A 41,649-nucleotide genomic window follows, 5' to 3' on the forward strand; every position below is an offset into this window, starting at 1 on the left:
ACGGCGCCACCCTCGAAGATGCGGGAGGCTCCGGCGGTCAGCGACGTCAGACCGGAGGCCACGGCCGCCAGCTGATCGGCGCGGTCGCGCGGGAAGCCCTCGGACATCGCCAGAAGGAGGCCGTCGGCGGAGACCACCACCGTGTGGGACACCCCGGGGGTGTTGTCCACGAAGTTGGTGATCAACCAGTTCAGGTTCTGTGCCGCCTGGCTCATCGAACTCAACTAACGCTCCTGCTGGTAAGTGGGGTCGATGTGGTAGCTGCCGGTCGCCGGGCCGTTGTTTCCGGCCTGACGACCCTGCTGGATACCGCGTCGGAGGTTCGTCAGACGGCCGCGGACGTCGTCCGGTGCACGCGAGACCTGCGGACCGGCCTGCGCGTCGGTCTGCTGCTGCGCCGTGCCGGCCACGAGGTTCGCCCGCGGGACCCGGCGGGGCAGCCCCGAGGTGGTGATGCCGCCCGCGGCGGGCTGGCGCACGCGCTCGGCCTGCCGCATCAGCTCGTCGTTCGGCGAGGACCGCCAGCTGACGGTCGGCGTGCTGCCGGTCGCCTGGGCGGACTCGGCAGCGAGCTCCTGGCCGCGCTGGGGCAGCGGCTGCTGGGCCCGCTGGCGCTGGGCCGGGGCGGCCTGCTGCTGCGGCTGCTGGGGTGCGGCCGGGGCCTGCCCGGGAGCCTGGGGGCCCTCCTGGTGGAACCAGTTCGACTCCAGGGTGTCGAAGATCGGGCTGCGGGCGTCACCGGGGCCGGCGGCCGGCGGCAGGGCCTCCGGCTGGTGGGCCTGCGGCAGCTGCGGAGCCTCGGCGCGCGGGGCGGGAGCGTAACCGCCGGGCTGCTGGGCCTGCGGCTGGGGGGCGTAGCCGCCGACACCGGGGCCGCCGGGCCGCGGGGCCTGGTAGTCCGGGCGGGCGAACTGGCCCGTGGTGGAGGCGTCCGCCGGGCCGCGCAGCTCCGGCCGCTCGAACTGGCCCGTGGCGGACGGGCCCGGGGAGGTCCGTACGTCGGGACGCTCGAACTGGCCGGTGGTGCCGGCCCCGCCACCCGCCTGCGGGCGGGGGGCGTTGAAGTCGGGGCGCGGGAACTCGGCCGTGGCTCCGGGGCCCGAGAGCTCGTCGTGGCCGCGCGGGACCTCCTGGCCACCGTGCCGGGCAACCGGATCGGCGCCCCAGCTGGTGGTCTGCGGAGCCCCGGCAGGGGAGCCGCCCGTACCCGGGAGCTCCGGACGCGCGGCGCCGCCGCGCGGCGGCAGCTGCGGCCGCGGGCCGCGCTGGGCCGGTGCGCCGGGGGCCTGGGCCGGGGAGCCCGGTCCCGCGGGGGCGGCGGACTGCGGCGACTGCGGCCGCTCGAAGCCGTTGCCCTGCGGGAAGCCGCCGGGGCCCGGGGCGGAAGGAGCCGAAGGGGCCTGGGGAGCGGCCCCCGGACGCTGCTGCGGACCGCCGGCCGGACCACGGCCCGGCAGCGGAGCACCGCCGCCGAAGGCACCCTGGGCCTGGCCGGTCGGCGCGGCCGGAGCACCCTGCGGGCGCCCGCCCGGGCCTGCCTGCGGCCGGCCGCCCGGGCCGCCGCCCTGGAGGGCGGCACGCTGGCCGCCGCCGGCGACCTGGCCGCGCTGCGGGGCCGCGCCGACGGGCTGGCGTGCACCGCCGCCGGGACCGGAGCCCTGCGGGGCGGAACCGCCCTGACCGCCGGGACCGGCAGAACCGGGACCGCCCTGGCCGCCCTGGCCCGGCATCGGACCCGGCTTCTTGCCGCCCTGGGCGACGTCCACCGGGAGCATGACGAGGGCCGTGGTGCCACCCGAGTCGGAGGGGCGCAGCTGGATGCGGATGCCGTGTCGCAGGGACAGGCGGCCGACCACGAACAGGCCCATGCGGCGGGAGACGGAGACGTCCACGGTCGGCGGCGAGGCGAGCCGCTCGTTGATCGCGGCGAGGTCCTCGGGGGAGAGGCCGATACCGGTGTCGTGGATCTCGACGAGCACCCGGCCGTCGGGCAGCGCGTGACCGGTGACCTTGACCTTGGTCTGCGGGGAGGAGAACGAGGTGGCGTTCTCCAGCAGCTCGGCGAGCAGGTGCACGAGGTCGTTGACGACGCGGCCGGCGACGTCGGTGCCGGGCACCGACGCCAGTTCGATGCGCTCGTACTGCTCCACCTCGGACGCGGCGGCACGGAGGACGTCGACGAGCGGGACGGGGCGGGTCCACCGGCGGCCCGGCTCCTCGCCCGCGAGGACGAGGAGGTTTTCGCCGTTACGGCGCATACGGGTCGCGAGGTGGTCGAGCTTGAAGAGCGAGGACAGCTGGTCCGGGTCGGCCTCGCGCGACTCCAGCTCGGAGATGAGCGAGAGCTGGCGCTGGATGAGGCCCTGGGAACGGCGCGAGAGGTTGGTGAACATCGCGTTGACGTTGCCCCGCAGCAGGGCCTGCTCGGCGGCGAGGCGGACGGCCTCGCGGTGCACGTCGTCGAAGGCCGCGGCCACCTGGCCGATCTCGTCGCGGGTGTGCAGGCCGACTGACTCCACGGACGTGTCCACGTCCTGCGGGTCCGCCTCGGACAGCTGCTTGACGAGCTCGGGGAGGCGGTCCTGGGCGACCCGGGTCGCGGTGTCCTGGAGGCGGCGCAGCGAGCGGATCATCGAGCGGGCCATGACGAAGGCGCCGACGAGGGAGACACCGAGGACGAGGAGGATGAGCGCACCGTTGATGATGGCGTCGCGCTGCGACTCGTTCTTGAGCTCGCGGGCCTTCTGCTCCATGTCTTCGAGCAGCGTGAGCTCGATGACCTTCATGGCCTGGATCTTGGTGTCGTCCGCGTCGTACCAGTCCAGCCAGGAGCGGTACTGCTGCTCCTTGGCGAACTGGCCCTGGGTGGACAGGACGCGGCGGGTGTAGTGGTCGGCCTTGCCGATCTCCGCGTTGCTGTCGCCGAGCGACGCGAGGAGCTCCTCGGGCTTGCCCTGGTAGACGAGCTCGAAGGTCTTCTTCGCCTGGCTCTCTCCGCGCAGCGCGGAGAGGGCGTAGAGGCGGTCGTTCTCGGTCAGCGAGCCCTGCTTCTCGTTGCTGTCGGGCAGCGAGGCGGAGATGACGGCGCGCTGGATGGAGGCGTACTCCTTGGCGGAGGAGAAGGCCGCCAGGGCGCGGGTACGCTTGATCATCTCCGGGTTGGAGGTGGCCTGCGCCATGTCCTGGGAGAGCGAGAGCAGCGAGACGATCAGCGCGTTGTACTCGGTGACGGTCTGCTGGGCGCCGTTCTGGTACGCCTTCTTGCGGATTTCCTCGATGCCGGTGAGCTGGCGGCCGATCTGCAGGATGTTGTTGCGGATCGACTTGAGGGTCTCGTCCTTGTCCTCCGCGCCGTCGACCTTGTCGGTCGCGGCGGCGAAGGCCTTGGCGGCGGCGTCGGTCTGGTCGCGGACGCCCTGGACGAGGCTGTTCGCCTTGCCGTCCTTGGCCACCGACATCGGACCCGCCGACTTGTCCCGCTCCTCCTGGAGCATGGCGGCCAGGTTGGTGGCCTGCCGGGTCATGGTCGTCAGCAGCTGCATGTGCTCCAGCTGTGCGATGTCGTTGAGCGAGTCGTTGATGCGGAAGCCACCGAGCGTGGTGGCGGCGACGACCGGCAGGGTCAGCAGCGACACCAGTCGCGTGCTGATGCGCCAGTTCTGCATGTGCAGGCGGGAACCGGGCCCGGGAGGGGCCTTGGGTATCGCCGTGTCCTGGCCGGCCGGCTCCTCGCTCGGCGCCTTGCCCTTGAGGCTGCGGCGGCCCTTCGCCCTCACGGTGGCGGAGGAGTCGGCGCCTGCGCCTTCGACAGCCGGCCCGCGGTTCTGGGCGTGCTGGGGCGAGGAGCCACGGTCGGTCCCGCCGCGCGGTTCCTGCTCCGACGCAGCTTCCCCTCGGCCCTGGTGGGCCTGGGGAGAACCCTTGCCATCCCTCTTGAATCGTCCCTGCACTAGCGTCGCAACCTCTGGACCAGGCGTCCCGCCGGGCGACCGGCGGAACGGTGTCGAGTCGTGGGGCGCTTGCGGCCCCATGGTGGTCGTCGGTGACCGGCGCGTCTCCCTCTCCTTGCCGCCGCGCGCGGCGCTGTCTCGCGCCACCTGCGCGCCGGCTGTTCCCGCGGCGGTCCCGCGAATTCCAGCACAGTGGCGGATCTCCAACAAGGTGCGCGTGTCGGCCCGGAGCAGCGACCACGAAGGGTGACGCGACGAATACGAGGCGTGCGACCGCTTTCAGGGCGAATCGGACTTACTTCATTCAAACGCGCGGGGTGTCAAGGTGTCCCAGTCGAGATGATCAGGAGCGGAATGGCGCATTCAGTGGTGCAATGTCCGTTTCGGTGGCGGGAATTGACTGCCGCTTATGTCCGGATTGCCTGGTCCCTGGTGAGCAAACTCACATAGCCGTGGCCATTACTTCCCGGTTCAGTGAGGGATTCGGATGTTTAGCCTTGCCCTTTAAAGGGTTGGCAACCGCCATCCGCCCCGCGAGCCGAGGACCCCGTACTCCGATGAAGACGACGATGATGTTCCGCAACATAGCCAACCCCCGCCGCACCACCCTCGCGCACCTGAAGGACGCCGAGGAGCTGCAGGCGACCGCGGCCCCGGAGCACTCCGTCGAGCTCCCCACCCAGACGGCCAACCCGCGCCGCACCGTCCTCATGGACGCGCCCGTCGCCCCCGCCGCGCAGTAGTCCCGGACAAAAGGAGCGCGAAGCGCCGCTGCCTGCCGCGTTAGCCTGGAGTCCGCAGACTCCAGCCAGCGGAAATACAGAGGGGCAGACGCAACACGTGCGCATCGCCAGGTTTTCCATCGACGGCAATGTCGCGTTCGGCGCGGTCGAGGGCAGCACGGCCCCGGGCGCCGAGGGTGAGCTCGTCCTCGACATCATCAAGGGCATCCCGTTCGCGGACTTCGAGCTCTCGGGCACGAAGGTCCCGCTGAGCAAGGTCCGGCTGCTGCCGCCCGTGCTCCCCAACAAGGTCGTGGCCATCGGCCGCAACTACGCGGAGCACGCGGCGGAGCTCGGGAACGCCGTCTTCGACGATCAAGGCCGTCCGGACGCGCCGATCACCTTCTTCAAGCCCTCCACCTCGGTGGTCGGCCCGGGCGACCCCATCACGTACCCGTCCTTCTCCCAGGACCTCCACCACGAGGCGGAGCTCGCCGTGGTCATCGGCCGCATGTGCCGCGAGGTCCCCAGGGAGCGCGTCAAGGACGTCATCCTCGGCTACACCTGCGCGAACGACGTCACCGCGCGCGACGTGCAGCAGCGCGAGAAGCAGTGGGCCCGCGCCAAGGGCTTCGACAGCTCCTGCCCGCTCGGCCCGTGGATCGAGACCGACCTGGACCCGACCGACCTGACCATCCAGTGCACGGTCAACGGCGAACAGCGCCAGCTCGGCCGCACCAGTGACATGGTCCGCTCCATCGAGGACCTGGTCGTCCACATCACCGAGGCCATGACGCTGCTCCCGGGCGACGTCATCCTCACGGGGACCCCGGCCGGAGTCGGCCCCCTCAACGTCGGCGACGAGGTCGCCGTCACCATCGAAGGCATCGGCACTCTCACCAACAAGGTGATCAAGCGTGGTTAACGGACCCGTCCGCGTACGTTTCTGTCCCTCCCCGACCGGCAACCCCCACGTGGGCCTGGTCCGCACCGCCCTGTTCAACTGGGCGTTCGCCCGCCACCACGGCGGTACGTTCGTCTTCCGCATCGAGGACACCGACGCGGCCCGTGACTCCGAGGAGTCGTACGACCAGCTCCTCGACTCGCTGCGCTGGCTCGGCTTCACCTGGGACGAGGGCCCCGAGGTGGGCGGACCGCACTCGCCGTACCGCCAGTCGCAGCGCATGGAGATCTACGCGGACGTCGCGAAGAAGCTCAAGGACGGCGGCTACGCGTACGACTGCTACTGCACCACCGAGGAGCTCGACGCCCGCCGCGCCGCCGCCCGCGCGGCCGGCAAGCCCTCCGGTTACGACGGCCACTGCCGCGAGCTGACCACCGTGCAGCTGGAGGCCTACCAGGGCGAGCACCGTTCCTCGATCGTCCGCTTCCGGATGCCCGACGAGCCGATCACCTTCACCGACCTGGTCCGCGGCGAGCTGACCTTCACGCCGGAGAACGTGCCGGACTTCGGCATCCTGCGGGCCAACGGGGCCCCGCTCTACACGCTCGTCAACCCGGTCGACGACGCGCTGATGGAGATCACCCACGTGCTGCGCGGCGAGGACCTGCTGTCCTCCACCCCGCGCCAGATCGCGCTCTACAAGGCGCTGATCGAGCTGGGCATCGCCAAGGGCGTCCCGGAGTTCGGCCACCTGCCGTACGTCATGGGCGAGGGCAACAAGAAGCTCTCCAAGCGCGACCCGGAGTCCTCGCTCAACCTGTACCGCGAGCGCGGCTTCCTCCCCGAGGGCCTGCTGAACTACCTCTCCCTCCTCGGCTGGTCCTTCTCCAAGGACCAGGACATCTTCTCGATGGAGGAGATGGTGGCGAAGTTCGACATCCCGGACGTGAACGCGAACCCGGCGCGCTTCGACATCAAGAAGGCCGAGGCGATCAACGCCGACCACATCCGGCTGCTGGACCCGAAGGCCTTCGCCGACGCCTGCACCCCGTGGCTCCAGGCCCCCCACGCCAACTGGGAGCCGGCGGACTTCGACCCCGAGGCCTGGGCGGCCATCGCGCCGTACGCCCAGACCCGCGTGACCGTCCTGTCGGACATCACCGCCAACGTCGACTTCCTGTTCCGGAAGGAGCCGGTCGAGGACCAGGCGTCGTGGGACAAGGCGATGAAGGGTGAGCCCGCGGCGCTGCTGACGAGCGTGCGCGCCCACCTGGAGACGGCCGACTGGAGCGACCCGGAGTCCCTCAAGCAGGCCGTCCTGACCGCCGGCGAGGCCCACGGCCTCAAGCTGGGCAAGGCCCAGGCCCCGGTCCGGGTGGCCGTCACCGGCCGCACGGTCGGCCTGCCGCTCTTCGAGTCCCTCCAGATCCTGGGCCGGGAGCGGTCCCTGGCCCGCATCGACGCGGCGCTGGCGAAGCTGTCCGCGTAGGGCGACGCGCATCCCGCAGGGGGCGGCGGACCGGGAATCCGGACCGCCGCCCCCTGCGGCGTTCTCGGGGCTCGGGGCACGGGCGGCCGCCCGTGCCCCGTGTGACGAACTTCTCCGTCGCGCCCGCGCAGGGCGGGTCCGCGGCGTAGCCTCGGCGGTATGCCGATCCGTGCCGTCCTGTGGGACATCGACGACACCCTCTTCGACTACACCGGTGCGGACACCGCCGGACTGGCGCGGCATCTCGCCGCGGAGGGACTCGACGGGAAGTACGGGACCGCGGCGGAGGCGCTCGCGCTGTGGCGGCAGCTCACCGACCGCCACTGGGCGCGCTTCGCGGCCGGGGAGGTCAGCTTCCCCGGGCAGCGCCGGGACCGGGTGCGGGACTTCCTCGGTGCGCCCGGCATGGGCGACTCCGAGGCCGAGGGCTGGTTCGACCGCTACGTGGAGCACTACAAGGCCGCCTGGGCGCTGTTCCCGGACGTGATGCCCGTACTCGACGCCCTGGCCGGCCGGTACCGGCACGGGGTGGTCTCGAACTCCTCCAGCGCCAACCAGGACCCCAAGCTGCGCCGGCTCGGGCTGCGCGAGCGCTTCGAGGTGTTGGTGTGCGCCGTCGAGATCGGGGTCAGCAAGCCCGAGGCTGCGGCCTTCCTCGCGGGCTGCGAGGCGCTCGGGCTGGCTCCGGGCGACGTGGCGTACGTGGGGGACCAGCCGGAGATCGACGCGCGCGGCGCCCGCGATGCGGGACTGACGGCGGTGTGGCTCGACCGGGACGGTACGCGCGGCCCGGGGCCCGAGGGCGTGCACCGGATCGCCGGGCTCGCCCAGCTCCCGGACCTGCTGGCCGCAGATACCCGTTTTGGAGCACGGTCAGGCATCCGGTAATGTTCTTTCTGCGCCGCCGGAGCGGGCCGAAAGGCCGGACGGAGGCGCCACTCAAAAGAAAGTTCCGCAAAGGGCTTGACTTTTGGTGGGGTATAGTGTAATTGGCAACACGAGGGTTTCTGGTTCCCTTATTCTAGGTTCGAGTCCTGGTACCCCAGCGCAGTGCAGTGGTAACGCAGTGCTTGCCCCCGTTGTGTAGCGGCCTAGCACGCCGCCCTCTCAAGGCGGTAGCGCCGGTTCGAATCCGGTCGGGGGTACAGATCCTTCCCGCAAGGTCTCCATTGGGTAGCTCCCGGACGTCTTGATGCAGGATCGCTAGGGCCCCCGTTGTGTAGCGGCCTAGCACGCCGCCCTCTCAAGGCGGTAGCGCCGGTTCGAATCCGGTCGGGGGTACTGTTGGTCTGGTATAGACCACATTGGGCTATGGTGTAATTGGCAACACGAAGGTTTCTGGTTCCTTTGTTCTAGGTTCGAGTCCTGGTAGCCCAGCGCAGTAACAAGCAAGCCCCCGTTGTGTAGCGGCCTAGCACGCCGCCCTCTCAAGGCGGTAGCGCCGGTTCGAATCCGGTCGGGGGTACGCACGGAAGAGGCCCTCCGCGTTCATCGCGGAGGGCCTCTTCGCTGTGTCCGACACCACCCGCGGCAGGCGCAAGTACGGGCCCGGCGACGCGTGTTCGGACGTGTGCGGCGTCGTACGCGCCCCCGGGCCCGGGGGAGTGGGTGAAGGGTCGCAGGCTCAGGCGGCCCGGCGCAGGGCCTCGGTCAGGCGGGCCGCCGCGTCGATGACGGCCTGGGCGTGCATCCGGCCGGGGTGGCGGGTCAGGCGCTCGATCGGCCCGGAGACCGACACGGCGGCCACCACGCGGTTCGACGGCCCGCGCACCGGCGCCGAGACGGAGGCCACGCCGGGCTCCCGCTCGCCGATCGACTGCGCCCAGCCGCGGCGCCGTACGCCCGACAGGGCCGTCGCCGTGAAGCGCGCGCCCTGGAGGCCGCGGTGGAGCCGCTCGGGCTCCTCCCAGGCCATCAGGATCTGCGCGGCCGAGCCGGCCTTCATCGGGAGCGTGGAACCCACCGGGACGGTGTCCCGCAGGCCCGACAGCCGCTCGGCGGCCGCCACGCAGATGCGCATGTCGCCCTGACGCCGGTAGAGCTGCGCGCTCTCGCCGGTCACGTCACGGAGGTGGGTGAGTACCGGTCCCGCCGTGGCCAGCAGGCGGTCCTCGCCGGCCGCGGCGGCGAGCTCCGCCAGCCGCGGTCCGAGGATGAACCGGCCCTGCATGTCCCTCGCCACCATCCGGTGGTGTTCCAGTGCCACGGCCAGGCGATGTGCCGTGGGTCGTGCGAGCCCTGTCGCCGCGACCAGCCCGGCGAGGGTGGCCGGACCGGACTCCAGTGCGCTCAGTACCAGAGCTGCCTTGTCGAGAACGCCGACGCCGCTAGAGTTGTCCATGAAACGATATTCACGTCTCACACTGTGAAACGCAAGTTCAATTTTTCCAAGAACCAGCGAGTCTGTATGTGCGGGTCCACGAATCACTGGGTCCGAGCCGTCGTCCGGCACGTGGGGTACGGACGATCCGGCGCACCAGATCTCTATGAAGCGCCGGCCGACGAGGCCGGCCGGAGGGAAAGCGATGGGTAGGACACTCGCGGAGAAGGTCTGGGACGACCATGTCGTCCGGCGCGCCGAGGGCGAGCCCGACCTCCTCTTCATTGATCTGCACCTGCTGCACGAGGTGACCAGCCCCCAGGCCTTCGAGGGCCTGCGGCAGGCCGGCCGCACGGTCCGGCGGCTCGACCTCACCATCGCGACCGAGGACCACAACACCCCCACCCTCGACATCGACAAGCCGATCGCCGACCCGGTCTCCCGGGCCCAGCTGGAGACGCTGCGCAAGAACTGCTCGGAGTTCGGCGTACGCCTGCACTCGCTCGGCGACGTCGAGCAGGGCGTCGTCCACGTGGTGGGACCGCAGCTGGGCCTGACCCAGCCCGGCACCACCGTGGTCTGCGGCGACTCGCACACCTCGACGCACGGCGCCTTCGGCGCGCTGGCCTTCGGCATCGGCACCAGCCAGGTCGAGCACGTGCTGGCCACCCAGACGCTGCCGCTGGCCCGCCCCAAGACGATGGCGATCACGGTCACCGGCGAGCTGGCCGAGGGCGTCACCGCGAAGGACCTGATCCTGGCGATCATCGCCAAGATCGGCACCGGCGGCGGCCAGGGCTACATCCTGGAGTACCGGGGCGAGGCCGTCGAGAAGCTGTCGATGGAAGCCCGCATGACCATCTGCAACATGTCGATCGAGGCCGGCGCCCGCGCCGGCATGATCGCCCCCGACCAGACCACCTTCGACTACCTGGAGGGCCGCGACCACGCCCCCAAGGGCGAGGAGTGGGACGCGGCGGTCGCGTACTGGAAGACCCTGCGCACCGACGAGGACGCGGTCTTCGACGCCGAGGTCGTCATCGACGGCTCCGCACTGTCGCCGTTCGTCACCTGGGGTACCAACCCGGGCCAGGGCGCGCCGCTGTCGGCCAGCGTCCCCGACCCGGCTTCGTACGAGGACGCTTCGGAGCGCCTGGCCGCCGAAAAGGCCCTGGAGTACATGGGGTTGACCGCCGGGCAGCCGCTGCGGGACATCAAGGTGGACACCGTCTTCGTAGGTTCCTGCACCAACGGGCGCATCGAGGACCTGCGCGCCGTCGCGGGCATCATCGAGGGCCGCAAAGTCGCCGACGGCGTACGGATGCTGGTCGTCCCCGGCTCCGTCCGGGTCGCCCTGCAGGCCGTCGAGGAGGGCCTGGACAAGGTCTTCAAGGAGGCCGGGGCCGAATGGCGGCACGCGGGCTGTTCGATGTGCCTGGGCATGAACCCCGACCAACTGGCCCCCGGTGAGCGCTCCGCGTCCACCTCCAACCGCAACTTCGAGGGCCGCCAGGGCAAGGGCGGGCGCACCCACCTGGTCTCCCCGCAGGTGGCCGCCGCGACCGCGGTACTGGGCCACCTGGCCTCGCCCGCCGACCTGTCCGACGCCATCGCCCCCGCCGGAGTCTGAATCATGGAAGCCTTCACCACGCACACCGGCCGGGCCGTCCCGCTGCGCCGCAGCAACGTCGACACCGACCAGATCATCCCGGCCCACTGGCTGAAGAAGATCACCCGTGACGGGTTCGAGGACGGGCTCTTCGAGGCCTGGCGCAAGGACCCCGAGTTCGTCACGAACCGCCCGGAGCGCGCAGGCGCGACCGTGCTCATCGCCGGCCCGGACTTCGGTACCGGATCCTCGCGCGAGCACGCCGTCTGGGCCCTGCAGAACTTCGGGTTCAAGACGGTCATCTCCTCCCGGTTCGCCGACATCTTCCGCGGCAACTCGCTGAAGAACGGTCTGCTGACGGTGGTCCTGCCGCAGGAGACGGTCGACCGGCTGTGGGAGCTGACGGAGGCCGACCCGACGGCAGAGGTGACGGTCGACCTCGTGGCCCGCCAGGTCCGCGCGGCAGGCATCGAGGCGGAGTTCGAACTCGACGACAACGCCCGCTGGCGTCTGCTGGAGGGTCTGGACGACATCTCGCTCACCCTTCAGAACGAAGCGGACATCGCCGCGTACGAAAGTACCCGGCCCACCTACAAGCCGCGCACGATTCGGGCCTGATTCCGGCCTGATCAGCGCTTATTCACCTTCGGGTGATCACATCGCCCCCGCTGTGCCCTCCGCCTTCCGGCGGGGGGCACAGCTGTGTGTTGAGGCCCCGTGAGGCGACAACTCGCCCCAGATGGCACAATCTGTGCATGGAACGCGACAGTCAACTTGAGCTCTACGAACTCGTCGCGGACCGGTTGAAAGAAGCACATGCAAGGGTGCGCGCACTGCAAGTCCCGGAGGGCGTAAGGATGGCGCTGTCCCGGAAGCTGTTGGTCGCCACTGCCACGGCGAAGCATGATCTCGCCGACGCGGCAAGGCGCCTGGACAGGTTGATGAAGGACCTCGACGAGGGTCGATTCCCTGAAGGCGACTGATGCGAAGGAACTCCGTAACGGACTGCACCGTTGCGGCACTAGGGTGATTAGCCCGTTTCGTGTTTGATTTGCGGTATATATCCGCCTAACGTGCGAAATAAGCTTGAACACATTCGTTCTGGCGAAGTCTCCGAAGGGGAAGACGTGAACAAGGCGCAGCTCGTAGAAGCGATTGCCGACAAGCTGGGCGGCCGCCAGCAGGCCGCGGACGCTGTCGACGCGGTACTGGACGCCATGGTCCGCGCCGTGGTCGCGGGCGACCGGGTCTCGGTCACGGGCTTCGGCTCGTTCGAGAAGGTCGACCGCCCGGCCCGCTACGCCCGCAACCCGCAGACGGGTGAGCGCGTCCGGGTCAAGAAGACCTCGGTTCCCCGCTTCCGCGCGGGCCAGGGCTTCAAGGACCTGGTCGCCGGCACCAAGAAGCTGCCCAAGGGCGGCGAGGTGTCCGTGAAGAAGGCCCCCAAGGGCAGCCTGAGCGGCGGCGCTTCCGTGACGGTCAAGAAGGCCGCGGCCAAGAAGGCCACCACCGCCAAGAAGGCGGCGGCGAAGACCACGGCCGCCAAGAAGACCACCGCGAAGAAGACCACCGCCACCACGAAGAAGACGGCTGCCAAGACGACCACCGCGAAGACCACCGCGGCCAAGAAGAGCACCCCCACGGCGAAGAAGGCCGCGGCCACCGCCAAGAAGACCACGGCCACGGCCAAGAAGACGGCTCCGGCGGCCAAGAAGGCCACCGCGAAGACCACGGCGCCCGCCAAGAAGACGACGGCGCGCAAGACCACCGCGAAGAAGACCGCGACCCGCAAGAAGTAGGGCCGCAGGTCACACACGCCGGGCCGGTTTCCCTTCCGGGGAAACCGGCCCGCGGTGCTGTTCCGGTGGAACCGTTCTTGCAGGTCAGAGGGGCAGACTCAGAAGGTCTGGAGGGTGACCAGGGTGATCCGCAGACCGGCCCCCTCGCCCTCCGTCTCGATCCGCACCCGCTGCCCCGGGCGCAGCAGCCGCAGGCCCCCCGCCTCGAACGCCGGGGCCTCGAAGGGCACCGGGGTGCCGTCGTCCAGCAGCACGCTGCCGCTGTGGGTCTGGGAGTCGTACGTGTACGCGGTCGCCTGCATACGGGCACTGTATCGGGCCGTGTGGCGGCCCACGCCGAGGGCGAGGGCGGTCCGCAGGTCCGCCGCCGTGTCCACGTCCCGGCGCACGCTGTCCACGTCGGCCAGGGCGATTTCGGCGGCCCCCGACGCCGAATGGCGGGCCCGCGACGGGCCGCCGAACGCGGGTGCCAATTCCGTGTGTGGGGCGGCGGAAAGCAAGGTCGTCCCGATTCCCGCAGCATCCGCCAGAAATGCCCGGGGAAATACCGAAGCGGCTTCGAGCACGCGTAGCAATTCCGGGGGCCGCAGGGCGGGGAGATCCGCGTTCATCGCCGCGACCGCCGCCCCGGGGCGCCCCGTGCGTATCGCCCGCGCCCCGTGGGCCAGCGCCGCGTTGAGCCCGGCGCCCGGGGCGTCCGGCACGATCCGGGCCCCCAGCCGGGCCAGTTCCGTCCCGGCCTCGGCGTCGTCCGTGACGACCACCACATCCGCGACGGCCGGGCAGGCCAGCGCACCGGCCACCGTGTCCTGCGCGAACGCCAGCGTGAGCCCCGGCCGGGACGCGCCCACGGCCGCCGCGAGACGGCTCTTGGCCACCGCGAGCGGCTTCAGCGGGACCACCAGACTCCAGACGGCGTTCGTGACGGATCCCTTCCCCCGCTGCGTGCACTCGGCCATGCCCGGACCGCGGCCAGGTCACGGCCCGGTCATGCATCGGCCCATTGTCACCTCTGCCCGGGCAACCCGGAGGTACGGCGGTGCGGGCGGGGCGTACGGTGTTCTCGACAGAGACCGGACCCGGCACCACACGTGTCCGGCCGACGAGGTGCCCAAGCCGCGCACCGGTCCTAGAGGAAGGTGTCCGAGTGTCCCGCCGCAGAATCGGCTTCTGGTACCGCCTGGCGGCGGTCATCGCAAAACCGCCGTTGACGGTGCTCTTCAAGCGGGACTGGCGGGGAATGGAGCACATTCCGGCCGACGGCGGCTTTATCACCGTCGTCAATCACAACTCGTATCTGGACCCGCTCTCCTACGCGCACTTCCAGTACAACACCGGCCGGGTGCCCCGACTGCTCGCGAAGGCAGCCCTCTTCAAGGTGCCTTTCGTCGGCTCGATCCTGCGCGGCTCCGGGCAGATCCCGGTCTACCGCGAGACCACCAACGCTCTGGACGCATTCCGGGCCGCCGTGGCCGCGATCGAGAGCGGCGAATGCGTCGCCTTTTATCCGGAGGGCACCCTCACCCGGGATCCGGACATGTGGCCGATGGCCGGCAAGACCGGCGCGGCCCGGGTCGCACTGATGACCCGGGCACCCGTCATTCCGGTGGCCCAGTGGGGCGCGAACCTCGCGATGCCGCCCTACGCCAAGGAGAACAAGGTCCGCCTGTTCCCCCGCAAGACCCTCCAGGTGCTCGCCGGACCGCCCCTCGACCTCTCCGAGTTCTACGACCGGGAACCCACCCCGGACGTGCTCAAGGAGGTCACCGAGGTCATCATGGCCGCCATCACCGGGCTGCTGGAGGAACTGCGCGGCGAGAAGGCGCCCGAGCAGCCGTACGACCATCGCAAGGCCAGGGCGGAACAGCGGCGCAAGGCCGCGGGGGAGGACAAGAAGTGACACGTCCCGTGAAGGCGGCCGTCTTCGGAACCGGCTCCTGGGGCACGGCCTTCGGCATGGTGCTCGCCGACGCCGGCTGCGAGGTGACCCTCTGGGGCCGCCGCCAGGAGGTGGTCGACGCCATCAACACCGGCCGGTCCAACCCGGACTACTTCCCGGGGGTCGAACTGCCGGAGGCCATGCGCGCCACCACCGACCCGGCCGAGGCCGCCCGTGACGCCGACTTCGCGGTCCTCGCCATCCCCTCGCAGACGCTGCGCGGCAACCTGGCCGCATGGGCGCCGCTGCTGCCCCCCGACGCGGTGCTCGTGTCCCTGATGAAGGGCATCGAACTGGGCACCGCCAAGCGGATGAGCGAGGTCATCGAAGAGGTCGCCAAGGTCCCGGCCGAGCGCGTCGCCGTCGTCACCGGCCCCAACCTGGCCCGCGAGATCGCCGCCCGGCAGCCCGCGGCCGCCGTCGTCGCCTGCTCCGACGAGGCCGTCGCCCGGCGCCTCCAGGCCGCCTGCCACACCCCGTACTTCCGCCCGTACACCAGCACCGACGTGATCGGCTGCGAGCTCGGCGGCGCCGTCAAGAACGTCATCGGCCTCGCCGTCGGCATCGCGGACGGCATGGGCCTGGGCGACAACACCAAGGGCTCGCTGATCACCCGTGGCCTGGCCGAGGCGACCCGCCTGGGCGTGGCGATGGGAGCCGACCCGCTCACCTTCTCCGGGCTCGCCGGTCTGGGCGACCTCGTCGCCACCTGCTCCTCGCCGCTGTCCCGGAACCACACCTTCGGCACCAACCTCGGGCGCGGGATGACCCTGGAGGAGACCATCGCGGTCACCAGCCAGACCGCCGAGGGCGTCAAGTCCTGCCAGTCGGTGGCCGATCTGGCGCGCCGCCACGGAGTGGACATGCCGATCACCGACACGGTGGTCGAGATCGTCCACCACGGCAAGCCGCCGCTGGTCGCACTGAAGGAACTGATGGCGCGCAGCGCCAAACCGGAACGCCGCTGACTCCTTTCCGGACGTCTGAGCGGGTACCCTCGTGGCGATATGAGCAGCGAGAACCTCCCCCAGACCCCTGAGCAGCAGGGCCGCAAGCCCCGCGTGGCCGTCGTGTTCGGCGGCCGCAGCTCGGAACACGCCATCTCGGTCGTCACGGCGGGCGCGGTGCTGCGCTCGATCGACCGCTCCAAGTACGAGGTGCTGCCCATCGGCATCACCACCGACGGCCGGTGGGCGCTGACCGCCGACGCGCCCGAGCGGATGGCCATCGCCGACCGCCGGCTCCCGAACGTCGAGGAGCTCTCGGAGTCCGAGGAGGGCGCCGTCGTGCTCTCCGTCGACCCGGCGAGCCGCGAGGTCGTCTACACCGAGCCGGGAGCCGTTCCCAAGGCCCTGGGCGAGGTCGACGTCGTCTTCCCCGTGCTGCACGGCCCGTACGGCGAGGACGGCACCCTGCAGGGGCTCCTGGAGCTCTCCGGCATCCCGTACGTCGGCTCGGGCGTCCTCGCCTCGGCCGTCGGCCAGGACAAGGAGTACATGAAGCGGGTCTTCACCTCCTTCGGGCTGCCCGTCGGGCCGTACGTGACCGTCCGCCCCCGCGAGTGGGAGGCCGACCGGGACGCCGCCGAGGCGAAGATCCTGGACTTCGCGGGCGAGCACGGCTGGCCGCTCTTCATCAAGCCCGCCCGGGCCGGCTCCTCCATCGGCATCACCAAGGTCGACGACGCCTCCGGCCTGGACGAGGCGATCCGCGAGGCCCAGCGCCACGACCCGAAGATCATCGTGGAGGCGCTGCTGCGCGGCCGCGAGATCGAGTGCGGGGTGCTGGAGTTCGAGGACGGCCCGCGCGCCAGCGCGCCCGCCGAGATCCCCCCGGTCTCCAGCCATGACTTCTACGACTTCGAGGCGAAGTACATCGACTCCGCCTCCGGGATCGTGCCCGCCCCGCTCACCCCGGAGCAGACCGCCGAGGTGCAGCGGCTGGCGATCGAGGCCTTCGAGGCCGCGTCCTGCGAGGGCCTGGTGCGTGCCGACTTCTTCCTCACCGAGGACGGCACCTTCGTCATCAACGAGATCAACACGATGCCGGGCTTCACGCCGATCTCCATGTACCCCCGCATGTGGCAGGAGTCGGGCGTCGCCTACCCGGAGCTGGTGGACCGCCTGATCCAGGCCGCCCTGCGCCGCTCCACCGGCCTGCGCTAGCCGCCGTACGGCGCACACCCGTACACGCCGACCGCCCGCCGGGATTCCCGGCGGGCGGTCGGTGCGAGGCGGGCCGGGCCGGCCCGGCGCGAGGAGACCAGTACGAGGGGATCAGTACGAGGAGATCCCCTCCGGCACGGCCTTGGCCACGGCGGTGGACAGCCCGACCAGCATCCCCGCATCCGTGGCATGCTCCTCGTCGACCTGGACCTGCGTGTACGCCAGGCGCATGCCGGTGGTGAACCGGAAACCCCCGCCGGCGTCGTCGGGGAGCTCCTCCAGCAGCCAGGCCACGCCGTTCACATGGACGCCTTCCTGCTTCGGATCGGCCATCTCCGCGGGCTTGGGGATGCCGCACCGCAGTACGATCGCCGAGCCGCCCCACGCGGCGGTCAGGTCGGACTCCGGGTCGGTGGGGGTCCGCGCCAGGCCGGCCACCTTCTCCGGGAGTTCCCTGTGCAGCGCTGCACAGAACCCCGCGACGTCGGCGGGCGGCGCGGGCGGCGGATCCACCCGGGCCCGCGCGCCGCCCGGGACACAGCCCGCAAGGGCCAGTACGGCGACCAGGGCGGGCAGAGCGGGCACACGGACGGGCCGGCGGTGGAGGGACATCACCGGCCAAGAGTAGACGGGGGCTACAGATGGACCACCGGGCAGGTCAGGGTGCGGGTGATCCCCTCCACCTGCTGGACCTTGGCGACGACCATGCGGCCCAGCTCGTCCACGGTCTCGGCCTGGGCGCGCACGATCACGTCGTAGGGGCCCGTCACGTCCTCCGCCTGGATCACCCCCGCGATCTGGCTGATGGACTCGGCGACGAACGACGCCTTGCCCACCTCGGTCTGGATGAGGATGTACGCCTGTACCACGGAACCTCCAGGGCGGCCACGAGGATCGATTCCCCTAACCTTCAGGTGGGCCCTGGAATTGCGGGCGGGCCCGGGGAAGAAGGGACGCCACGGTACCGCGTCGCCGAGCGCCGCGGGGAGACCCGCGAGCCCGGTGCCACGCACAGCGGGGCGTACGAAGAGCAGAAGTTGACGTATCTGTTGACGGTACCCAGAGCTGTGACGGCTCGCGACCGCAAGCGGACTGGGCAAGAAGGGGCACAGCGATGAAGGGCACTGTGGGCGAGCTGGGGGAGTTCGGGCTCATTCGGGAGCTCACCTCACGGCTCACCACCACCCCGGCGGTCCGGCTCGGACCCGGCGACGACGCCGCGGTGGTGTCGGCCCCCGACCGGCGGGTCGTGGCGAGCACGGACATCCTCCTGGAGGGCAGGCACTTCCGGCGCGACTGGTCCACGGCCTACGACGTCGGCCGCAAGGCCGCCGCGCAGAACCTCGCCGACATCGCCGCCATGGGCGCGGTGCCGACCGCGCTGCTGCTCGGCCTCGTCGTCCCGGCCGAGCTCCCGGTCACCTGGCCGACCGAGCTGATGGACGGTCTGCGCGACGAATGCCAGGTCGCCGGAGCGGCCGTGGTCGGCGGGGACGTGGTCCGCGGCGACACGATCACCGTCTCCATCACCGCCCTCGGCGACCTGCGCAACCACGAGCCCGTGCTGCGCTCCGGCGCCCAGCCCGGCGACGTCGTGGCCGTCACCGGCTGGCTGGGCTGGTCCGCCGCCGGATACGCCGTGCTCTCGCGCGGCTTCCGCTCCCCGCGGGCCTTCGTCGAGGCACACCGGCGCCCCGAACCGCCCTACCACGCGGGCCCCGCCGCCGCCGGACTCGGCGCCACGGCCATGACCGACGTCAGCGACGGACTCATCGCCGACCTCGGGCACATCGCGGAGGCCAGCAAGGTGCGGATCGACCTGCGCTCGGCGGCCGTGGACATCCCGACCCAGATGCACGACATCGGACAGGCCGTCGGCGTCGACCCCTTGCAGTGGGTGCTCACCGGCGGAGAGGATCACGCCATCGTGGCGACCTTCCCGCCCGACGTGAAACTGCCGGCCCGCTGGAAGGTCATCGGGGAGGTGCTGAACCGGTCCGCGCTGCCCCAGGTGACCGTGGACGGCGCGCCCTGGACGAGCACCGGTGGCTGGGACCACTTCGGCTCCGACCCGTCCACCGAGGAGCCCTGCCGATGAGCGGCGCGCCACCGCTGTGCCTGACCGTTGCCGGATCCGACTCCGGCGGTGGCGCCGGAATCCAGGCCGACCTCAAGACCATGCTGGCGCTCGGCGTGCACGGGATGAGCGTGGTGACCGCCGTGACCGCGCAGAACTCCCTGGGCGTCCACGGAGCCTGGGAACTGCCCGCCGAGGCCGTGAGGGCCCAGTACCGGGCCGTGGCCGACGACATCGGCGTACAGGCCGTCAAGACCGGCATGCTGTCCTCCGCCGCGCTGGTGGAGACCGTCGCCGAGCTGCTGGCCGCCACCGCGGCCCCCGCCGTCGTGGACCCGGTCGGGGTCTCCAAGCACGGGGACGCGCTGCTCGCCGCCTCGGCCCTGGACGCCGTACGCAAGGAACTGCTGCCGCGGGCCACCGTCGCCACCCCCAACCTCGACGAGGTCGCACAGCTCACGGGCCTGGTCGTGGAGAGCGAGGACGACATGCGGCGGGCCGCCGACGCCGTCCTCGGGTACGGACCGGAGTGGGTGCTGGTCAAGGGCGGGCACCTGGCCGCCCACGGCGGTGAGGCCGCCGACCTGCTCACCGACGGAGACACCCTGCTGTGGCTGCGGGCCCCGCGCCACGACAACCGGCACACCCACGGCACCGGCTGCACCCTCGCCTCCGCGGTGGCGGCCGGCCTCGCCAAGGGGCAGGACGTGCCGCAGGCCGTGATGGAGGCCAAGGAGTACGTCACCGGTGCCATCGCGGCCGGCTTCGCGCTCGGCGGCGGCATCGGCCCGGTCGACCACGCCTGGCAGTGGAACCGGTGAGCTGACAGCACGGGACCACCGCATCACGGGATGCGGTGGTCGGCCCGCCCGTCGCTCCGGGCAAGGCAAAAGGCCGGTCCACGAGGTGGACCGGCCTTCTTGGCAACCGGAAAGGGCTGCGCTACGACGACGGGAGGCGTCAGCGCGAGACCTTGCCGGCCTTGATGCACGAGGTGCAGGCGTTGAGGCGCTTCGGCGTCCCACTGACCACGGCACGGACGCGCTGGATGTTCGGGTTCCAGCGACGGGACGTACGGCGGTGCGAGTGCGAGATGTTGTTGCCGAAGCCCGGCCCCTTGCCGCAAACGTCGCAGTTGGCAGCCACAGGTCACTCCAAAGACTTCAGGTGCACTTACAGTGAAATCCGGCGCACCGGATCAGAGATCTGAAGTGGTTTGCCGGGGGAATGGCCCGACTTTCATCGGGCAACCGGAGCAGCATACAACGACTGCTCCGGTCCAAGAAAACTACCATGGCCGCCGCCGGGCCCGCCCGCGGTCCCGGCGACCGGCCCGCCCTTGGTTACCCTGCGGTGAACCCTGGCCCGCACAAGGAGGAACGCCCGGTGCCGCACGAGCCGCAGCCGCAGCCCGCCGACGAGCTCGACGCCGAAGCGGTGCGCACCTGGAGCTCCCTGGCCGTGGCCGCCCTGGGCCGGGCACGCGAGGACATCGACGCCATCAACGTCTACCCCGTCGCGGACGCGGACACCGGCACCAACCTCCACCTCACCGCCGAATCCGCGCACCGCGCGCTCGCGCAGGTCTTCACCGGCGCCCCCGCGGACGGGGACGGGACCACACCCGGGGCCGCGCCCCCGCCGCCCTCCCTCGCCCAGGCGGTACGGGCGTACGCGCACGGCGCCCTCATAGGCGCCCGGGGGAACTCCGGGACGATCCTGGCCCAGCTGCTGCGCGGGGTGGCCGACGTCCTGGGCGACGAGCCCGGGGACCGCGGGCCGGCCAGGCTGCTCGCCGAGGCGCTGGCCCGGGCCGCCGAGGAGGCGTACGAGGCGGTCGCGCACCCCGTCGAGGGCACCATGCTCACCGTCGCCGCCGCGGCGGCCCGGGCCGGTGCAGCCGCCGAGGCCGCCGCCGGGAGCCCCGCCGACGTGGCCCGGGCCGCCTACGACGGAGCCCGCACGGCCCTCGCCGACACCCCCTTGCAGCTGGCCGAGCTGGGCCGGGCCGGGGTGGTCGACGCCGGGGGCAGCGGGCTGGTCGCCGTCCTGGGGGCCCTGTGGCAGGCGCTGTCCGGCGAGGCACCCGCCCCCGAGGCGATCCGCGGCCGGGCCGTACCCGTACCGCAGACCCCGCAGCCCTGCGACGCGGAGGAGCACGGCGGGCCCGCGTACGAGGTGATCTACCTGCTGGAGGCGGCCGAACCGGCCGTGGCCGAGCTGCGGGCCCGCCTCGACGGACTGGGGGACTCCCTCGTGGTGGTCGGCGGCGACGGGCTGTGGAACGTGCACGTGCACGTCGACGACCCCGGCGCGGCCGTGGAGGCCGGCGTGGCCGCCGGGCGGCCCTACCGGATCCGCATCACCCACTTCGGCGACGAGCGGCGCCGGGCGCGCGGCGAGCGCGCCCAGCGGGCCGTGGTCGCCGTGGTCCCGGGCGAGGGACTGGCCGGGCTGTGCGAGGAGGCCGGCGCCACCACCGTGCTCGCCCGCGCAGGAGAGGCGCCCGAAGCCGCCGCACTGGCCGACGCCGTCCGGCGCGCCCACGCCCGCGAGGTGGTGCTGCTGCCCGGAGGCGCCGAGCAGCGCGCCGCCGCGGCCGCCGCGGCCGAACAGGCCCGCGCCGACGGGGTGCGCGTGGCCGTGATCCCCACCCGGTCCGCGGTCCAGGCCCTGGCCGCCCTCGCCGTCCACGACCCGGACGCCAGCTTCGACGAGGACGTCGTCGCCATGACCGCGGCGGCCGGCGCCACCCGCTACGGGGAACTCGCCGTCGCCGAACGGCAGTCCTTCACCTCCGCCGGCATCTGCCAGGCCGGGGACGTGCTCGGGCTCATCGACGGCGACGTCGCCGTCATCGGCTCCGCCCTGACGGAGACCGCCGAGGCGGTCCTCGACCGCATGCTGGGCTCCGGCGGCGAACTGGTCACCCTGGTCCTGGGCCCCGAGGTGCCCGACACCCTCGCCGCCCGCCTGGAGGCCCACGTCCAGCACGGGCACCTGGCGGTGGACACCGTCACCTACCGGGGCGGGCGGTACTCGGCGCCCCTGCTCATCGGAGTCGAATAGCGGAGTTGTCGGCGCCATGGTGTGCAATGAACCCGTGCCCGCGCTCGACGAAGACCTCAAGAAGACGCTCGGCCCCGCCACCGCCAAGGTGCTGGCCGAGCAGCTCGGCCTGCACACGGTCCTGGACCTGCTCCACCACTATCCGCGGCGGTACGCCGAGCGCGGGGAGCTGACCTCGCTGACCGAGCTCGCCGACCAGATCGACGAGCACGTGACGGTCGTGGCCCAGGTCGCCGACGCCCGGATCCTGACCTTCAACGGCGGCCGCGGAAAACGCCTGGAGGTGACCATCACCGACGGCAGCGGCCGGCTCCAACTGGTCTTCTTCGGAGCGGGCGTCCACAAACCGCACAAGGAGCTCCTGCCCGGCACCCGCGCGATGTTCGCCGGCAAGGTCTCCCTGTTCAACCGCAAGCTCCAGCTGGCCCACCCGGCGTACGAGCCGCTGGGCGCGGAGGCCGGGGAGTCCGACGCGGCGGCCGCCTTCGCCAATCAGCTGATCCCCATCTACCCGGCGTGCAAGCAGCTGGAGTCCTGGAAGATCTCCAAGGCCGTCGACGCGGTCCTGCCCCGCGCCCGGGAGGCCGTGGACCCGCTGCCGGACGCGCTGCGCGCGCACCGCGGGCTGATCCCGCTCACCGAGGCCCTGCTGAAGATCCACCGGCCCGCCGCCAAGGCCGACGTCGAGGACGCCCGCCAGCGGCTGAAGTGGGACGAGGCCTTCGTCCTCCAGACCGCCCTGGCCCGCCGCCGGCACGCCGACTCCCTGCTCCCCGCGGTCCCGCGCCGGCCCGCCCCGGGCGGCCTGCTCGACGCCTTCGACGCCAAGCTGCCCTTCACCCTCACCGAGGGACAGCAGACCGTCTCGAAGGAGATCTTCGACGACCTCGCCGCCGAACACCCCATGCACCGCCTCCTCCAGGGCGAGGTCGGCAGCGGGAAGACCATGGTCGCGCTGCGCGCCATGCTCGCCGTCGTGGACAGCGGCGGACAGGCCGCGATGCTCGCCCCCACCGAGGTCCTCGCCCAGCAGCACCACCGCTCCATCACCGAGATGATGGGCGACCTGGCCGAAGGCGGCCTGCTCGGCGGCTCCGACCAGGGCACCAAGGTGGTGCTGCTCACCGGCTCCATGGGGACGGCCGCCCGCCGCCAGGCCCTGCTCGACCTGGTCACCGGCGAGGCGGGCCTCGTGATCGGCACGCACGCGCTGATCGAGGACAAGGTGCAGTTCCACGACCTCGGCCTGGTCGTCGTCGACGAACAGCACCGCTTCGGCGTGGAGCAGCGCGACGCGCTGCGCTCGAAGGGCAAGCAGCCGCCGCACCTGCTGGTGATGACGGCGACCCCGATCCCGCGCACCGTCGCGATGACCGTCTTCGGCGACCTGGAGACCTCCGTCCTCGACCAGCTGCCCGCCGGGCGCTCCCCGATCGCCACCCACGTGGTGCCGGCCAAGGACAAGCCGCACTTCCTGGCCCGCGCCTGGGAGCGGGTCCGCGAGGAGGTGGAGAACGGCCACCAGGCGTACGTGGTGTGCCCGCGCATCGGCGACGGCGACGACGAGCCGAAGAAGAAGCCCTCCGCCGAGGACGAGGCGGAAAAGCGCCCGCCGCTGGCCGTCCTCGACATCGCGCAGCAGCTCGCCCGCGGCCCGCTCGCCGGGCTGGCGGTCGAGGTGCTGCACGGCCGGATGGACCCGGCCGACAAGGACGAGGTGATGCGGCGCTTCGCCGCCGGCGAGGTCGAGGTCCTGGTCGCCACCACCGTCATCGAGGTCGGGGTGAACGTCCCCAACTCCACGGTCATGGTCATCATGGACGCCGACCGGTTCGGCGTCTCCCAGCTCCACCAGCTGCGCGGCCGCGTCGGCCGCGGCTCCGCGCCCGGCCTGTGCCTGCTGGTCAGCGAGATGCACGAGGCCAGTCCCGCCCGGGCCCGGCTGGCCGCCGTCGCCGCCACCCTCGACGGCTTCGAACTCTCCCGGATCGACCTGGAGCAGCGCCGCGAGGGCGATGTGCTCGGACAGGCCCAGTCGGGCGTCCGGTCCTCGCTGCGCATGCTCGCCGTCATCGAGGACGAGGAGATCATCGCCCAGGCCCGCGAGGAGGCCACCCGCGTGGTCGCCGCCGACCCGGAGCTGGAGCGGCTGCCGGGCCTGAAGGCCGCGCTCGACGCCCTGCTCGACACCGAACGCGAGCAGTACCTGGAGAAGGGCTGAGCGGTACGGCCCGCGGTCGTACGACCTATCGTGGAACCCGCAGTACCCGTCAGTACCCCGTGACCGAAGGACCCCAGATGACCCGCGTGATCGCCGGCAGTGCCGGCGGGCGACGGCTGACCGTGCCCCCGGGCACCGGTACCCGGCCGACCTCGGACCGGATGCGCGAAGGCCTCTTCTCCACCTGGGAGTCCCTGCACGGCGTCGAGGGGGCACGGGTGCTCGACCTGTACGCCGGATCCGGCGCCGTCGGCCTGGAAGCCCTCTCCCGCGGCGCCGCCCACGCCCTGCTCGTCGAGACCGACCCCAAGGCCGCGAAGGCCATCCGGGACAACATCAGGGCGCTGGGCCTGCCCGGCGCCGAGTTCCGGGCCGGCAAGGCCGAGCAGGTCGTGGCGGCGGCAGCGGCCGGGGACCCGTACGACGTGGTCTTCCTGGACCCGCCCTACGCCGTCGGCCACGACGATCTTGGCGAGATCCTGCTCACACTCCGGTCCAATGGCTGGCTCACCGGCGATGCGCTCGTCACCGTGGAGCGCGGTACGAGGAGCGGTGCGTTCCCGTGGCCCGAGGGGTTCGAGCCGCTCCGCTCCAGGAAATACGGCGAGGGCACCCTTTGGTACGGTCGCGCCGCCTTCACCGGCGAAGATTCATGAAGACCGCACCGGAGAGCGAGGGACCCAAGTTGCGCCGCGCCGTCTGTCCCGGGTCATTCGACCCCATCACCAACGGACACCTCGACATCATCGGCCGGGCCTCCAGGCTCTACGACGTCGTGCACGTCGCCGTGATGATCAACCAGTCCAAGCAGGGGCTGTTCACCGTCGAGGAGCGGATCGAGCTGATCCGCGAGGCGACCGCCGGCTACGGCAACGTCGAGGTCGAGTCCTTCCACGGACTGCTCGTCGACTTCTGCAAGCAGCGCGAGATCCCCGCCATCGTCAAGGGGCTGCGCGCCGTCAGCGACTTCGACTACGAGCTGCAGATGGCCCAGATGAACATGGGCCTGTCGGGCGTCGAAACGCTGTTCGTGCCGACCAACCCCACCTACAGCTTCCTGTCCTCCTCCCTGGTCAAGGAGGTCGCCGCCTGGGGCGGCGACGTCGCCCACCTGCTGCCGCCGCACGTACACGCGGCACTGACCGAGCGGCTGGCGAACCGCTGACCTGCTGACGGGGCGTCAGTGGCTGTCGGGCGCCCTGCCGGTGGCCTTACAGTCGTCCCGTCCGTCTCAGGAACCGCCCGAGGCCGAGAGAGTGCGAGCCCCCATGGACGTGCAGAAGAAGCTCGACGAGATCGTCGCGGCCGTCGGCAGCGCCCGGTCCATGCCCATGTCGGCCTCCTGCGTGATCAACCGCGCGGAGCTGCTGGCCCAGCTTGAGGAAGTGCGCCAGGCCCTGCCCGGCTCGCTCGCGCAGGCGCAGGAGCTCATCGGCGGCCGGGAGCAGATGGTCGAGGAGGCCCGCCGGGAGGCGGAGCGGATCATCGAGTCCGCGCACGCCCAGCGCGGCTCGCTGATCTCCGACACCGAGATCGCGCGCCGGTCCCAGGACGAGGCGGACCGGATCCTGGCGGACGCCCGCCGGGAGGCCGAGGAGATCCGGGCCGAGGCCGACGACTACGTCGACAGCAAGCTCGCGAACTTCGAGGTCGTCCTCACCAAGACCATCGGCTCGGTCGACCGCGGCCGCGAGAAGCTGCTGGGCCGCGGCCCCGGCCTGGACGAGCAGGGCTATCCGGACGCGGAGGCGCCTGAGCGCAGCCACGACCCCGAGACGCAGCGCCGGCAGGCGGACGCGTACGTCGACAGCAAGCTGGCGACCTTCGAGGCGGTGCTCTCCAAGACCCTGGAGGCGGTCGGCCGGGGCCGGCAGAAGCTGCTGGGCAGGGTCCCCACGGACGACCTCGGTGCCCACATGGCGGCCCAGGACGCGGCAGGCGCCCCGCAGTCCCGCTCGGCCAGCGACGCGGACTTCCTGGCGGGCCTGGCGGAGCCGGAGGGCCCGGTGGCCCCGGTGATCCCGGCGCAGGCCCAGCCGGAGCCCGCGTACGACGCGTACGGCTACCCGCAGCAGCAGCCCGGGCAGCAGGACGCGTACGGCTACCAGGACCCCTACGCCTACCAGCAGCAGGCCCAGCAGCCCGACCCCTACGCGATGGCCTACGAGCAGCAGGCGCAGCACCCCGACCCCTACGCGGCCTACCCGCCCCAGCAGCCGGTCCAGCCCCAGCAGCCCGCGCTCGACGAGACCAGCTTCTTCGACACGAGCATGATCAACCTGGAGCAGCTGCGCCAGTACGAGCAGGGGCGCTAGGACCGGATTGGGCTCTGAGCGAAGGGCCGGGTATCCTGGCCCTTCGGTCGCGCGTATGCACCGCGATCCATGCTGCCCTCAAGCGGCGGATTCTTTGATCTTCAGCGAACTGTGAAAGCAGGAACGGCCCTGAACACCCGCCTCGACCACCGCAACCCCCTCGTGTTCGACACGCACGAGCTGGGTCGGCGTCCTGGTGCCATGCAGCGGCTGTCCCGCGAGATCCCCGCTCCGGCGGACCTCGGTCTCGCAGGGGTCATCGGAGTGCCGGAAGGCGCCCCCCTGAAGCTCGAACTCCGCCTTGAGTCGGTCATGGAAGGGGTGCTTGTCACAGGCACCGTCCGTGCAGCGGCCGAAGGGGAGTGCGTAAGGTGTCTGGAGGCCGTGGAGCGCAAGCTCGACGCGGACTTCCAGGAGATGTTCTCGTACCCTGACGCCGACGACCGGAGCCGCGCTCACGCGGAGCCGGCCGACGACGCCGAGGACGACGAGGACAGGCTCTTCCTTGAGGACGGCTTGTTCGACCTCGAACCCGTGCTGCGCGACGCGGTGGTGCTCGCACTGCCGCTGCAGCCGGTGTGCCGGGAGGACTGTCTCGGACTGTGCCCCGAATGCGGGGTCAGCCTGAACGACGACCCGGACCACCACCACGACGCCCTCGACATCCGTTGGGCGGCATTGCAGGAACTCGTCGTGACCGATCAGGACGACGAGAAGGACAACATGAGCGGCACTGCATCTGACGACGTTCAGAGCGCCGCCGAGAAGCAGGAGAAGTAGCCGTGGCTGTTCCGAAGCGGAAGATGTCGCGCAGCAACACGCGCCACCGCCGGTCGCAGTGGAAGGCTGCGGTCCCCACCCTGGTTTCGTGTGAGCGTTGCCAGGAGCCGAAGCTCCAGCACATCGCGTGCCCGAGCTGCGGCACCTACAACAAGCGCCAGGTCCTCGAGGTCTGAGCGGCTGGTGAGAGGCGCAATGTCTGAGCTGTCCAACGCTGAGAAGCAGGCAGACAGTAACAACGCGGCCTCGTCCCACACGCTTCTGGAAGGGCGGCTCGGGTATCGACTTGAGTCCGCCCTTCTGGTGCGTGCGCTGACCCACCGCTCGTACGCATACGAGAACGGCGGTCTGCCCACCAACGAGCGCCTGGAGTTCCTCGGGGACTCCGTGCTCGGCCTGGTGGTCACGGACACGCTGTACACCACCCACCCCGACCTGCCGGAAGGCCAGCTGGCCAAACTGCGGGCCGCGGTGGTCAACTCGCGTGCACTGGCGGAGGTCGGACGCGGCCTCGACCTCGGCTCGTTCATCCGGCTCGGCCGGGGCGAAGAGGGCACGGGCGGCCGGGACAAGGCCTCCATCCTCGCCGACACCCTGGAAGCGGTGATCGGCGCGGTCTACCTCGACAAGGGCCTCGAAGCGGCCTCGGAGCTGGTGCACCGGCTCTTCGACCCGCTCATCGAGAAGTCCTCGAACCTCGGGGCGGGCCTGGACTGGAAGACCAGCCTCCAGGAGCTCACGGCGGCCGAGGGGCTCGGCGTGCCCGAGTACCTGGTCACCGAGACCGGTCCGGACCACGAGAAGACCTTCACTGCTGCCGCCCGCGTCGGTGGTGTCTCGTACGGCACCGGCACCGGCCGCAGCAAGAAGGAAGCGGAACAGCAGGCGGCGGAATCCGCGTGGCGCGGGATCCGTGCCGCGGCGGACGAGCGGATCGCGGCGGAAGCCGCGGCCGCGGCCGCCGCACAGGCTCCGGTGGCGGCTGTGGCCGGCGCCGAGGCCGCGGCCGAGGACGGCGGGGCGCCGACACCCACCGACCCGACGCCGAGCGTCTGACCCTTCCTTCGGGATGTACGCCCGCCCCTGCCGCGCAGGGGCGGGTGCTCCCGTTTCCGGGGCCCTTCGGGCCGGCCGGTAGGCTCGGCGGTGCCAGATGTACGCACCGCCGTGGAGGAGACCGCCGTGCCCGAGCTGCCCGAAGTAGAGGTCGTGCGGCGGGGCCTGGAGCGCTGGGTGGCCGGCCGGACGGTGGACGCCGTCGAGGTGCTGCACCCGCGGGCCGTGCGGCGGCACCCGGCCGGGGGCGCCGACTTCGCCGCGCGCCTCAAGGGGCAGACCATCGGCATACCGCGGCGCCGGGGCAAGTACCTCTGGCTGCCGCTGGAAGGGCGGGACCTCTCCGTCCTCGGGCACCTCGGCATGAGCGGGCAGCTCCTCGTGCAGCCCGAGGAGGCACCCGACGAGAAGCACCTGCGCATCCGGGTGCGGTTCCAGGACGACACCGGTACCGAGCTGCGTTTCGTCGACCAGCGCACCTTCGGCGGCCTGTCGCTCCACGAGAGCGTCGCCGGCAGCGCCGAGGGCCTGCCCGACGTCATCGCGCACATCGCCCGGGACCCCCTGGACCCCCTCTTCGACGAGGGCGCCTACCACCTCGCCCTGCGCGCCAAGCGGACCACCGTCAAGCGGGCCCTGCTCGACCAGTCGCTGATCAGCGGGGTCGGCAACATCTACGCCGACGAGGCGCTGTGGCGGGCCCGGCTGCACTACGAGCGCCCCACCGCCACCCTCACGCGCCCCCGGAGCACGGAACTCCTCGGCCATGTCCGGGACGTCATGAAGGCCGCCCTCGATGTCGGCGGCACCAGCTTCGACAGCCTCTACGTCAACGTGAACGGCGAGTCCGGCTACTTCGACCGTTCGCTCGACGCCTACGGGCGGGAGGACGAACCCTGCCGGCGCTGCGGTACGCCGATGCGGCGGCGGCCGTGGATGAACCGGTCCAGCTACTTCTGCCCGCGCTGTCAGCGGCCCCCGCGCCTGGCGTCGTAGGACGCGCGGGAGTCGAGCACCTGCGGCATGCTCCCCTCAAGGAAGTGGATGAGCGCCAGCAGCCGGTCGGCGACCTCTATGCCGAGGGGGGTCAGCTCGTAGTCCACGCGCGGCGGGTTCGTCGGCTGTGCCTCGCGGTTCACGATGCCGTCGCGCTCCAGGGCCTGCAGCGTCTGGGAGAGCATCTTCTCGCTGACCCCGTCGACCTTGCGGCGCAGCTCGTTGAAGCGGCACGAGCCCTCGCGCAGGGCGCCCACGGTGAGGCTGCCCCACCGTCCGGTGACGTGCTCCAGGGTCTCCCGGGACGGGCACGCGCGCGCGAAGGCGTCGAAGGGCATCGCGTCGGGAAGCACGGCGGTCTCCGGCAGGTCTGTCTGCATGCCTGCCAGCTTAGCTCCGGGCAGCGCTGACCGACAGCTTGCGCTTTCGATTGGATAGCGCATCGCGCGGGCGGATTTGGACGGCCGGTCAGAAGCCGAAGTCCTGGGTCCACCAGGGGCCGCCGTCCGCGAAGTACGCGCCGACGCCCAGGGTGCGGAACTCGCAGTTGAGGATGTTCGCCCGGTGGCCGGGGCTGTTCATCCACGCGTTCATCACGGCGGCCGCGTCACCTTGTCCCCGGGCGATGTTCTCGCCGCCGAGACCGGAGAGCCCTGCCTTGGTGGCGCGGTCCCACGGGGTGTTGCCGTCGGGGTCGGTGTGGTCGAAGAAGCCCCGGGTGGCCATGTCCTTGCTGAAGGCGCCGGCCAGCGCCGCGAGCGGCGGGTTCGCCCGGACCGGACCGCAGCCGGCCTGGGCCCGCTCCTGGTTGACCAGGGCCAGTACGGCGGCCTCCTCGGCGGAGTGGCCGTCCCCGGCGGGCGGGGCCGAGGGCTTGGGGGCCGGCGGCTTGGGGGCCACGGGCTGGGGGGCCGGCGGCTTGGGGACCGCGAGCTTGGGTGCGGCCGGCTTCGGGGGCACCGGGGCGGCCGCGGGCTTCTCGGGCGCCTTGGCGGCGGCGGAGGGTGTCGCGGAGGCGGACGCGGACGGGCTCGGCGAGGCCGAAGGTGAGGGAGAGGCCGACGCGGAGGGCGACGCCGACGGGGAGGGGCTCGCCCCGCCGGGGGCGGCGGAGGCGCGGCCGGACAGGTTGGCGAGGCCGCCCTGCTGCTCCACCGCGGAGACGGGGGTGGGCGAGGCCTTGGCCTGCGTACGGTCGCCCGAGCCGCTGCTGCCGACCCCTACATAGGGGAAGGAGCCGCCGACCGGCACCATGCCGGTGGTGACGGCGGCCGTGCCGAGGACGACGGCCACCGAGATGCCGATCAGGCCGTTGCGGGCAGCGGTGCGGCCCTTGCCGGCGCGGCGCGGCTCGGCGGGGAGTCGGTGGCGTCCCATCGGCGCGTACCTTCCTGGCGGGTGAAGATCATCCTTTACTCACCCAAATGGGTGAGTTCATTGGTGCGCGACTGTACGCCATGGGACATGGGGGGCGATGCGGGCGGAAGGTGACCGCCCGGTTAGCGTTCGCGCATGAACGAAGATGTCCGCCTGACCGCTTGGGTGCGCGGCCGTGTACAGCGCGTGGGCTTCCGCTGGTTCACCAGGGCCAATGCCATGGAGATCGGAGGGCTCGCCGGGGTCGCGCTCAACCTCGACGACGGGCGAGTGCAGGTGGTGGCCGAAGGTCAACGTGAGAATTGCCACCGGTTGCTCAACTGGCTGCGCTCCGCCGACACGCCCGGGCGGGTCGACGGAGTGACAGAGATCTGGGGCACACCGCGCGGTGGCTACGACGGCTTCGAGATCCGCTGAGCGATCCGCTGATCATGTACTGATCGCATCGCGGGACCCGCCCCACACGGTCGGATCTGCACGTTCGCCGTCGACACGTTGCCGCGGGATGCGATCCGTGGAAGGCTCGAAGAAGCGGACGATCTCCATGTCCCTTGCGAGTGCCGGGCTGCCCGCCGATACGGGGCGTGATCGTGTTGACCGTCAAACTTTTTGGTGAGACGCTGGAAGCCCCGCGCACCTGAGCTGTTTGGCAGTGTTGGCAGTAGGCGCGTTAGCAAGAGAAACGCGTGCAGTGACTGACAGTTGCTGCCGGACATCCGCGGGTGCGATTCCCTCACGACCCACACCGCTTCGGTCGGTCACTCGATGTGGAGGACCATCCATCATGGCAAAGGCGCTTCTCGGTTACGTCGGCGGCTCCGACCCGCGACTCCTCGCCGAGATGCGACGGCTTCAGCAGCGCGTCCAGGACCTTGAGTCCGAGCTCGTACGGATTCAGTCCGAAAACGACGCGCTGAACGCGGCCGCCGCTCAGCACGGAGACTCGCTGCTGGACCGCATCGACATCGACGTACCCCAGGCGGAGCCTGCGCTCACCTGATCCGCTCACTCGTTGCTCGATTCCAGCCCCGCAGGATCTGCATAGGGACGCTTCGGCGTCCCTTCTCTCTTTCCGCGCCACTCCGTTTGACGTCAGTTGTGCCCTGCACCTTCATGGGTGAAACCGGAGGTGAAAGGTAGAGTCCGGCGGCGTGCACCTCAAGTCCCTGACCCTGCGAGGCTTCAAGTCCTTCGCCTCCGCCACGACCCTGCGCTTCGAGCCCGGCATCACGTGTGTGGTGGGGCCGAACGGCTCGGGAAAGTCCAATGTGGTGGACGCCCTGTCCTGGGTCATGGGCGAACAGGGGGCCAAGTCCCTGCGCGGCGGCAAGATGGAAGACGTCATCTTCGCGGGCACCACCGGACGCCCGCCGCTCGGCCGGGCCGAGGTCTCCCTGACCATCGACAACTCCGACGGCGCCCTGCCGATCGAGTACGCCGAGGTCACCATCACGCGGATCATGTTCCGCGGGGGCAGCAGCGAGTACCAGATCAATGGTGACACGTGCCGTCTGCTCGACATCCAGGAGCTGCTGTCCGACTCCGGCATCGGTCGCGAGATGCACGTCATCGTCGGGCAGGGCCAGCTGGACTCCGTCCTGCACGCCGACCCGATGGGCCGCCGCGCCTTCATCGAGGAGGCGGCGGGGGTGCTGAAGCACCGCAAGCGCAAGGAGAAGGCGCTGCGGAAGCTGGACGCGATGCAGGCCAACCTCTCCCGCGTCCAGGACCTGGGCGACGAGCTCCGCCGCCAGCTGAAGCCGCTGGGACGACAGGCGGCGGTCGCCCGGCGGGCGGCCGTGATCCAGGCCGACCTGCGCGACGCGCGGCTGCGGCTGCTGGCCGACGACCTGGTCACGCTGCGGGGCGCGCTGGACGCGGAGATCGCGGACGAGGCGGCGCTGAAGGAGCGCAAGGAGGCCGCCGAGGCCCAGCTCGCGGACGCGCTGCGGCGCGAGGCCGAACTGGAGGAGGCCGTGCGGCAGCTGGCTCCGCGGCTGCAGCGGGCGCAGCAGACCTGGTACGAGCTGTCGCAGCTCGCCGAGCGGGTACGGGGGACCGCGTCCCTGGCCGACGCACGGGTCAAGTCGGCCTCGGCTCCGGGGGAGGAGGAGCGGCGGGGCCGCGACCCGGAGGACCTGGAACGCGAGGCCGCGCGGATCCGCGAGCAGGAGGCGGAGCTGACGGCGGCGCTGGAGGCGGCCTCGCGCGCGCTGGAGGACACCGTCGAGCACCGGGCGGAGCTGGAGCGGTCCCTCACCGAGGAGGAACGGCGGCTGCGGGACGCGGCGCGGGCCATCGCCGACCGGCGTGAGGGCCTGGCCCGCCTGACCGGACGGCTGGGCGCGGCCCGGTCCCGTGCGGGCGCGGCCCAGGCCGAGATCGACCGGCTGGTGGCGGCGCGCGACGAGGCGGAGTCCCGGGCGGCCGCCGCGCAGGCCGAGTACGAGGCGCTCGCCGAGGAGGTCGGCGGCCTGGAGGACGCCTCGGCGGACGAGGCGTACGAGACGGCGCGGGCCGGGCTGGCCGAGGCGGAGGCCGCCCTGAGCGGGGCCCGGGACGCCCTGGCCGCGGCCGAACGCTCGCGGGCGGCGGTCTCGGCCCGGCGGGACGCGCTGGCGCTCGGGCTCCGCAGGAAGGACGGCACGGGGGCGCTCCTGGCGACCCGGGAGCGGTTGACGGGCCTGCTGGGACCTGCGGCGGAGCGGTTGTCGGTGGCCCCGGGATACGAGGCGGCGGTGGCCGCGGCCCTCGGCTCCGCGGCGGACGCGCTGGCGGTGGCCTCGCCGGGGGCGGCCGCCGAGGCCATGCGCCACCTGCGCGACACGGACGCCGGCAAGGCCGCCTTCCTCATCGCCGCGGCCCCACTGACGATCGGCCCGCCGCATCCCCGGCCCTCGGACCCGAGTGCCATCCCCCCGCCGCCGGCACCCGGGCACGCCGCCGACCTCGCCGCCCGCGACGCAGCCGAGCTCGCCGCCCGTAATGCAGCCGAGCCCGCCGCCCACCACCCGGCCGAGCTCGCGGCCCGGGACGCGGCCGAGCCCGCCGCCATGGCCGCGGCCGATATCGCCGCACGGCGCGCGGCCGGGCCGGCGTTGCCGGCGCGGGAGACCGGGCCGGCGGTCGACGCGTCGGGCGCCGGCCAGACCTCCGTGTGCGCGGCGGGCCCGCAGGGCGGGGCGGATGCCGGGGGACCGGCCGAGTCCGGGTCCGGCACCGGGGGTGCTGCGTGCCCGGCGGCGCCCGGCCTGCTCGGCGGCGTACGCGAGCCCGTCGAGGGCGCGGGCGAGCCGTTGGTGCCGGGGCAGGGCACGGGCCGTACGGCCGACGCGCCGGGCTCCGGCCAGGGCGCCACGCACGGAACGGGCCCCGCGGGCGACTGGGGGCTGCCCCGGCAGGGTGTCGCCGTCGCAGCCGTGGTGCGGGGGGACGGCGGGCTGGAGGCGGCCGTGGCGCGGCTGCTCCGCGACCACGTCGTCGTCCAGGGGCTGGCCGAGGCCGAGGCGCTGGTCGGTGAGCGGCCCGACCTCGTCGCCGTGACGCTCGACGGAGACGTGCTCGGGGCGCACCACGCGCAGGGCGGTTCCGCCGGGGCGCCCAGCCTGATCGAGGTTCAGGCCGCCGTCGACGAGGCCACCGCCGAACTGGCCCGGCTCGATGACGAGTGCCGGGACCTCGCCGAGGCCCGGGAGGCGGCCACGGCGCTGCGCCGGGAACTCGCCGCGCAGGTCGAGGAGACCGGCGAGCGGCGGCGCGCCGCCGAGCAGGCCCGGGCGGGGGTGGCCCAGCAGCTCGGGCGGCTCGCCGGGCAGGCGAAGGGCGCGGCGGGCGAGGCCGAGCGCAGCGCCGCCGCCGCGGCCAAGGCCCAGGACGCCCTGGAGCAGGCGCTGGCGGAGGTGGAGGAGTGCGCCGAGCGGCTCGCCATCGCCGAGGAGATGCCGGTGGAGGACGAGCCCGACACGGCGGTGAGGGACCGCCTCGCCGCCGACGGGGCCAACGCACGGCAGACCGAGATGGAGGCCCGGCTCCAGCTCAGGACCCATGAGGAGCGGGTCAAGGGCCTGGCCGGCCGGGCCGACGCACTCGACCGGGCGGCCAGGGCGGAACGGGAGGCCCGCACCCGCGCCGAGCGCCGCCGCGCACGGCTGCGCCACGAGGCCCAGGTGGCCCGGGCCGTCGGCGACGGGGCCCGCCAGCTCCTCGCGCACCTGGAGGTGTCGCTGCTCCGGGCCGAACAGGAGCGCGCGGCCGCAGAGCACGCCAAGGGCCTGCGCGAGCGGGAGCTCGGCGAGGCACGCACCCGCGGGCGCGACCTGAAGGCCGAGCTCGACAAGCTCACCGACTCCGTGCACCGCGGCGAGGTCCTCGGCGCCGAGAAGCGGCTGCGCATCGAGCAGGTGGAGGGCCGGGCCCTGGAGGAGTTCGGGATCGAGGCGGCCGCCCTGACCGCCGAGTACGGGCCCGACCAGCCGGTGCCGCCGAGCCCGCCCGCCGACGGGGAGGAGCTGCCGGAGGACCCCGAGCACCCGCGCAACCGGCCGGGCCCCTTCGTACGGGCCCAGCAGGAGAAGCGGCTCAAGGCGGCGGAGCGCGCCTACCAGCAGCTCGGCAAGGTGAACCCGCTCGCCCTGGAGGAGTTCGCCGCCCTGGAGGAGCGGCACCGGTTCCTGAGCGAGCAGCTGGAGGACCTGCGCAAGACCCGCGCCGATCTGCTCCAGGTGGTGAAGGAGGTCGACGAGCGCGTCGAGCAGGTCTTCACCGAGGCGTACCGGGACACCGCCCGGGAGTTCGAGGGCGTGTTCTCGCGGCTGTTCCCCGGCGGCGAGGGCCGGCTGGTCCTCACCGACCCCGACCACATGCTCACCACCGGCGTGGACGTGGAGGCCCGGCCGCCCGGCAAGAAGGTCAAGCGGCTCTCGCTGCTCTCCGGCGGCGAGCGGTCGTTGACCGCCGTCGCGCTGCTGGTGTCCATCTTCAAGGCCCGGCCCAGCCCGTTCTACGTGATGGACGAGGTCGAGGCGGCGCTCGACGACACCAACCTCCAGCGGCTGATCCGGATCATGGAGGAGCTCCAGGAAAGCTCCCAGCTGATCGTCATCACGCACCAGAAGCGGACGATGGAGGTCGCGGACGCGCTCTACGGAGTCTCCATGCAGGGCGACGGCGTCTCGAAGGTCATCAGCCAGCGGCTGCGCTGAGGCCGATTGTTCATGTAGTGAACGCAGTCATTGATCCCACTCCACACCGCGGGGACCTCCGGGCCTATTGACTTCAGAAAGTGAAGTCATAAGCTTCGCTGTGCCGTGTCCGACGTTCACGTGGTGGCCAGCAGTTTGCTGTGCGCCACTAGAGGAACACGAGCATCGACGAGATCCCCACACCGCCCGCCGTCGCCGCCGGGCCCAGGAGCGCACCTTGACCAGCACAGCGAACGCACCCGCGCCAGGCGGTGGAAGCGCGGCCCGGCCCGACCACCTCGGCCACGTCGTCTTCATCACCGCGGCCGCTGCCATGGGCGGCTTCCTCTTCGGCTACGACAGCTCCGTCATCAACGGCGCCGTCGAGGCGATCCGCGACCGCTTCCACGTCGGCTCCGGAACCCTTGCCCAGGTGATCGCCGCCGCTCTGATCGGCTGCGCCGTCGGCGCGGCCACCGCCGGCCGCATCGCCGACCGGATCGGCCGCATTCGCTGCATGCAGATCGCGTCCGTCCTCTTCACCGCCAGCGCCCTCGGCTCCGCGCTGCCGTTCGCCCTGTGGGACCTGGCCATGTGGCGGGTCATCGGCGGCTTCGGCATCGGCATGGCCTCCGTGATCGGTCCCGCCTACATCGCCGAGGTCTCCCCGCCCGCCTACCGGGGTCGGCTGGCCTCCTTCCAGCAGGCGGCGATCGTCATCGGCATCGCCGTGTCCCAGCTGGTCAACTGGGGCATCCTCAACCTCGCAGACGGCGACCAGCGCGGCGACATCGGCGGCCTGGAAGCCTGGCAGTGGATGCTCGGCGTCATGGTCGTCCCCGCCGCGCTCTACGGTCTGCTGTCCTTCGCCATCCCGGAGTCCCCGCGCTTCCTCGTCTCGGTCGGCCGCATGGAGAAGGCCAAGACGGTGCTGCGCGAGGTCGAGGGCCAGGGCATCGACGCCGACGCCCGGGTCCGCGAGATCGACCGCGCCATCCACTCCGAGGTGAAGTCGACCTTCAAGGACCTGCTCGGCGGCCGCTTCGGCTTCCTGCCGATCGTCTGGATCGGTATCGGCCTTTCCCTCTTCCAGCAGCTCGTCGGCATCAACGTGATCTTCTACTACAGCTCCTCGCTGTGGCAGTCGGTCGGCATCGACCCGAGCTCCTCGTTCCTGTACTCCTTCGAGACCTCGGTCGTGAACATCATCGGTACGGTGATCGCGATGGTCTTCGTGGACCGGATCGGCCGCAAGCCCCTCGCGCTCATCGGCTCCGCCGGCATGGCGGTCTCACTCGGCCTGGCCGCCTGGGCCTTCTCGTACAAGTCCGGCGTCGGCGACGACATCGCCCTGCCCCACGCGCAGGGCATCGTGGCCCTGGCCGCCGCCAACTTCTTCCTGCTCTTCTTCGCCCTGTCCTGGGGGGTGGTGGTCTGGGTGCTGCTCGGCGAGATGTTCCCCGGCCGCATCCGCGCCGCGGCCCTCGGCGTGGCCGCCGCCGCCCAGTGGGTCGCCAACTGGGTGATCACGGTCAGCTTCCCCACCCTGTCGGACTGGAACCTGTCCGGCGCGTACGTCATCTACACGGTCTTCGCCGTGCTCTCGATCCCCTTCATCCTCAAGTGGGTGCCGGAGACGAAGGGCAAGGCGTTGGAGGAGATGGGGTAACCATCCCCGCCACCACCCCTCTCCTCTCGCAGCAGGTGCTGCCCCGCTCAGTCCTTGAGCCGGGGCAGCACCTGTTCGCACAACAGGTGCCGGCTGCGCCAGCCCTCGTCCAGCGGCATCCCGCCGCACAGCGGGTGCAGGACCAGGTTCCCCGCCTCGCCCGCGGTCCGGGCGTAGGCGACCGCCTCGTCCGGGGTCAGGACCCGGTACACGCCCTCCGTGCGCAGTTCCGCCACCGAGCGGGCGGCCGACCGCACCGCGCTGCGGATCTCCTTCGACTGCCAGGACGCGTAGGTCGCCGCCTCGTGCAGGAAGCAGGCCCCGTGCTCCGCCCACACCCGGTCCGGGTCCTCGGCGATGTGCAGCAGCGGGGTCTCGGCCGAGGGCATCATGCAGAAGCCCTCCGTCCCGTACTCCGCCAGCTTCGCGGTGTAGTACGCCTCCAGCTCCGGCAGGTGCGCGCTGGGGAAGAACGGCAGCCCGAGCCGGGCCGCCCGCCGGGCCGCCGCCTCGGAACTGCCGCCCACCAGGAGCAGCGGGTGCGGCCGGGTGAACGGCGTCGGGGTGACCCGCACCGTGCGGCCGCGGAAGGTGAAGGGCTCGCCGGTCCACGCCTTCAGCAAGGTCTCCAGCAGCTCGTCCTGGAGCCGGCCGCGCCGCGACCACGCGACGCCGTGCTGCTCGTACTCCTGCGGCCGGTAGCCGATGCCCGCGACCGTGACGAGGCGGCCCCCGCTGAGCAGATCGAGGACCGCGATGTCCTCGGCGGCCCTCAGCGGGTCGTACAGCGGGCCGATGACCGCCGAGACGGTGACGGTGATCCGCCGGGTCGCGCCGAAGACCGCGCCCGCGAAGGCGAAGGGCGAGGGCAGCCAGTTGTTGCCGGCGCCGTGGTGCTCCTCGGTCTGGACGGTGTCGATGCCCCGGTCGTCCGCGTACCGCGCCATCTCCAGCGCCGCCTTGTAGCGGGCGGAGAGGGAGGCGGGTGTGCCGTTCGGGTCGACGAGATTGAACCGGGCCACGGTGACGGGCATGCGGAAGTCCCCCTTCGCGAGACCGCCGGACGAGGGCGGGCGAAGGGGGACGTTAGCTGACGCAGCGTCAGTTGGACAGGCTTCCGGCGGGCTCGGGCTCGGGCTCGGGCTCGCGCTCCCCGGCCCCGGCGGCCGGCGCCGCGGACTCCGTGCGCGGCAGAACGGCGTACAGCAGACCCGCGGTCAGGATGCCGGCCGCCCAGCCCAGCCCGTTGCGCCCCACCCAGGTGCCGGCGAGCGGCCCGCCGAACCAGTCGACCTCGGTGAACAGCAGGCCCACCACCAACGCCAGGCCCCAGGCGGTCATTGCCTGCCAGGCGAACCCGCCCCGGTACCAGTACGCACTGGACGGGGTGGTGTCCAGCAGTGCGGCGGCGTCGTACCGGGTCCGGCGGAGCATGTCCACGCCGAAGACGCCGATCCACGCCGAGAAGGCCACCGCCAGCAGGGTCAGGAAGGAGATGAACGACCCGAAGAAGCTGGTGGCCACCACCATCAGCAGGAAGCCGAACACCAGGCTGATCACGGCGTTGACGCTGACGGCCCAGGCGCGCGGGACCCGGATGCCGAGGGTCTGCGCGGTGAAGCCGGCCGAGTACATGGACATCGAGTTGATCAGCAGCATCCCGACGAGCGCGATGAGCAGGTACGGCACCGCGATCCAGACGGGCAGCAGGTTGCCGATGAAGGAAACCGGATCCTGCGCGCTCGCCAGGTCCGGGGTGCCCACGGCCATGACCGCGCCCATCAGCACCATCGGGATGACGACCACGGCCGCGCCGCCGATCGTCGCGCCGACCATCCCCCTGGACGAGGCCGTCCGCGGCAGGTAACGGGTGAAGTCCGGGCCGGAGGGGACCCAGCTGATCCCGCCCGCGGCGATGGTCCCGATCCCCGCGACCATCATCGCCGTCGAGCCGGCCGGCTTCGCGAAGACGGCGGACCAGTCGCTCTCCACGACCAGGTAGCCGAGGACGAGCACGCTGAAGGCGCCGAAGAGGTACGTCGACCAGGTCGAGCACACGCGCAGCGCGCCGATCCCGAGCCCGGAGACCAGGAAGGTGCAGCCCACGAAGAGCAGCAGGGTGACCACGACGAGAAGCGTGTTCTTCTTCACTCCGAACAGCAGGTCCAGCACCGTGAGCACGGCGAAGGCGCCGCTGACCGCGTTGATGGTCTCCCAGCCCCATCGGGCGACCCAGATCAGCGCTCCCGGGAACAGGTTGCCGCGCTGCCCGAACACCGCCCGCGAGAGCGCCATGCCGGGGGCTCCGCCGCGCTTGCCGGCGATCGAGATCAGGCCGACGAGCCCGTACGAGACGACGGGCGAGGCGATCGCGACGACCAGCACCTGCCAGATGTTGAGCCCGTTGAAGATGACCAGGCCGGCGCCCATCGTCAGGAGCAGCACGCTGATGTTGGCGGCGACCCAGGTGGGTATGAGTTCGCGGACCCGCCCGCCGCGCTCGGAGTCCGGGACGGGTTCGAGGCCGCGGGTCTCCAGCGCTCCGTCGGCGGGCTCGGCGGACTCGGCGGGCATGCACTACTCCAGGGGCAGAAGGGGCCAAACGGGGGAGTCGCCCATCATCACCGCTTCCGCGCGAAAACCACAAACCGCGACTTACGGCCCGGTGGGAAACGCCGGGGACCCGGCTCCGGGCCGCCCGTGTCCGATACTGGTGGGGTTATGGACATCCTCATCCTTGTCGTAGTCATCGCCCTGGTCGCGGTCGGCGCGATCAGCGGGCTCGTGGTCAGCAGCCGCAAGAAGAAGCAGCTGCCGCCTCCGGCGCCGCCCAGCACGCCGACCATCACTGCCCCGCCCGCCGAACCGCAGGTGGGGGAGGACGCCGCACCGACGGCGGAAGAGCCCCGTCGCACGATCGAGGAGGTCGAGCTCCCCGACGCGGAGACGGCCGTCCAGTCGCCGGTCGCCGTGGAGGACCCGGTCGTCGCGGCCCCGCCCGCGCCCGAGATCGAGGTGCCCGAGCCCACCGCCGGCCGCCTCGTCCGGCTCCGGGCGCGCCTCGCGCGCTCGCAGAACTCGCTCGGCAAGGGCCTGCTCACGCTGCTCTCGCGCGAGCACCTCGACGAGGACACCTGGGAGGAGATCGAGGAGACCCTCCTCATCGCCGACGTCGGTGTCGTGCCCACGCAGGAGCTGGTGGACCGGCTGCGCGAGCGGGTCAGGGTGCTCGGCACCCGCACCCCGGCCGACCTGCGCGCGTTGCTGAAGGAGGAGCTGCTGACGCTGGTCGGCACCGACTTCGACCGTGCGGTGAAGACCGAGAGCGGCACCGACACCCCGGGCGTCGTGATGGTCGTCGGCGTCAACGGCACCGGCAAGACCACCACCACGGGCAAGCTGGCCCGCGTGCTCGTCGCCGACGGCCGCAGCGTGGTGCTCGGCGCGGCCGACACCTTCCGCGCCGCCGCCGCCGACCAGCTCCAGACCTGGGGCGAGCGGGTGGGTGCGCGGACCGTGCGCGGTCCCGAGGGCGGGGACCCGGCCTCCATCGCCTACGACGCGGTCAAGGAGGGCATCGCCGAGGGCGCCGACGTGGTGCTCATCGACACCGCCGGCCGCCTGCACACCAAGACCGGCCTCATGGACGAGCTCGGCAAGGTCAAGCGCGTCGTGGAGAAGCACGGCCCGCTGGACGAGGTCCTGCTGGTCCTGGACGCCACCACCGGGCAGAACGGCCTGACCCAGGCCCGCGTCTTCGCCGAGGTCGTGGACATCACCGGCATCGTGCTGACCAAGCTCGACGGCACCGCCAAGGGCGGCATCGTGGTCGCCGTGCAGCGCGAGCTGGGCGTCCCCGTCAAGCTCGTCGGCCTGGGGGAGGGCCCCGACGACCTGGCCCCCTTCGAGCCGGAGGCCTTCGTCGACGCCCTGATCGGCGACTGACCCCGGCCCCTGCCCCGTACGCATGCCGGTGCCCCCGTCTCCGGCCGGAGACGGGGGCACCGGCATG

Annotated in this window: 37 protein-coding genes, 5 tRNA genes and 1 pseudogene; 32 read left to right on the plus strand and 11 right to left on the minus strand. The window is 71.9% G+C overall.

Going from position 1 to position 41,649, the window contains the following annotated elements; genetic code table 11:
* Together AB0B01_RS25185 and AB0B01_RS25190 are read right to left on the minus strand one after the other, a co-directional pair.
* A partial coding sequence (locus tag AB0B01_RS25185) for a roadblock/LC7 domain-containing protein (protein WP_361723296.1) occupies nucleotides 1-224 on the minus strand: 224 nt, incomplete at its 3' end.
* Nucleotides 225-3,950 (minus strand): nitrate- and nitrite sensing domain-containing protein, encoded by a 3,726-nt coding sequence (locus AB0B01_RS25190; protein ID WP_361723298.1) that lies wholly within the window; start codon nucleotides 3,948-3,950, stop codon nucleotides 225-227.
* A gap of 557 nt (nucleotides 3,951-4,507) precedes the next feature.
* Here AB0B01_RS25190 and AB0B01_RS25195 point away from each other — a divergent pair.
* The 9 genes from AB0B01_RS25195 (at nucleotide 4,508) to AB0B01_RS25235 (ending at nucleotide 8,530) form a co-directional block, all read left to right on the plus strand.
* Entirely contained in the window at nucleotides 4,508-4,693 is a 186-nt protein-coding gene (locus AB0B01_RS25195; RefSeq protein WP_361723301.1) for a hypothetical protein, read from the plus strand.
* A 97-nt stretch (nucleotides 4,694-4,790) separates the two neighbouring features.
* Complete coding sequence (locus AB0B01_RS25200; protein ID WP_361723304.1) at nucleotides 4,791-5,597, plus strand: fumarylacetoacetate hydrolase family protein; 807 nt, start codon at nucleotides 4,791-4,793, stop codon at nucleotides 5,595-5,597.
* A complete protein-coding gene (gene gltX, locus AB0B01_RS25205) occupies nucleotides 5,590-7,065 on the plus strand; it encodes a glutamate--tRNA ligase (RefSeq protein WP_361723307.1) in 1,476 nt (491 codons plus the stop codon). Before AB0B01_RS25200 ends, gltX begins: the two co-directional genes overlap by 8 nt.
* A gap of 159 nt (nucleotides 7,066-7,224) precedes the next feature.
* The gene (locus AB0B01_RS25210; protein WP_361723310.1) at nucleotides 7,225-7,953 is read left to right on the plus strand and encodes an HAD family hydrolase; all 729 of its coding nucleotides are present in this window, start codon (nucleotides 7,225-7,227) and stop codon (nucleotides 7,951-7,953) included.
* Between the two features lie 86 nt (nucleotides 7,954-8,039).
* Nucleotides 8,040-8,111 (plus strand) — tRNA-Gln (locus tag AB0B01_RS25215).
* A gap of 26 nt (nucleotides 8,112-8,137) precedes the next feature.
* A tRNA-Glu gene (locus AB0B01_RS25220) sits at nucleotides 8,138-8,210 on the plus strand.
* A gap of 63 nt (nucleotides 8,211-8,273) precedes the next feature.
* Nucleotides 8,274-8,346 (plus strand) — tRNA-Glu (locus AB0B01_RS25225).
* A 24-nt stretch (nucleotides 8,347-8,370) separates the two neighbouring features.
* Nucleotides 8,371-8,442 (plus strand) — tRNA-Gln (locus AB0B01_RS25230).
* Between the two features lie 15 nt (nucleotides 8,443-8,457).
* Nucleotides 8,458-8,530, plus strand: a tRNA-Glu gene (locus AB0B01_RS25235).
* Between the two features lie 159 nt (nucleotides 8,531-8,689).
* On the opposite strand, the gene ndgR is transcribed toward AB0B01_RS25235, so the two are convergent.
* Nucleotides 8,690-9,406: an IclR family transcriptional regulator NdgR gene (ndgR, locus tag AB0B01_RS25240; protein ID WP_361723313.1), complete on the minus strand. Its 717-nt coding sequence runs from the start codon at nucleotides 9,404-9,406 to the stop codon at nucleotides 8,690-8,692.
* Nucleotides 9,407-9,590: 184 nt separating this feature from the next.
* On the opposite strand from ndgR, the gene leuC reads away from it, so the two are divergent.
* The 4 genes from leuC to AB0B01_RS25260 all read left to right on the plus strand — a co-directional run bounded on the left by leuC (nucleotide 9,591) and on the right by AB0B01_RS25260 (nucleotide 12,793).
* Nucleotides 9,591-11,015 carry a 3-isopropylmalate dehydratase large subunit gene (gene leuC / locus AB0B01_RS25245; RefSeq protein ID WP_361723316.1) on the plus strand — a complete coding sequence of 475 codons (1,425 nt, stop codon included), beginning with the start codon at nucleotides 9,591-9,593 and terminating at the stop codon, nucleotides 11,013-11,015.
* Between the two features lie 3 nt (nucleotides 11,016-11,018).
* A complete protein-coding gene (gene leuD / locus AB0B01_RS25250; RefSeq protein WP_361723319.1) occupies nucleotides 11,019-11,612 on the plus strand; it encodes a 3-isopropylmalate dehydratase small subunit in 594 nt (197 codons plus the stop codon).
* 137 nt (nucleotides 11,613-11,749) lie between these two features.
* Nucleotides 11,750-11,977 carry a hypothetical protein gene (locus AB0B01_RS25255; RefSeq protein ID WP_361723322.1) on the plus strand — a complete coding sequence of 76 codons (228 nt, stop codon included), beginning with the start codon at nucleotides 11,750-11,752 and terminating at the stop codon, nucleotides 11,975-11,977.
* Nucleotides 11,978-12,121: 144 nt separating this feature from the next.
* The gene (locus tag AB0B01_RS25260) at nucleotides 12,122-12,793 is read left to right on the plus strand and encodes an HU family DNA-binding protein (protein WP_361723325.1); all 672 of its coding nucleotides are present in this window, start codon (nucleotides 12,122-12,124) and stop codon (nucleotides 12,791-12,793) included.
* Nucleotides 12,794-13,098: 305 nt separating this feature from the next.
* Here the strand turns inward: AB0B01_RS25260 and cofC are convergent.
* Nucleotides 13,099-13,752 (minus strand): annotated as a pseudogene (gene cofC, locus AB0B01_RS25265) (2-phospho-L-lactate guanylyltransferase); the annotation flags it as partial.
* Nucleotides 13,753-13,940: 188 nt separating this feature from the next.
* Between cofC and AB0B01_RS25270 the strand changes: the two are divergent.
* From AB0B01_RS25270 to AB0B01_RS25280, 3 genes are read left to right on the plus strand one after another with little or no spacing between them, the layout of a single operon-like run.
* Nucleotides 13,941-14,693, plus strand: a complete 753-nt coding sequence (locus AB0B01_RS25270; RefSeq protein ID WP_361723328.1) for a lysophospholipid acyltransferase family protein — start codon at nucleotides 13,941-13,943, stop codon at nucleotides 14,691-14,693.
* On the plus strand, nucleotides 14,690-15,700 hold the full coding sequence (locus tag AB0B01_RS25275; RefSeq protein ID WP_361723331.1) for an NAD(P)H-dependent glycerol-3-phosphate dehydrogenase: 1,011 nt from the start codon (nucleotides 14,690-14,692) through the stop codon (nucleotides 15,698-15,700). The genes AB0B01_RS25270 and AB0B01_RS25275 overlap by 4 nt, the downstream gene beginning before the upstream one ends.
* 39 nt (nucleotides 15,701-15,739) lie before the next feature.
* A complete protein-coding gene (locus AB0B01_RS25280; protein ID WP_361723334.1) occupies nucleotides 15,740-16,897 on the plus strand; it encodes a D-alanine--D-alanine ligase family protein in 1,158 nt (385 codons plus the stop codon).
* A 111-nt stretch (nucleotides 16,898-17,008) separates the two neighbouring features.
* Here the strand turns inward: AB0B01_RS25280 and AB0B01_RS25285 are convergent, their stop codons facing one another.
* On the minus strand, nucleotides 17,009-17,509 hold the full coding sequence (locus tag AB0B01_RS25285) for a DUF3515 domain-containing protein (RefSeq protein WP_361723337.1): 501 nt from the start codon (nucleotides 17,507-17,509) through the stop codon (nucleotides 17,009-17,011).
* A gap of 23 nt (nucleotides 17,510-17,532) precedes the next feature.
* A complete protein-coding gene (locus AB0B01_RS25290; protein ID WP_356847694.1) occupies nucleotides 17,533-17,766 on the minus strand; it encodes an Lrp/AsnC ligand binding domain-containing protein in 234 nt (77 codons plus the stop codon).
* Between the two features lie 245 nt (nucleotides 17,767-18,011).
* Here AB0B01_RS25290 and AB0B01_RS25295 point away from each other — a divergent pair, with 245 nt between their 5' ends.
* Nucleotides 18,012-18,995, plus strand: a complete 984-nt coding sequence (locus AB0B01_RS25295; protein WP_361723340.1) for a thiamine-phosphate kinase — start codon at nucleotides 18,012-18,014, stop codon at nucleotides 18,993-18,995.
* Entirely contained in the window at nucleotides 18,992-19,795 is an 804-nt protein-coding gene (thiD, locus tag AB0B01_RS25300; protein WP_361723343.1) for a bifunctional hydroxymethylpyrimidine kinase/phosphomethylpyrimidine kinase, read from the plus strand. The genes AB0B01_RS25295 and thiD overlap by 4 nt, the downstream gene beginning before the upstream one ends.
* 139 nt (nucleotides 19,796-19,934) lie before the next feature.
* On the opposite strand, the gene rpmB is transcribed toward thiD, so the two are convergent.
* Entirely contained in the window at nucleotides 19,935-20,120 is a 186-nt protein-coding gene (gene rpmB, locus AB0B01_RS25305; RefSeq protein WP_064070327.1) for a 50S ribosomal protein L28, read from the minus strand.
* A gap of 240 nt (nucleotides 20,121-20,360) precedes the next feature.
* On the opposite strand from rpmB, the gene AB0B01_RS25310 reads away from it, so the two are divergent.
* The 9 genes from AB0B01_RS25310 (at nucleotide 20,361) to mutM (ending at nucleotide 29,411) form a co-directional block, all read left to right on the plus strand.
* Nucleotides 20,361-22,043: a DAK2 domain-containing protein gene (locus tag AB0B01_RS25310; RefSeq protein WP_361723346.1), complete on the plus strand. Its 1,683-nt coding sequence runs from the start codon at nucleotides 20,361-20,363 to the stop codon at nucleotides 22,041-22,043.
* Nucleotides 22,044-22,059: 16 nt separating this feature from the next.
* Complete coding sequence (gene recG / locus AB0B01_RS25315) at nucleotides 22,060-24,264, plus strand: ATP-dependent DNA helicase RecG (RefSeq protein ID WP_361723349.1); 2,205 nt, start codon at nucleotides 22,060-22,062, stop codon at nucleotides 24,262-24,264.
* 59 nt (nucleotides 24,265-24,323) lie between these two features.
* On the plus strand, nucleotides 24,324-24,920 hold the full coding sequence (gene rsmD / locus AB0B01_RS25320; protein WP_361723352.1) for a 16S rRNA (guanine(966)-N(2))-methyltransferase RsmD: 597 nt from the start codon (nucleotides 24,324-24,326) through the stop codon (nucleotides 24,918-24,920).
* Nucleotides 24,921-24,949: 29 nt separating this feature from the next.
* A complete protein-coding gene (coaD, locus tag AB0B01_RS25325; protein WP_356847846.1) occupies nucleotides 24,950-25,429 on the plus strand; it encodes a pantetheine-phosphate adenylyltransferase in 480 nt (159 codons plus the stop codon).
* A gap of 103 nt (nucleotides 25,430-25,532) precedes the next feature.
* Entirely contained in the window at nucleotides 25,533-26,579 is a 1,047-nt protein-coding gene (locus AB0B01_RS25330) for an ATP synthase F0 subunit B (RefSeq protein WP_361723355.1), read from the plus strand.
* Between the two features lie 69 nt (nucleotides 26,580-26,648).
* Nucleotides 26,649-27,359: a DUF177 domain-containing protein gene (locus AB0B01_RS25335; protein ID WP_361723358.1), complete on the plus strand. Its 711-nt coding sequence runs from the start codon at nucleotides 26,649-26,651 to the stop codon at nucleotides 27,357-27,359.
* A gap of 2 nt (nucleotides 27,360-27,361) precedes the next feature.
* Nucleotides 27,362-27,535, plus strand: coding sequence for a 50S ribosomal protein L32 (gene rpmF / locus AB0B01_RS25340; RefSeq protein WP_003965982.1), 174 nt, complete (start codon nucleotides 27,362-27,364; stop codon nucleotides 27,533-27,535).
* Nucleotides 27,536-27,554: 19 nt separating this feature from the next.
* The gene (gene rnc, locus AB0B01_RS25345) at nucleotides 27,555-28,415 is read left to right on the plus strand and encodes a ribonuclease III (RefSeq protein WP_361723361.1); all 861 of its coding nucleotides are present in this window, start codon (nucleotides 27,555-27,557) and stop codon (nucleotides 28,413-28,415) included.
* A gap of 126 nt (nucleotides 28,416-28,541) precedes the next feature.
* Nucleotides 28,542-29,411 carry a bifunctional DNA-formamidopyrimidine glycosylase/DNA-(apurinic or apyrimidinic site) lyase gene (gene mutM, locus AB0B01_RS25350; RefSeq protein ID WP_361723388.1) on the plus strand — a complete coding sequence of 290 codons (870 nt, stop codon included), beginning with the start codon at nucleotides 28,542-28,544 and terminating at the stop codon, nucleotides 29,409-29,411.
* On the opposite strand, the gene AB0B01_RS25355 is transcribed toward mutM, so the two are convergent.
* Both AB0B01_RS25355 and AB0B01_RS25360 read right to left on the minus strand, forming a co-directional pair.
* Nucleotides 29,384-29,791 (minus strand): helix-turn-helix domain-containing protein, encoded by a 408-nt coding sequence (locus tag AB0B01_RS25355; RefSeq protein ID WP_361723364.1) that lies wholly within the window; start codon nucleotides 29,789-29,791, stop codon nucleotides 29,384-29,386. The two genes, mutM and AB0B01_RS25355, sit on opposite strands and share 28 nt — an antisense overlap.
* An 88-nt stretch (nucleotides 29,792-29,879) precedes the next feature.
* Nucleotides 29,880-30,788: a CAP domain-containing protein gene (locus AB0B01_RS25360; protein ID WP_361723366.1), complete on the minus strand. Its 909-nt coding sequence runs from the start codon at nucleotides 30,786-30,788 to the stop codon at nucleotides 29,880-29,882.
* Between the two features lie 135 nt (nucleotides 30,789-30,923).
* Between AB0B01_RS25360 and AB0B01_RS25365 the strand changes: the two genes are divergently transcribed.
* The 4 genes from AB0B01_RS25365 to AB0B01_RS25380 all read left to right on the plus strand — a co-directional run bounded on the left by AB0B01_RS25365 (nucleotide 30,924) and on the right by AB0B01_RS25380 (nucleotide 37,637).
* The gene (locus AB0B01_RS25365) at nucleotides 30,924-31,205 is read left to right on the plus strand and encodes an acylphosphatase (protein WP_361723369.1); all 282 of its coding nucleotides are present in this window, start codon (nucleotides 30,924-30,926) and stop codon (nucleotides 31,203-31,205) included.
* 367 nt (nucleotides 31,206-31,572) lie between these two features.
* Nucleotides 31,573-31,788 carry a hypothetical protein gene (locus AB0B01_RS25370; RefSeq protein ID WP_030162422.1) on the plus strand — a complete coding sequence of 72 codons (216 nt, stop codon included), beginning with the start codon at nucleotides 31,573-31,575 and terminating at the stop codon, nucleotides 31,786-31,788.
* Between the two features lie 151 nt (nucleotides 31,789-31,939).
* Nucleotides 31,940-35,989: an AAA family ATPase gene (locus AB0B01_RS25375; RefSeq protein ID WP_361723372.1), complete on the plus strand. Its 4,050-nt coding sequence runs from the start codon at nucleotides 31,940-31,942 to the stop codon at nucleotides 35,987-35,989.
* Nucleotides 35,990-36,206: 217 nt separating this feature from the next.
* Nucleotides 36,207-37,637 carry a sugar porter family MFS transporter gene (locus AB0B01_RS25380; protein WP_361723375.1) on the plus strand — a complete coding sequence of 477 codons (1,431 nt, stop codon included), beginning with the start codon at nucleotides 36,207-36,209 and terminating at the stop codon, nucleotides 37,635-37,637.
* Between the two features lie 47 nt (nucleotides 37,638-37,684).
* On the opposite strand, the gene AB0B01_RS25385 is transcribed toward AB0B01_RS25380, so the two are convergent.
* Nucleotides 37,685-38,671: an LLM class flavin-dependent oxidoreductase gene (locus AB0B01_RS25385; protein WP_361723378.1), complete on the minus strand. Its 987-nt coding sequence runs from the start codon at nucleotides 38,669-38,671 to the stop codon at nucleotides 37,685-37,687.
* Between the two features lie 67 nt (nucleotides 38,672-38,738).
* Complete coding sequence (locus tag AB0B01_RS25390) at nucleotides 38,739-40,211, minus strand: cytosine permease (RefSeq protein WP_361723381.1); 1,473 nt, start codon at nucleotides 40,209-40,211, stop codon at nucleotides 38,739-38,741.
* 147 nt (nucleotides 40,212-40,358) lie between these two features.
* Here AB0B01_RS25390 and ftsY point away from each other — a divergent pair, with 147 nt between their 5' ends.
* A complete protein-coding gene (gene ftsY / locus AB0B01_RS25395; RefSeq protein WP_361723384.1) occupies nucleotides 40,359-41,582 on the plus strand; it encodes a signal recognition particle-docking protein FtsY in 1,224 nt (407 codons plus the stop codon).
* Nucleotides 41,583-41,649: the final 67 nt, after the last annotated feature.

It is taken from the genome of Streptomyces sp. NPDC044571 (assembly GCF_040647115.1).
GTDB lineage: Bacteria > Actinomycetota > Actinomycetes > Streptomycetales > Streptomycetaceae > Streptomyces.

Bases quoted from the DNA above. Each gene is read 5' to 3' on its own strand.
- AB0B01_RS25195 (WP_361723301.1), top strand. From the start codon at position 4,508: ATGAAGACGACGATGATGTTCCGCAACATAGCCAACCCCCGCCGCACC.
- AB0B01_RS25210 (WP_361723310.1), top strand. From the start codon at position 7,225: ATGCCGATCCGTGCCGTCCTGTGGGACATCGACGACACCCTCTTCGAC.
- ndgR (WP_361723313.1), bottom strand. From the start codon at position 9,406: ATGGACAACTCTAGCGGCGTCGGCGTTCTCGACAAGGCAGCTCTGGTA.
- leuC (WP_361723316.1), top strand. From the start codon at position 9,591: ATGGGTAGGACACTCGCGGAGAAGGTCTGGGACGACCATGTCGTCCGG.
- leuD (WP_361723319.1), top strand. From the start codon at position 11,019: ATGGAAGCCTTCACCACGCACACCGGCCGGGCCGTCCCGCTGCGCCGC.
- AB0B01_RS25255 (WP_361723322.1), top strand. From the start codon at position 11,750: ATGGAACGCGACAGTCAACTTGAGCTCTACGAACTCGTCGCGGACCGG.
- AB0B01_RS25280 (WP_361723334.1), top strand. From the start codon at position 15,740: ATGAGCAGCGAGAACCTCCCCCAGACCCCTGAGCAGCAGGGCCGCAAG.
- AB0B01_RS25285 (WP_361723337.1), bottom strand. From the start codon at position 17,509: ATGTCCCTCCACCGCCGGCCCGTCCGTGTGCCCGCTCTGCCCGCCCTG.
- AB0B01_RS25295 (WP_361723340.1), top strand. From the start codon at position 18,012: ATGAAGGGCACTGTGGGCGAGCTGGGGGAGTTCGGGCTCATTCGGGAG.
- thiD (WP_361723343.1), top strand. From the start codon at position 18,992: ATGAGCGGCGCGCCACCGCTGTGCCTGACCGTTGCCGGATCCGACTCC.
- recG (WP_361723349.1), top strand. From the start codon at position 22,060: ATGGTGTGCAATGAACCCGTGCCCGCGCTCGACGAAGACCTCAAGAAG.
- AB0B01_RS25330 (WP_361723355.1), top strand. From the start codon at position 25,533: ATGGACGTGCAGAAGAAGCTCGACGAGATCGTCGCGGCCGTCGGCAGC.
- AB0B01_RS25335 (WP_361723358.1), top strand. From the start codon at position 26,649: ATGCTGCCCTCAAGCGGCGGATTCTTTGATCTTCAGCGAACTGTGAAA.
- rnc (WP_361723361.1), top strand. From the start codon at position 27,555: ATGTCTGAGCTGTCCAACGCTGAGAAGCAGGCAGACAGTAACAACGCG.
- AB0B01_RS25355 (WP_361723364.1), bottom strand. From the start codon at position 29,791: ATGCAGACAGACCTGCCGGAGACCGCCGTGCTTCCCGACGCGATGCCC.
- AB0B01_RS25360 (WP_361723366.1), bottom strand. From the start codon at position 30,788: ATGGGACGCCACCGACTCCCCGCCGAGCCGCGCCGCGCCGGCAAGGGC.
- AB0B01_RS25365 (WP_361723369.1), top strand. From the start codon at position 30,924: ATGAACGAAGATGTCCGCCTGACCGCTTGGGTGCGCGGCCGTGTACAG.
- AB0B01_RS25370 (WP_030162422.1), top strand. From the start codon at position 31,573: ATGGCAAAGGCGCTTCTCGGTTACGTCGGCGGCTCCGACCCGCGACTC.
- AB0B01_RS25385 (WP_361723378.1), bottom strand. From the start codon at position 38,671: ATGCCCGTCACCGTGGCCCGGTTCAATCTCGTCGACCCGAACGGCACA.
- AB0B01_RS25390 (WP_361723381.1), bottom strand. From the start codon at position 40,211: ATGCCCGCCGAGTCCGCCGAGCCCGCCGACGGAGCGCTGGAGACCCGC.
- ftsY (WP_361723384.1), top strand. From the start codon at position 40,359: ATGGACATCCTCATCCTTGTCGTAGTCATCGCCCTGGTCGCGGTCGGC.